Here is a 47,146-nt window from a genome sequence, read left to right on the forward strand (position 1 = left end):
TCGCCGCGGGTAACCGCGTGATGATCAAGATGTCCGAGATCACCCCGCGCACTGCGGAACTCATGAAGGACGCGGTGCCCAGGTACTTCGCCGCCGACGAACTCAGCGTCGCCACCGGTGGGCCCGAGGTGGCGGCCACATTCTCAGAGCTACCGTTCGATCACCTCTTCTTCACGGGTTCGCCAACGGTGGGCGCACTGGTGCAGCGGGCTGCCTCGTCCAACCTCGTACCCGTGACGCTGGAACTCGGCGGCAAGAACCCCGTGGTGGTCGCGCCAGATGCGGACGTCCGACGCTCGGCGGCACGAATTGCAAAGGCGCGCATGGTCAACGGTGGGCAGGTATGCGTCTGCCCCGACTACGTCTTCGTCCCAGAGGATCGGATCGACACGTTCGTGGACGTCGCGCGCGAGACGCTTCACGGGATGTTCCCGGCGATCGTCTCCAACGCCGACTACTGCTCGTCGGTCAACGACGCCAACTTCGACAGGGTGGTCGGCCTGATCGACGATGCCCGCGCCAACGGTGCCCGCGTCGAAACCGTTGCGCCCAGCGGCGAAGTGCTTCCCGACCGCGTCACCCGAAAGATCGCGCCGACCATCGTCCGTGACGTCGACGATCGGATGAAGATCGCCAGCGACGAAGTCTTCGGACCCGTTCTGGTCGTGATGGGCTATGCCGGTCTCGACGACGCCATCGACTACATCAATCAACGACCGGCGCCCCTGGTGGCGTATTGGTACGGGCCCGACGGGGAGGACTTCCGCAACTTCGTCCGCAGCACCCGCAGCGGGGGTGTGGCGCGCAATGACTTTGCCGCGCAGATGATCCCGTCGGCAGCACCGTTCGGTGGGGTGGGTCGCAGTGGCACGGGCGCGTACCACGGCAAGGCCGGATTCGATGCGTTCAGCCACCAGCGTTCGGTGGTCGGCAGTGACCTTCCGTTCAGCCTCACCGGCTCCGCCGCACCACCGTTCACCCGGCCGATGAAGCTGTATGCGGAGGTCTCGCTGCGGATGGCGCGCCGTCGCACCAGCCGGCGGTTGAAGGGTTAGGCCCCGGCCTGCTCGCGCGCCCAGCGGTAGTCCGCCTTGCCCGCGGGACTCCGCTCGATGGCCGGCCGGAAGACCACCGCCTTCGGCAGCTTGTAGCGAGCCAATGCCGTTGCCGCATGGGCGATCAACTCGCCGGCCGTCGCGGCTGCGCCGTCGGCTAGTGCCACCACGGCAACGACCTCCTGGCCCCAACGTTCGCTCGATCTGCCTGCGACCACCACGTCGGCCACGGCCGGGTGCGAGGCGATCGCCATCTCCACCTCTTCGGCGAAGATCTTCTCGCCGCCGGAGTTGATGGTGACGGAGTCACGACCGAGCAGCTCGATGGAGCCGTCGGCGAGGTGCCGGGCACGGTCACCGGGTACCGCGTAACGCACCCCGTCGAGAACCGGGAACGTCGCGGCCGTCTTGACCGGATCGCCCTTGTAACCCAACGGAACGTAGCCGCGCTGCGCGAGCCATCCCATGCCGTCGTGCCCGGGCTCGAGCACGTGGCCGAGCCCTTCGGAGACCACGAAGGTGTCCGGTCCTGGCTTGAACGTGCCGGTCGAGACGGCGCCGGAGGCCGACATGTGCGTGAGCTGCGCACCGGTCTCCGATGATCCGACACCGTCGATGACGATCAGGCCCGGCTTCGCGTCGATCAGTCGTTGCTTGGTAGTCGGAGTGAGCAGCGCACCTCCATTGGCCACCACCGCAAGCGAGGAGACGTCGGCCGTCGTTCGTTCGATCGCCTCGGCGAGTGGTCTGGCCATGGCGTCCCCAACCACCGTCACCACCATCGCCTGTTGCCGCTCGATCGTCGCGACGACGTCGTCGGCGTCGAAGTGATCGACCACCGAGGCGAACACCACCGATTGACCCGTCGTCATGGCGGTCATGACACCCCATTGGGCGGCGCCGTGGATGAGCGGAGGAAGGACCATCAGCTTGGTCCCCGTCCCGGCCGCGGCCCGGTCGGCGATCTCGTCGTAGGACTCGGCCGCCGTGCCGCTGTACAGGTCCCGACCGCCGAACGAGGTCATGAAGATGTCGTGCTGACGCCACAGCACGCCCTTCGGCAGGCCGGTGGTGCCACCGGTATAGAGCACGTAGAGATCGTCGGGCGAAGGTTGCACCGGCGGCGCCTTGGGAGCGCTGGCGGCGAGGGCCGCTTCGTAGTCGACGGCGCCGTAGACCAGATCGTTGCCCGACCCGTCGGCGATCTGAATGAGCACCCGCAACTTCGGCAGAGTCGGCAGCATTTCGGCCACCCGGGGCGCGAACGTCGCGTGATAGAGCAGTGCCGTCGCGGCGGAATCGGTCAACAGGTAGTGCAACTCGTCCTTGACGTAGCGGTAGTTGACGTTGAACGGCGCCACCCGAGCGCGGAACGCACCGAGCAGACCCTCGACGAACTCGTTGCCGTTGTACGCGTAGATGCCCAGCGTGTCCTGACCGATTTCGTGCCCGGCGAGTGACCCACGGGGGGTCTGGCAGCCCAGGCCGCGCGAATGCAGATAGGACGCAAGGCGGTTGGACCGTTCGACGATCTCGGCGTAGGTGTATCGACGGTCGCCCTGGGTGAGCAGGACGCGGTCGCCGATCCGATCCGCGATGGCGTCGAGCACGGCCGGGACGGTGAATTCCATTGTCATCCTTGACGTGATCCTCGGGTCATGGCTGGTGGGGGAGCAGCTTGATCATCAGTCCGTTGGCCTCGCTCAACACGGTGCCGTCGGCGTCGGTCATGGTGGCGGTGATGAAGGCCTTGCGACCATCGACTCTCTCGATGTGCCCGCGGCTGATCAACGGTGCGTCGATCGGGGTGATGGCGCGGTAGTCGACGTGCAGGTAGGCGGTGCGGCTGATGGGGCGCCCAGCGGCCGAGACGACCATGCCGAAGTGCCAGTCGTAGAAGAGCGGCACGACGCCACCGTGTACCGCCATGTTGCCGCCAACGTGGAAGCGCGTGAAGTGCCCCTCCATCGTGACGCCGCCCTCGTCGGAGGACGTGATCGTCCACGGCGGCATCAGGGGATGCCCGAGGCCGGGCAGGGTGATGGCCCGGCCCGCGGGCGCCTGCCCGTCCGGGACCGCGAACGGCTCGAGGACGTCGCAGATCCCTTCGATCTGATCGGTGGCGGCCCGCCAGGTCGCCGAGTCGGGTGCGGTCGACACGGCGAGATCCTGCAGCCGCCGCACTGCGGCGGCGAACCCGTCCAATTCGGGCGGCGCCGCAACGGGTTTCAATTCTGGGAAGCCGCGGGTCTCCGTCACGATGCCTTCCATGTCGCAAGCAGTTCGTCGGTGGTGGTGATGGTGGCGAGCAGCGACAAACTGTTCTCGATCATGGCTGCACCGTATTCGGCGGGGTAGCCCGCCACGGCGTCGCGTGCCAACACGACGCGATAGCCCTTGTTGACGGCGTCCATGACGAGGTTCGGGATTGCCACGTTCAGCGAGACGCCGACGGCGACGATCGTGGCGACGCCCATGTTACGCAGGACGGCGTCCAGATCGGTGCCACCCATCGGCCCAACGCCGTGCCATCGGGTCAGCACCAGGTCCTCCTGCTCGGGGCCGAGTTCTCCTAGCAGCGCCGCACCTTCGCTCTCCGGCGTGATGTCGACCCCCTTGCCTGCGCTGGCGAACAGTCGGGCGTTGTGATTCGAGCCGAGCCCATCGGGCCGCCGCTGGACGAGGCAGTGCACGATCCGGACATTTGCGGCTCGGGCGGCGGGCAACAACCGGACGATGTTGGGCAGGGCCTCCCGCCGAGCCTCGGCGGCCAGTACCGCCAGGCCAGCACGCGGTCCCATCACGGCGCCCTGGCACTCCTGCGTCACGACCGCGGTGTGAGCCGGGGCCACCAGGTCGGAGAAATCGGGCTTCACGAAGCGGGTGCGCTGACGGGCGGAATGTCATAGAACTGGCTGGCCCATTTACGCAGCGCCAGATACGGTTTCGCGTCGACTCGGGACAACGCCGGGTTCTCGACGTAGCGCTGGTAGCGCCAGATATCCAAGTCGTCCCACACCGTGCCGAGAAACTGCTTCTCGATGCGCTTGCGGACCGCGTCGGGCGGCACGTCGGACTGGTCGCCCGGCAACCGCGGCTCCCAGATCGAGTAGAACATGGTCGAGAAGCCGTCCTCGACCGGTGTGCAGGCGAAGATCAGCCGATGGTTGGACTGGCCGGCGAACACGCTGATCGCGCCGCCGAGTCCGAACATGTTGCTATGGATTCGCAACGCCATTTCGTCCGGATCCTCGCCGTCGGTAGCCGGCCAGCCCGTCAGGAAGCGCCATTCTTGGTCGACGATGTTCCAGTCCAACAACTTCGGCGTCACCGTTGAGCGGTGGACGTACTGGAAATGCGCACTGTCGGGCCCGTTCTCTGCCACGATCTGGGGGTGTACCGGTTCCCGCTCGGCGATCTGAGAGAACTCGGGGTAAGGCCGGTAGTAGGCCTGCGGGTCGGTCTCGTACTGCGGAAACGACGTGAAGATGTCGGGCATCTCCCACTGCGGTTCGACGCCGAGAGGGTGATGCCAGACGAACACGCAGTCGTACTGTTCCCTGACGGGGTAGACCCGCAGCTTCAGCCCTCGGTTGGGCCGATCCGGCTGATAGGGAATGAAGCGGTTGGTGCCGTCGGGTCCCCAGCGCCAACCGTGAAACGGACACTCCACGCAGTCGCCGACGACGGTGCCGCCGTGCCCGAGGTGAGCGCCGAGGTGCTTGCAGTGGGCCTCCATGACGTGCAGGTCGCCGGACGCGTCGCGGTAGGCCATCAGCTCTTCGCCGAAGTAGTTCAGTGGCCGCGTGTGACCAACGGGGAACTCCGGCGACCAGCCAACCATGAACCAGCCGGTGACCTTCCACGTGAACGGAACCTTCACAGGCGTTGGCCCTCCACTGCTCGCACCCTCTACTGTAAGAGTTACGGTAACACGGGGTGGGTCCGGGTCAGCGGGCTCGGGAAGACCTTGGGAAAGCTGGCAAGGACGTGATCGAACCGAAGGTGCGGGTGCCCACGACGGCTGGCGCCGTTCGCGGTTTCAAGCGGGCCGGCGTCACCAGGTGGCGGGCCATCCCCTGTGCGCGGGCACCGCTCGGGCCATTGCGATTCCGCGCGCCACTGCCGCCATTGCCGTGGCGTGGCGTGCGGTTCTGCGACGACTTCGCCAACTGCGCGCCGCAGGATCCCCGCTACGCGATGCTGAGTCCCGGTGTCAGGCAGCCGATGGGGGAGGACTGCCTGACGCTCAATGTGGTGACCGCCACCGACGGGTCCGACGGACCGTTGCCCGTGATGTTCTTCATCCACGGTGGCGGTTACATGTTCGGGAGCTCCGCGACCGGGATCTACGACGGCGCCGCGCTGGCCCGCCGGGGCTGTGTGTACGTGTCTGCGAACTACCGACTGGGGGCGCTCGGGTGTCTCGATCTGTCGGCGCTGTCGACGCGGGAGCATCCGATCGATGCCAACCTGTTCCTACGCGATCTCGTGATGGCCCTGCGCTGGGTTCGGGACAACATCGCGGAGTTCGGTGGCGATCCGGACAACGTCACCATCTTCGGTGAGAGCGCCGGCGCGCACGCCGTCGCGACACTCCTTGCGGTGCCGGAGGCGGGCGGCCTGTTTCACCAAGCGATCTCGGAGAGCCCCCCTGGTGGGCTCATCCGATCCGTCGACGCAGCAGCCGAACAGGCACGACGATTCCTCGAGACGATCGGCGTCGATCCCGCCGACGGCGCTCGGGCTGTGATGACCGCCCGGCCGTCGTTGCTCGTCAGGTCACTCGAACGCCTGATGTTGGACACCATCGAGAAGACGCCGGACTCATTCGGCATCGGGGCCACCTCCGGCACCGATCAGCTACCCGTCGATCCGATTGAGGCGATGACGAGTGGTCAGGCGCACCGGGTCCCGTTGATCGTCGGTAGCAACGCCAAGGAGGCCAGCCTGTTCGCCAGGTTCATGGATCACCTGCCGACGAATCAGCGGGTCATCGAACGCCTGCTATCCGACATGGAACCCGCAGCGGCGCAGCGGATGCGGGCGTCCTACCCGGGATACCCGCATCGCGACGCATGTCTCTCCTTCGGTACGGACTTCACCTTCGGACGGCATGCCTGGCAGTTCGCCGAAGCGCACAGCACCCATGCTTCGACGTACCTGTATCGGTACGACTACGCGCCGCGCACGATGAACTGGTCGGGGTTCGGCGCCACCCATGCCAGCGAACTGCTTGCCGTGTTCGACGTCTACGCGACCCGGACGGGCTCGATGCTCACCGTTGCAGGCGACTGGCGCTCCGCTCGCGACGTCAGTCGGGACGTGCAACGGCGGTGGCGATCGTTCACCCGGTCGGGTGTGCCCGGCGAGGATTGGCCGCGGTACTCCGGGTCCGACCGCGCGACGATGATCTTCGATCGGCGCTCGCGGGTGGAACGCGATCCGACTCCGCTGCGGCGACAGGCGTGGGCGGACGCCGCCGTGCGGTGGAAGGCGCCGCATAGTCCCGAATGATCCTCTTGCGCACCGCATTCAGACCGTCGTCGAGTGGGTACGCGTCGGCGAAAACGATCCAGTGATAGGCCACGCCCAGGCCCGCGGTGCTGATGTCGGTGACGGCGGAGTCGACGTCGACGTCGGTGCGTACGGAGCCGTCGCGGACGCCGGCCCGCAGGCCGGTCTCGACGGTCGCGGCGCCGCGCGTCAGCCAGTCCTGCATGCGAGGACGAATCGGGGAGGTCGACTTCACCGCCTCGAACGTCAACACGAACATCGCCCGCAGAAACTCGCGGTCCTCGTCGTAAAGCCCGGTAATCCGCTTGAAGTGCCCGAGAGCCTGCTCCAACCCGTTCTCGCCGTGTTCGTCGGCGGTGTCGAACTGCGCCTCGTACGTCGTGCGAAACAGCGAGTCGAGGATGGCGTCCTTGCTGCCGTACCTGGCGTGGACCATGGCCCTGCTGTAGCCGGCGCGACGACCGATCTCAGCCGCTGTCGTTGCCTCCCAGCCCTTCTCGGTGATCAGCTCGGCCGCTGCGGCGATCAGTTTGTGACTCGAAATCTCCACGCGCTGAGGCTGGGTGAGGCCGCGGGCGGGGGAGGGCACCCTTGCATATTAGACGCTCGACAACTAACTTAGTTGTTCATCGTCAAATACCTCGAAGGGGAGGTGCTGGTGAACTCAGCCATGGCGGCGGTGCCTGCCGGCATCGACGACGTGACTGCGCCGTGGCTCAGTGACCTCCTGCGCGCCGACGTCGTCGGGATTCGGGCGGAACGCATCGCACTGCTGGGTTGGGAGGTCTTGCCCGAACGGTCGCGCCAACTGTGTCTAACTCTGACCGACCGCGCGATGGCCACCATCGACGAGATCGACGCAGTGGAGGTATTCGATGACTAGCCCGGTGCGGACCGCGCGTGAAGTCGTGCAGGCCTACAACCTCGAATTGTGGAACGGCAAGAGATTCGAGCTGGCCGAGGAATTGATCGCCGACAACATGATTCGCCATGACGTCGGCGAATCGACGACGCTGACGAGGGCACAGGCGCTCAAGCGCGTCACCGACACCTGGTCCGAGATGGACTCGTTGCGGTTCGACCTCAACATCGTCATCGACGGCGGCGACGGAGAGCACGTCGCCATGGTGTGGGATTCGACCATGACCAAGGGCGAGGACGACGTGAAGGTGGCGAGCATCGAGGTCTTCCGCGTCGTGAACGGCCAGATCGTCGAAGTCTGGAATTGCGGCTACAAGCTGGGAGCGTGGGCATGACCGAACGGGTCCTCGACGAATTGGGTTACTACCTCTTGGCCGGCGCGGGTGGCGAGGGTCCGGCGTCGTTGATGGACGAAGCTCGGCGCGGCGAGGAGCTGGGCTTTGGCACCGCGTTCATCTCGGAGCGATGGAACATCAAGGAGGCCTCGTCGCTGGTGGGTGCTGCGTGCGCGGTGACCAGCCGGATGCAGATCGCCACCGCGGCGACCAATCACAACACCCGTCACCCGCTGATCACCGGTTCATGGGCCACCACCATGCACCGGCTGTCGGGCGGACGCTTCACCCTCGGCATCGGGCGCGGGATCGCAGCGATGTACGACGCCTTCGGGGTGCCTGCGGTGACGACCGCCCAGATGGAGGACTTCGCACAGGTCATGCGAAAGCTGTGGCATGGCGAGGTGGTGTTCGGCCACGACGGCCCGATCGGCAAGTATCAGGTGCTGTTCCTGGACCCCGACTTCGACGAGGACATCCGATTGGGTCTGGTGGCCTTCGGCCCGCAGACCCTCGCGCTGGGCGGACGCGAGTTCGACGACGTCATCCTGCACACCTACTTCACCCCAGAGACTCTGCAGCGCAGTGTGAAGACGGTCAAGGAAGCGGCCGAACAGGCGGGGCGCGACCCGGACACCGTGAAGGTGTGGTCCTGCTTCGCCACCGTCGGTGACCATCTGCCCGAGGAACTGCGGCTGAAGAAGACCGTCGCCCGACTCGCGACCTACCTGCAGGGCTACGGTGATCTGCTGGTGTCCACCAACGGTTGGGATCCGGCTGTGCTCCAACGTTTCCGGGAGGATCCGGTGGTCACGTCGGTCCCCGGCGGGATCGACCACAAGGCAACGGCCGCACAGATCGAGCACATCGCGACGCTGATCCCCGACGAATGGCTCGAGCCGTCGGCGACGGGATCGGCGCAGCGGTGCGTGGACCGGATCCGCAAGGAGTTCGGCTACGGTGCCGACGCCGTGATCATGCACGGCGCCACGCCCGACGAACTCGAACCGATCGTCACGGCGTATCGGGCCGGCCATTAGCGCTACCTGCCAGCAGCCGTCGCAGCGCATCGTGTAGCCGCACCTTGACGACGTCAGGGGAGAGGTCGAAGTGGCGCGCAATCTGCTCGACCGACCAGCTCGAATGACGTGCGTGAACAAGGATGACCCGTTCGTCGGCGGGCAACGACATCATCGCCTCGGCGAGGCATCGGGACGTGCTCATGGCTTCCAACGTGCCGACCCGATGGGCTGACGTCATTGCAGCTAGCTGGCATAGCCCAGGGCCTCGTTCTCGGTTCGGATCCGCACCGTCAGTACTAGGGCGTTCGCCGTGGTGAACGCGACCGCGGTCAGCCATGCCGAATGGACAAGGGGTAGTGCCACCACCTCCGCGACCACGGCCACGTAATTGGGATGGTGCAACCATCGATATGGGCCACGTTGGACGAGTGGCGCGTTCGGGATCACGATCACCCGCGGATTCCAATGTTTGCCCAATACCGTTGCGCACCACCACCGGGTGACAGTGCTCAGCATCACGATGACCAGCATCGGCCAGCCCAGCCATGGGATGAAGGGACGGTGCAGTGTCCAGACCTCGACCACGCAGCCGACGAGCAGAAGCGTATGCATCGCGACCATCGCCGGGTAGTGACCGCGACCGAACTCTTTGCCGCCCTGCGCAATAGACCAACGCGCGTTGCGTCGGGACACGACGAGCTCCACCAATCGTTCGAGCCCGATCGCGAGAATGAAGAGGTAGTACATGGTCAGGCCCTACCAGCTCAGCAGAAGTAGTTCGAAGCTGAACCCCGGCCCCATCGCGAGCATCACGCCCAGTGAACCGCTGGGCGGCGGGGTTGCGATCGTCCTACCGAGGACGTCCAGCACCGACGCCGACGAGATGTTGCCGTGCTCCCGCATCGAGTCCCAACTGTGGGCAAGGGCTTGCGGCGCCATGCCGACCGCGTTCTCGATCGCGTATAGAACCTTCGGCCCACCTGGATGGCAGACCCACGTCGTGACGTCGTCGACGGACAGTCCGTGGTCGGCGAGAAACCGGTCGACCTCTTCGCCAAGGTAGTCATCGGCCATCTTGGGCACGTCTTTGGACAACACCAGCCCGAATCCATTGGCACTGACGTTCCAACCCATGACGTCGACGGTGCCGGGAAAGAGCCGGCTCCTGGTGGCCAGTACCGTCGGGCCCGAACCTTGGGCCGGGTGGTGGGGCGTCCAGTTCGCCCCGGTGGCGATCACCGACGCGGCGCCGTCGCCGAACAGGCAAACGCCGATGAGTGCCGGGATGGACGTGTCGTCGTGTTGGAGTGTGAGTGAACACAGTTCGACCGACACCAAGGCGGCGACATGGCCGGGAAAGCCACGCAGGTAGTCGTGGACGCGGGCCATCCCGGCCGCACCCGCAACGCACCCCAACCCGAAGAGCGGGACGCGCTTCACGTCGGGGCGTAACCCGATGCTCGATGCGATTCGGGCATCGACGGTCGGCACTGCCACGCCGGTGCTCGACACCATGAAGATCGCGTCGACCTCATCAGGCCTGATGTTCGCGGCATCCAACGCCGACAGCACCGCCTGCTGACCCAACTCGGTGGCGACTTCGACGTAGGCGTCATTCGCTTCGGTGAAGCCCGCCATCGCCGGATAGCGCGAGAGCGGTAGTGCGAGGTTGCGGTAGTCCACCCCGCTGGTCTGAGCGAACCGCATGAACTCCGGTCCGCCGACCGTGGTGAGCGCGCGCGCGACGTCGTCCTGGTGGTAGCGGTGTGGCGTGAATGCCACCCCGGTTCCGGCAATGCGTGGTGCGCCGATTCTGCTGATGGCCAATGAGTCCAGCGACTCGGTTCGTGTTTTGTTCGTCATACCAATGCAGACGGCGGACGGCCCTCAGCGGTTCGACTTTCTGGAACATTGTGAAGCTAAACACCATGCGTTCGCGATGGGAATATCGGCGGCCCGGTGAGAAACATCGTGCCGAGTGAGCGATGTTGTCTCAGCTGGCATTCCGCTGAATTTTGGCTGCCAGTTTCGTGGACGGATCAGCTGTCATCGAGAATCGCCCGCCCGCCGCCACACCAGGCGGGCGTGCGTCGTGGTGCCATCGGCGCCCGCGGTGGTGGCCGACAGCGTCAGGTGGTTGCCGTCCACCGCTGCCAGTCGAAATTGAGGCTGTGCCAACAGTTCCGGCATCGTCGACATGGTCACCTCGTGGTGAAGGATCGACGTACGTTCATCGATGGTGAACCGGCCACCGTAGGCGACGTACTCGGTCAAGTCTGCCCTGGCGAGTTGGGCCGACATGAATCCATCTGCGGTGTAGAGGATCAAGCCTCGCGGCGCGGCGCCGAGCGGGCGACGTTGCTGGCCGGTGGTGTCGTCACTGGCGACGAACGACGTCAACTCCCACGTCCCGAGAATGGCTTCCCGCAGCGACGTCACGGCAGGATGACCGTGCGGCTCACGGGCTCCGCGGCCGCCTGCCTGCTGGACAGCCCACGCTGCAGGCCTGCTAGCAGGGCGTCACGGGTCTCGCGGGGGTCGATCAGTTCGTCGAAGCCGAGATGCTCGGCCGACCGATAGGACGCCTCGAGTTCGGCGTCACGCAGCTTGGTACTGAGATCGTCCTCCGCGTGGGTGGCGCGACTCAGCGCCGCCGCGCTCATCGCTCCCATCGTCGCGCCAGGGTAGGCATAGGTGGCGACCTGCTCGTCGAACCCCAACAGAGACATGACCATCGACCCGAATCCGTACGCCTTGCGCAGGGTGACGTGCAACTTCAGCGTCGTGGCGGCGGTCTGGGCCGCGAACATCCTTGCCCCGCTGCGCAATACGCCGGCGCTCTCCGACCTGCTGCCCGGCATCATCCCGGGGTTGTCTGCGAGGAACACGATCGGCAGATGGAACGAGTCGGCGACCATGATGAAGTGCGCTGCCTTGTCGGCGGCGTCTGCATCGATCGAACCGGCCATCACCTGAGGTTGATTGGCGACCACGGCCACCGGATGACCACCGAGATGGGCGAGCCCGCAGATGATGGCCCTACCGAAGCGCGGCTGCACCTCGAACCAGTCCGGGCGGTCGAAGATCACGTTCAGCACGGCGCGCATGTCGTAGACCCGGCGATTGTCACGCGAGATGACGTCGAGTAGCTCGGGGGTCGGCCGTGGCACCGTAGCCTCGTCGGCGGCCAATGCCGGGGGATAGGACCAGGCGCTCGAAGGGAAGTAGGACAGGTATCGGCGGATGTCGTCGATCACCGCTTCGTCGTCCTCGCCGACGTTGTGGATCACCCCGCTCTGGAGAGCGACGTTCGGGCCACCGAGGTCCTCCTTGGAGATCTCTTCTCCCGTCGACTCCTTGACCACCGGCGGGCCCGCAGTGAAGATGGCGCCCTGGCGGCTCATGATCCTGAAGTCGCACACCGGCGCCACCAGCGCACCGTGGCCGGCCGAGGGGCCGAGTACCGCGGCGACGGTGGGAACCTGCCCCGAACACCTGGCCTGCGCCAGCAGATCGGTCGGTGTGCGGCCGTAGTGCCCGCCGGTCGGCCGGAAGCCGGCCCCTTCGAGCAGCATCACCAGCGGAATCCGATCCCGCAGAGCGAGTTCGGCGATCCGGTAGCGCTTGGAGTTCCCACCGGGCCCGATGCTGCCCGCCAGCGTGGTGAAGTCCTCAGCGCCGACCATGATGGGCGAGCCGTTTACTTGACCGGAGCCAACGACGATGCCGTCGGCTGCGATTTCACCGCCGACCAAGGTGCCGATCTCGCGGAACGAGCCCTTGTCGAGCAGTCGATCGAGGCGGGTCCTGGCATCGAGCTTGCCCGTGTCGTGATGCTTGGCTAGCCGCTCGGTGCCACCCATCGCCCAGGTGTGCTGGCGGCGACGCTCGAGGTCGTCGAGCGTGTGCTGCCAATCCTGCGCCTTCGTCATGGGTGCCATCCTCACAGGTGGGTGCCGGTGCCGTCTGGAGTATCGGCGTTGACCATACTGAATTGCTTACTGTAGCGTCGACCACTGTGGTGAGCGGGGTTGGGTTGCTCAAGATCGACAGGGGCATACCCAGCGAACTCGGCCGGGTCCCGGCCGTGGTCGGAGCGCTCGAGCGGCGGGGCTACGACGGGTGCTGGGCGGGCGAGATCAACCACGACCCGTTCCTGCCGGTGATGCTGGCCGCCGAACACACGTCGCGTCTCGAGGTCGGAACCAGCATTGCGGTCGCGTTCGCCCGCAACCCGATGACCGTCGCCCACCTCGGGTGGGATCTGCAGGCCTACTCGGCGGGCCGCTTCAATCTTGGTCTGGGCACCCAGGTTCGGGCGCACATCGAGAGGCGTTTCAGCATGCCGTGGAGTCACCCGGTTCGACGGATGCGCGAATTCGTCCATGCCTTGCAGGCGATCTGGACCGCTTGGCAGGACGGTAGCAGGCTGGACTTCGACGGCGAGTTCTACACCCACCGGCTGATGACGCCGATGTTCACCCCGGAACCGATGCCGCACGCCTTCCCGCGGGTGTTCATCGCCGCCGTTGGCGAGGCGATGACGGAGATGAGCGGTGAGGTTGCCGACGGGCTGCTGGCTCACGCGTTCACGACGAAGCGTTACTCCCAAGAAGTCACGGCCCCGGCACTGCTGCGAGGGCTGGAGCGAGCGGATCGCGATCGCAACGCATTTCAGGTTTCCTGCCCCGTCTTCGTCGTCACCGGTGAGACGGAGGAGCAGATGGCGCACGCCGCTGCGGCCACCCGGAAGCAGATTGCGTTCTACGGCTCGACACCCGACTACCGCAAGGTGCTCGACCTGCACGGGTGGGGCGATCTGCATGCCGAGTTGCACCGGTTGTCGAGGGAAGGGCGGTGGGATGCCATGGGCCAACTCGTCGACGACGACGTGCTGCGGGCCTTCGCCGTGGTCGCTCCACTGGCCGAGGTGGCGGAGGCACTGAAAGCGCGGTGCGACGGCGTCATCGACCGCGTGCTGCCCGCGTTCCCGGCCGGGTTGTCGGAGGCGGCGATCGACGCGGTCCTCGACGAGGTGCGCAAGGAAAGTGGCGATGGACAACATCAGGGGTAGGACCGTCGCCGTCACCGGCGGCGCGCGTGGCATCGGTTACGCGACGGCGCGGGCGCTGCTCGCCCGCGGGGCCAGGGTGGTCATCGGCGATCGCGACGTTGCTCGGCTCGAGGCAGCGGTGACGAGTCTTTCCGACGCAGGCGCGGTCTCCGGGCACCCGCTGGACGTGACCGATGCGGCCTCCTTTGCGATGTTCCTGGACGAGGCCCGCGCCGACGGGGCAGGGCACCTCGACGTGCTGATCAACAACGCGGGCGTGATGCCGATCGGTCCGTTCCTCGACCAGTCGGAGCAGGCCATCCGCTCCTCGATCGAGGTCAACTTCTACGGCGTGCTCACCGGTTGTCGGTTGGTGCTGCCAGAGATGGTCGCGCGGCGCAGCGGGCACATCGTCAACGTCGCATCCCTGGCCGGGATGGTGGCCGTTCCTGGCCAGGTGGTCTACGCCGGAACGAAATTCGCCGTCGTGGGATTGTCCACCGCGTTGGCCGACGAGTTCGCCCCGCACCGTGTCGAGGTGAGCGTCGTGATGCCGCCGTTCACCAACACCGAGTTGATCAGCGGCACCGGCGGAGTCGCCGCCAACAGGCCGGCAGAGCCGGAAGACATCGCGGCCGCCATCGTGAAGGTGCTCGACAAGCCCAAGACACACGTCTCGGTGCCCGGCGGGCTGCGTTTCATCCTCGCCGTCACGAACATGCTCGGCCCACGCGGCAGGCGATGGCTGAACCGGCGCACCGGAACGGACCGGGTGTTCCTCGATTTCGATGCCGACGCGCGGCGGTCCTACGAGGAGCGCGCTCAGGCGGCTACGGGAGTGGTTGGAAACGACGATGATTGGAGCACACGATGAGCACGCCGATCATGGACGAGGCCGCGAGGGTACTGGCGGACCCGCTCGCCTACACCGATGAGGCGGCCTTGCATCGGGCACTCACCCATCTACGCGCCACGGCACCGGTGTCGTGGGTCGACGTGCCGAACTATCGGCCGTTCTGGGCCGTCACCAAGCATGCCGACATCATGGCAATCGAACGCGCCAACGACGTCTTCACCAATTCGCCACGGCCCGTGCTGATGACCGCCGAGTCCGACGAGCTCCAAGCCGGCGTCGGCATCAGCACTCTGATTCACATGGACGATCCGCAGCACCGCGTAGTGCGGGCGATCGGCGGCGACTGGTTCCGCCCGAAAGCAATGCGCGCCATGAAACTTCGCGTGGACGAGCTCGCGACGCGCTACGTCGACCACATGGCCGCAGTGGGCCCGGAATGCGACTTCGTCCAAGAAGTGGCGGTGAACTTTCCGCTGTTCGTGATGATGTCGCTACTGGGGGTACCCGAGTCCGACTTCCCGCGGATGCTGCAGTACACCCAGGAACTGTTCGGCAATGACGACGCGGAGTTCAATGCGGGGGCCTCGAAGGAGGACCAACTCGCCGTTCTGCTCGACATGTTCGGGTACTTCAACGCGGTGACCGCAGCGCGGCGCGAGCAGCCGACGGAGGATCTGGCCTCGGCGATCGCGAACGCCCTCGTCGACGGCGAGCCGCTGTCCGATGTCGACACGGTGTCGTACTACGTGATCGTCGCGACCGCGGGCCACGACACCACCAGCGCGACCATCTCCGGCGGACTGCTGGCGCTCATCGAAAACCCCGACCAACTGCAGCGCCTTCGCGACGATCCCGACCTGATGGGGCTGGCGACCGAGGAGATGATCCGGTGGGTCACTCCGGTCAAGGAGTTCATGCGAACTGCGCAGGAGGACACCATGATTCGCGGCGTTCCGATTGCGGCGGGGGAGTCGGCGCTGTTGTCCTACCCGTCGGGCAATCGGGACGAGGACGTCTTCACCGACCCGTTCCGCTTCGACATCGGGCGCGCCCCCAACAAGCACGTGGCGTTCGGTTACGGCGTGCACTTCTGTCTGGGGGCGGCGTTGGCGCGCATGGAGGTGAACAGTTTCTTCTCGGCGCTGGTACCGCGGCTCAAGTCGATCGAGTTGGCTGGCGAACCCGCGCACACGGCCACGATCTTCGTCGGCGGCCTCAAGCATCTTCCGATCCGGTACGAGCTGCGTTAGGGAACTGGGCGCTTAGTCAGCAGCAGCGGGACTGGGGATTTCGCTCGGTCGCGTCGTGGCGCATGCGCCAGTAGTCCCGCTCGGACATCACGGGTTCGTCCGGATGGGTGCGTTCCCGATGGACGACGTAGCGCTGATAGTGGTTGTCGCCCATCAGTGAGCTGCAGTACCAACCGATCTGCCGGCCGAGTGTGGCAAGGCGTCCCATTGCTTTTGCACCTCCTTCTCGGCTGCGGTCGGGATCATGCCCGACGGTGCGAAGATCCGGGACGGTACCGGTTCATCCGCGCTGAGTGGGCGACCGCTGCCACGAATGGCCTTGAGCGCCACGATGACTCCGGCGGCGACCACGATGACCACCAGCACGGCGAACACGATCGACAGGGTGCCCTGGATGAACGTGTTGCGAATGACGGCGTCGAGTTGGCCCGCGTTCTTCGCCGCCCCGAATGCGGTCTTGCCGGCCTCCTTGGCATTGCTGTACTGGAAGTGCTGGGTCCAGTAGCCCACCTTCGGGTCGCCGGAGAAGATCTTCTGCCACGATGCGGTCATCGTGACGATCAGATCCCAGGTGAGTGGAAGCGCGGGAATCCAGGCCCATTTCAGCAAACCACGCTTGATGACGACGACGGTGACCACCGTCAACGCGATGGCAGCCAGTAGCTGGTTGGCGATGCCGAACAACGGGAACAGCGTGTTGATCCCGCCGAGTGGGTCGGTGACACCCATCAGCAGGATGCTGCCCCACGCGGCCACCACGATGATGCTGCACGCCCACGCACCCACGCGATAGCTCGGGTTGCGCAACTTCTTTAGTGGCCCACCGAGATTCGCTAGGCCGTCGGACAACATGAATCGCGCGACGCGAGTACCTGCGTCGACCGTGGTGAGGATGAACAGGGCCTCGAACATGATCGCGAAGTGGTACCAGAACGCCTTGAGTCCGGTGCCGCCGAAGACCTGGTGCAGCACCTCGGACATGCCGAACGCCAACGTCGGGGCGCCGCCGGTGCGAGACACGATCGACTCCTCGCCAACGCCCTCCGCCGCCGCGGTGATCTCCGCACCGGTGATCGGGGACCCGGACAGGCCGAGGCCGTTGACGTAGTCGGCCGCGGTCTGCGCGGTGGTGCCGGTCGAGGCGGTGGGCGCGTTCATCGTGAAGTAGAGGTGCTGATTGATGATCGCCGCGGTGATGAGCGCCATGATCGCGACGAAGGACTCCGTCAGCATGCCGCCGTAGCCGATCAGCCGCATCTGGCTTTCCTTCTCCAACAGCTTCGGAGTGGTACCCGAGGAGATCAGGGCGTGAAAGCCCGATAGGGCGCCGCAGGCGATGGTGATGAACAGGAACGGGAAGAGTGAGCCCGCGAAGACGGGACCGGTGCCGCTGGCCGCGAACGTCGAGATCGCCGGTGCCTCCATGACGGGGCGCGCGATCAGGATGCCGATGGCCAGCAGGACGATGGTGCCGACCTTCATGAACGTCGACAGATAGTCGCGCGGGGCGAGCAGCAGCCAGACCGGCAGCACCGAGGCGGCGAGGCCGTAGGCGATGATGCACCACGACAGGGTCACTTTCGAGAGGGTGAACCAGTCCGTGCCCCAGGCGGTTTCGGCCACCCAGCCGCCGGCCACCACGGCCAGTAGTAAGAGCGCCACGCCGATCAGCGAGACCTCCGAGACCCGGCCCGGTCGCAGGAATCTCAGATAGAGGCCCATGAAGAGGGCGATCGGGATGGTCATGGAGATGGAGAAGACGCCCCACGGGCTCTCGGCGAGTGCGTTGACGACGACGAGGGCCAGTACCGCCAGCAGGATCACCATGATCACCAGCACGCCGACGATCGCGGCGACGCCACCGACGGTGCCCAGTTCGTCGCGGGCCATCTGGCCGAGCGAGCGGCCACGTCGGCGGACCGAGATCGACAGCACCAGGTAGTCCTGCACGCAGCCGGCGAAGACCGCGCCGATGATGATCCAGATGGTGCCCGGCAGATAGCCCATTTGCATGGCGAGCACCGGACCGACGAGGGGGCCCGCGCCAGCGATCGCCGCGAAGTGGTGGCCGAACAGCACCCGCCGGTCGGTGGGCATGTAGTCGGTGGCGTTCTCGAACACCTCTGCCGGGGTGGCGTTGTCGTCGCGGGGGGTGACGATCTTCATCTCGATCAGGCGGGCGTAGAACCGGTAGCCGATGACGTACGTGCACACCGCAGCGATCACGAACCACACCGCACTGATCGTCTCTCCGCGGAAGAAGGCGATCACGGCCCAGGCGGTGGCCCCCAGCAGCGCGATGATCGCGAAGACGATCTTGTGCTTCGCGGTGATCGGTGACCTGTCGATGATCGCCACCGGCGGTAGATCGGCTTCGTTGCGGATGTAGGTGAGGTCGCCGTCGGTTTCTTCCAGACGAGCCGCGCCGGCGGGGATCGGGGGTGAGGCCATGGCCCGATCCTTCCATCGCGGACACGGCCGGTTGGCAGAAACGCCGCCATTCAGCGTCGCCGTCTCCACACGCCGTGGTTAGTGGTCCTCGTAGAAGGCCCGCACGGTGTCGATCGTGTCCGCTTCGGCGGGGCTCTTGTCGTCCCGGTATCGCAGCACCCTGGCGAATCGCAGCGCCATGCCGGCCGGGTAGCGGGTCGAGCCCTGCACCCCGTCGAAGGCGATCTCGACGACCTGCTCGGGCCGGACTCGCACCACGTAGCCGGCGGTGCCATCGACCGCCAGTTCGGTGAAGCGGTCGGTCTGCCAGTCGAGCATGGCGTCGGTCATGCCCTTGAACGTCTTGCCGAGCATCACGAATCCACCGGTAGCCGGATCGAGGGCGCCGAGGTGGATATTGGAGAGCTTGCCGGTGCGTCGCCCCGAGCCCCACTCGATCGCGAGGACCACCAGATCGAGCGTGTGGACCGGTTTGACCTTCAGCCAACCCGACCCCCGCTTGCCTGCCTCATACGGCGAAGTGAGCGACTTTGCCATCACGCCTTCATGCCCGGCGGCAAGGGTGGCGGCCAGGAACTGTTGCGCCGCTGCAGATTCCGAGGTCGTGAGGCTATCGACGCGATACTGCGGTCCGACGATCGACTGCAACGCTTCGGCCCGTTCGGTCGCCGGTGCATCCAGGAGGTCGACACCATCGAGGTGGAGAACGTCGAAGTAGAACACGGACAACGGCTGTGCGGCCCGCGCGGCCGAGATGTCGGCCTTGCGGCCGAACCGCGACGCCGTCACCTGGAACCGGTGTGGCCGCGCGTCGGGACGCAGCGCGATGGCTTCGGCATCGGCGATGAGCGTGGTGACCGGAAGGGAAAGTACGGCTTCCACCACTTCGGGCAGCCGCGCCGTGACGTCGTCGAGGCTGCGGGTGTAGATCGCGACCTCGTCGCCGCGGCGATGGATCTGAACCCGGGCACCATCGAGTTTGGCTTCGAAGATGGCTGTGCCGCCGAGCTTTTCGAGGGCGTCCTCCACCCCGGTCGCCGTTTGGGCGAGCATCGGACCCACCGGGCGGCCGACCTGGAGCGTGAACTGTGAGAGCGCGGCCCTGCCTTCGGTGAGGGCAGCTGCCGCGACGGCAGGCAAGTCGCCGCCCAGCATCGCGGCCCGACGCACCTGCGCCGCGGGAACGTCGGCCGACTTGGCGACCGCGTCGGCCATCACGCCGGCGAGGGCGCCCTGGCGCAGCTCGCCACCGAGCAGGCGTCGCAGGAACGTCTGCTCGGGCTCGGTGGATGCGGCGAACAGCGCGGTCAGCAACTCCGACCGTCGGAGCTGCGAACCCTTGCCCGACACGAGCCCGATCTCGGTGAACGTGGCGTGCACCCCCGCCACCGTCAGCGACGGCTCCGCGGCGGATGGCGGCAGTGACCGCAGAGCTGCCCAGCCGACGCCGATCTGCCGTTGCGGCAACTCACCGGAAAGCCAGGCGACCATGACGGCAATGAGTTCGGGATCGGCTTCCGTGGCGGCAACGGTCAGCAGATCGGCGATGCGACCGATCTTGCCCGAGCGCGCCGAGACGGCGCCAACCTCGGCGGACGCGATGGCGACGTCGACGAGCAGCACGTGGTCAGCCTGGCACGGAGGTCGGACATCCTTGCAACGTCATCCAAACAACGTCATCCAAACAACGTCATCCAAGCAACATCGCAGTCGACGGTCAGGAACCGCAGCCACACTCGCTGCTAGATCGTTCACCTCCCGGACCAGAAGGGCGACCGTGCTGACCTTGCCGGTGATTGGCACGATCACGTGGACGGGTTTCGAGCATCGCTGGCTATTTCTGTTCGCGCTGGTACCGCTGTGCCTTCTGGTGCTCTACGTTGCCGCGCAGATCCGTAGGCGACGGCGGGTCGAGCGGTTCGTCGGTGCCCAACCGTCGGCGCTCTCCGCGCCACTGCGCTGGCGACACGTCCCCATCGGCCTGACGCTCGTCGGGCTGATGCTGCTGACGGTCGCGCTGGCCGGACCGACGCGCGACGTCCGGATACCTCGCAACCGTGCCGTCATCATGCTCGTCGTCGACGTGTCCCAGTCGATGCGCGCCACCGATGTGCAGCCCAGCCGACTCGCCGCCGCGCAGCAGGCCGCCAAGCAGTTCGCCGGCCACCTGACGCCAGGGATCAATCTCGGCCTCGTCGCATTCGCAGGCAACGCCGACCTGCTGGTGGCGCCAAGTCCCGACCACCAGGCCACGATCACCGCCCTCGACAAACTTCAGACCGCCGACAAGACGGCGACGGGCGAGGCCATCTTCACCGCCCTGCAGTCCATCGCGACCGTCGGGGCTGTACTCAGCAGCGACGGCGACACGTCACCCCCGCCCGCGCGCATCGTGCTGCTGTCCGACGGCGACGAGAACGTGCCCGGCGACCCCGGCAACCCGCGAGGCGCCTACACCGCGGCCCGGTTCGCCAGGGACCAGGGGGTGCCGGTCTCGACGATCTCGTTCGGCACCCCTGGCGGATTCGTCGACTTGAACGACCAACGGCTGCCGGTACCCGTCGGTGGAGACACGATGGCCCAGATCGCCCAGCTTTCTGGCGGCCAGACCTACACCGCCGCCACCGTCGAACAGCTGAACCAGAGCTACGAATCGGTGCAGAAGCAGATCGGCTTCCAGGTGCTGCCTGGGCCGGCCAGCGAGGGCTGGCTGCGGATGGCGGTGTTCGTCGCGACCATCGGCGCCGCCCTCGCCCTGGCGATCAACCGGCGGCTCCCGACATGAGCCTGCCGTTCCTTGGCCCCATGGCACTCTCGGGCTTCGCCCACGCCTGGTACTTCCTGTACCTGCTGATCATCCTGGTGCTGGTCCTGGCATACGTCGTCGTCCAATTCAGCAGGCACCGTCGCGTGCTTCCGTTCGCCAACATGGACCTGCTGCAACGAATCGCGCCGCCGTCGGGCGATCGCCGGTGGCGACACGTCCCGGCGGTTCTACTCGTGCTCGCACTGGCGATGCTCGCGATCGCGCTGGCGGCGCCGACCCACGACGTCCGCGTCCCACGGAACCGGGCGGTGGTGATGTTGGTGATCGACGTGTCCGAGTCGATGGTCTCGACCGACGTCCCGCCCACCCGGTTGGCAGCCGCGAAGGAAGCGGGAAAGCAGTTCGCGGACGAGCTGACGCCGGGAATCAACCTGGGACTGGTCGCATTCGGTGGAAGCGCGACGCTGCTGGTGTCGCCGACGACCAACCGCGCGGCCATGACGGCAGCCATCGACGGTCTGCAGCCAGAAGAGCGCACTGCCACCGGAGAGGGCATCTTCACCGCGCTGCAGGCCATCGCCAGCGTTGGCGCGGTGATGGGCGGTGGCGACACCCCGGCCCCCGAACACATCGTGCTGGAATCCGATGGCGCAGAGACGGTCCCGCGAAATCCCGACGATCCCCGAGGGGCCTACACCGCGGCCCGCGCCGCCAAGGACCAAGGGGTTGCGATTTCGACGATCTCGTTTGGGACGCCTGGCGGCGTCGTCGACATCGGCGGGCAACAGGTTGCGGTGCCCGTCGACGATGCGACGCTGCACCAGATCACCGACATCTCCGGTGGTCAGACGTTCCACGCCGGCAATCTGGCCGAGTTGAAGCGGGCGTACTCGGCCCTGCAGCAGCAGATCGGCTTCGAGACCATTCGCGGCGACGCCAGCGAGGCATGGATCCGCCTTGGCGCGGTGCTGATGGCTGCGGCCGTACTGGTCTCGGTCCTCACCAACCGACGCGTTCCGGTCTGAGAAGGACTACTTCACGTCGAACGACACCGTGTGCCAGCCGGTCGCTCCGTCGGGTATGACGTCGGCCTGCTCGGAGGTCTGCACGGCGCCGGTGCCGTCGGTCGCACGTACCGCGATCTCGTGCGGGCCTGGCTGGTCGGCCCGCCACCCGAAACTCCACAGCCGCCAGGTGTCCTTGGAGAAGCTGGTGCCGAGTTGCGCCTGTTGCCACGGCCCGTCGTCGATCTTCACCTCGACCGCCTGGACGCCACGCTGCTGGGCCCACGCCACCCCGCCGAAGGTCACCGGCCCGCGGGGGATGACCTGACCGTTGCGGGGGACCTCGATCTTCGACTCGGTCTTGATGGGTCCGCGCGGCGACCACCCGAGGCGGGTCCAGTAGGCCTGCGCGCGGTCGAAACGGGTGAGCTCGACATCGACGACCCACTTGGTCGCCGAGACGTAGCCGTACAACCCGGGCACGACCAGGCGGGCGGGATACCCGTGTTCGGTGGGCAGCGGTGCGTCGTTCATCCCGATGGCCAAGAGCGAGTTGCGCTGGTCGGTGAGTGCCTCGACCGGCGTGCCCGCGGTGAATCCGTCGATCGACGTCGACATCGCCATGTCCGCGTCGGGGTGAATACCCGCCCCGGCCAACAGGTCTCGGACCCGGTAGCCCGTCCACTTGGCGTTCGAGACGAGGTCGCCGCCGACCGGATTGGAGACGCACGTCAGCGTCACGATCTGCTCGACGACCTCGAACTGCTGCAGGTCGTCGAACGTGAGCGTGACCTCGCGGTCGACCATGCCGTGAATCTTGAGACGCCAGTCCGCCCTGCTGAGCTGCGGCACGCTCAACGCGGTGTCGATCCGGTAGAAGTCGGCGTTGGGCGTGATGAACGGCGGAAGGGCCACCCCGGGGGGCTGGACCGACGGTGGCGGTAGCGGCGGCGCAGAGGTGCGCGCGGTAGGCAGGGTGAAGGCGGTACGGTCGCCGGCCACCGACGAGTTCAGCCGGTTCAGCACCGCGCCCGCGACGCCGGCGATGGCTCCCGCGCCGATGAAACCGAGCGTCACCAAGGACAGTCGTCGGCCCCGGTCGGGCGAGTCGGTCGACGACGGGTCCGCTGCCGGCGCGGCGTTGACGATGCGGCCGGAGACGAGCAGTCGCAGGACCAACACGCCGCACACGGTGCCGATCAGCGTTGGGAGGACGTCGATCGGCGTCGCGCCGGCCCGGCTGAGCACGGCAGCGCATCCGAGCGCTCCGGCCACCACGATCGCGATGCTGCCGACGGGTCGGTGACGTGTCTCGTACTGCGACGTCAGCGCGGCGATCACGCCGATGCCGACCAGTACGACGACCGTCAGGAACAACTTGTCGGACGTGCCGAACAGTTGGATCGCCCATTCCTTGACCGGCCCCGGCGTGAGGTCGATGACGGTCGAGCCGATGGCGGTTCTGGAGTCGGCGTGTGGGCCGAAGGGCACCGCGCTCAGCTGAGCGACGCCCAGCGCTACCGCCGCGGCGGCAAGGCCCGTCAGTCCACTCGGACGTGTTGCCGTTTGGGCCATGCCGCCAAGCTACCGACTACGTCACCCACGGGTATTACCGGAAAGTGACGTCGGATAGGTTGCTTTACAGTTTGGGCTCAATTTGGAAAGTACCCCAGCGAAAGGGAGTTACATGGAGATCTCGGGCAAGAAGGCGATCGTGGTGGGCGGTGCGTCCGGGTTCGGGCGGGCAACGGTCGAGTCGCTGATCGCCAAGGGCGCGAGCGTGGCGATCCTCGACCGGCCCCAGTCCGACGGTAAGGCGGTCGCTGCCGAGCTCGGCGCGGGCTTCCACGGGGTGGACGTCACCGACTTCAGCGGGACCGAAGAGGTGTTGCAGAAGGCCATCGATGAACTCGGTGGGCTGCACATCATCGTGACCACCGCGGGCGGCGGGATCGGCGAGCGCACCATCAAGAAGGACGGCCCGCACGATCTGGACTCCTTCCGGAAGACCATCGATCTCAACCTGGTGGGCAGCTTCAACATCAGCCGCCTCGCGGCGTTCCAAATGAGCAAGCAGGAGCCCGTTGACGACGACGCCGAGGAGCGCGGGGTCATCATCAACACCGCGTCGATCGCCGCGTTCGAGGGCCAGATCGGACAGGTCGCCTACACGGCGTCCAAGGCAGGGATCGCGGGCATGTGCCTGACGATGGCGCGCGATCTCGGCAGTCTGGGCATCCGCGTGCTGGCCATTGCGCCGAGCCTGTTCGCCACCGGCCTCACGAAGGGCATTCCCGACGAGTTCGCCAGCGCGCTCACCAAGGATGCGGCGTTCCCGAAGCGGCTCGGCAAGCCCGAGGAGTACGCCAAGCTGGTGACGGCGATCGTGGACAACCCCATGCTCAACGGTCAGTGCCTTCGCTTGGACGCCGGCCAGCGCTTCGCCCCCAAGTAGAGCTCCCCACGTAAGGTGATTTCGGCGCGCAAATCCGCGCTGGACGCGGATTTCCGCGCCGAAATCGCAGCGGGGAGGTCGAAATGGCTACCGTCGCAACTCAGATCATCGCCGCGCTGGCGCGAAGCGGCGTGCGACGGGTGTACGGGCTGCCCGGCGACAGCCTCAACGGATTCACCGACGCCATCCGCCGCTCTGCCGACGTCACGTGGCAACACGTCCGCCACGAGGAGACGGCAGCGTTCGCCGCGGCTGCCGATGCCGCGCTGACGGGCCAGTTGGCGGTCTGCGCAGGCAGCTGTGGACCGGGCAACCTGCACCTCATCAACGGGCTCTTCGACGCGCAGCGCTCTCGCGTGCCGGTGCTGGCCATCGCCGCACACATCCCGCGCAGCGAGATCGGCTCGGAGTACTTCCAGGAGACCCACCCGCAGGACCTCTTCAGCGAATGCAGCGTCTACTGCGAGCTCGTCAGCACACCGCAGATGGCGCCACGCATCATCGAGATGGCCATGCGCGCTGCGATCGAGGAGAACGGCGTCGCCGTGGTCGTCGTCCCCGGCGAGATCTTCCTATCGCCCGCGGAAGAATCCGGCTGGCTTGCCAAGCCGATTCTGCCGACCCGCTCCGTGGTGCGACCGGACGACGAGAGCCTGCGCCGCGCGGCCGAGATCCTCAATGCCGGCGAGCGAGTCACCATCCTCGGCGGTGCGGGTGTGCAGGGCGCCCACGACGAACTCGTCCGCCTGGCGAGCACGCTCAACGCTCCCGTCGTCCACGCCCTGCGGGGCAAGGAGTTCATCGAGTACGACAACCCATACGACGTCGGCATGACCGGCCTGCTCGGGTTCGCCTCGGGTTACAAGGCCATCAAGGAGGCCGACACCCTGCTGATGCTGGGCACCGACTTTCCGTATCAGCAGTTCTATCCGGACAAGGCCCGCATCGTGCAGGTCGACGTCCGCGGCCGAAACCTGGGCCGCCGCACGCCAATCGACCTCGGGCTGGTCGGGACAGTCGCAGACACGGTGGCGGCGCTGCAACCACTGCTGATGCAGAAGCCGTCACGCGAGCACCTCGACCGGTCGTTGCGGCACTACGCGAAGACGCGCAAGTCGATGGACAAGTTGGCGGTCAACGACCGAAACCGCACCCCGATTCGACCGGAATACGTTGCGGCACTGGCTGATCAGTTGGCATCGGACGATGCCTTGTTCACCGTGGACGTCGGCTCTCCGGTGGTGTGGGCGGCCAGATACCTCCGCATGAACGGTAAGCGCAGGCTCGTCGGCTCGTTCAACCACGGCACCATGGCGTGCGCGCTGCCCCACGCCATCGGCGCGCAGACGGCATTCCCTGGCAGACAGGTGGTCGCGTTCGCCGGCGACGGCGGACTGACCATGCTGTTCGGTGAGCTCATCACGCTGTTGCAGAACCGGCTGCCGGTGAAGGTGATCGTCTTCAACAACTCGTCGCTGAACTTCGTCGAGCTCGAGATGAAGGCGGCCGGCATCGTCAACTTCGGCACGGAACTCGTCAACCCCGACTTTGCCGCCGTGGGCCGCGCGATGGGTGCCTTCGGGCGCCGGGTCGAGCATCCCGGCGAGCTGGAGCAGGCGCTCACCGACGCGTTCGCTCACGACGGACCCGCAATCGTGGACGTCGTCACCGCCCGTCAAGAGCTATCCATCCCGCCCGCGATCAGCGCCGAACAAGCGAAGGGCTTCTCGCTCTACGCGATCCGGACCATCATGGCCGGGCGTGCCGACGAGTTGCTCGACTTGGTCACCACCAATGTGTCGCGACGGATTTTGGACTAAACACTCAGCAAAACTTTCGCAAACTGACAGCTGCCGCTATGGTTTGCCCATGTTCAAGATCACGTTGGCGATGTTTGCTGCCGTCATGCTGGTCGCCGGGTGCGGCGGCGGGGTCAAGCCCGAGATTCCCAGCCCCACGGCGAAGAAGCCCGACACGAGCAACATCAAGATCGAAGGCGACCCGTCCACCCCGGTGAACAAGCTCGCCATCGAGGCCATCGCCGATCTGCAAAGCTTCTGGGCGGACCAGTTCCCGAAGCTCTACAACGAGGACTACAAGCCGGTCGAAGGTGGGCTGTACGCGCTGACCCCGGACTCGGAGTCGGGCCCCGCCTGCGCGTCGAGTTACGACGACGTCGCAGGCAACGCCTTCTACTGCAAGCTCGATGACTCCGTGGCGTGGGACTCCACCGGTCTGCTGCCCGAACTTCAAAAGAAGTACGGCGACTTCGTCATTCCGATCGTGCTCGCGCACGAGTGGGGACACGCCATGCAGCAGCGGTCGGGCTTCTTCGACCAGAACGAATTGACCGTCAGCTCGGAACTGCAGGCCGACTGCTTCGCCGGGGGTTGGTCGAAGCATGCCCAGGACGAGAAGGTCTTCGACGTCAACAGCGCCGACCTCGACAAGGCCCTCGCAGGCATCCTCGATCTACGCGACAGCCCGGGAACCAACGTCCAGGATCCGTCGGCGCATGGCAGCGGCTTCGACCGCGTCAGCGCCTTCCAGGACGGCTACGACAACGGCGTCGAAAAGTGCAAGGAGTACAAGGACGGCGATCCGATCGTCCTCGAACTTCCCTTCAACGACGCCGCAGACGAGGCCACCGGTGGCGAGGCACCGTATGACTCGATCGCCAACGGAGTTCCGTACGACCTCGAGGATTACTGGAGCCAGGTCTACCCCGAACTGACCGAAGGCGAGGCTTGGAAGCCCTTGGCGCCGCAGCAGCCGTTCGATCCGTCGAGCCCGCCGGAATGTGGTGGCCAGTCGGCCAAGGGGTACGCGCTGTTCTATTGCGTGCCAGAGGATTACGTCGGATGGGACAATGCGGACGCGATGCCGGCGATCTACGCCCAGGGTGGGGACTATGCCTTCGCGACCCTGCTCGCCACCCAGTGGGGGCTCGCCGTGCTCAACCGGCTTGGCGACGACTCCGACGAGAAGACCTCCACCGCGCGCGGTGACTGCCTGGCGGGCGCGTACACGGCCAGCGTCATCCTCTACAACCGCAAGGCCACCAGTAGCTTCCACATCTCGCCAGGCGATCTCGACGAGGGCATCAAGGCGCTACTGCTGTTCCGCGGCGACGGCGACGTCGATCGGCAGGGAGCGGGCTTCGACCGCACCCGCGCGTTCCGCGAGGGCGTCATCGACGGGGCCCAGGCCTGTCTCTCGTACACCACGTAGTTCAGGCCGGCCGCGGCACGGCGGCCTTGGCGCCCTGACCGATCCACGCCGGGATGGCGCGGCGGACGTCGGCTGGGCCTGACACGGCCGCGCTGCCGTCGAGCAGTGCGTGCGCCCAGTCGACGTCACCGCGCCAGATCCGAGTGAGCGTCAACAAGGTGGTCTGCACCGTGCCGCTGACCTCGTAGCCGGGGTCGAAGTCGCAGACATCGGCGTGACCGTCGACCACGACCAGCCACCACCGGGATGCCTTGACCGCCACGCCGCCGAGCTGAAAGGCGATGGTGGTGCGCGAGTGCGGCCACTGGTCGATCGGGACGGTCCGGCGGATGTCCCACATCAGCAGGTGCGGGTCGAGGTCGGCCTCACCCAACTCGCCGACCCAGCGCACGCCCCACCGGCCCAGCGCATCGACGACCTCGCCGAGTTCCTGGCCGCACTGGGTCAGCGCATAGGTGGTGCGTCCGTCGACCTCGGTGCGTTCCACCACCCCAGCGCGGGTGAGTGACTTCAATCGCTTCGACAGCAGCGCGGGCGACATCTTCGGCACCCCGCGCCTCAGATCGTTGAAATGACGACTTCCCAACAGCATTTCGCGCACGACGAGCAGTGTCCATCGCTCGTCGAGAAGCTCCATCGCCTTCGACATCGGACAGAACTGGCCATATCCGGACACGTCGCCACCTCCCGTAGTGCCATGAAACCAGTGGCGGTACAGATCTGTAACTAGATCGCCCACATCCTCCGCGCGAGGATGACGGCACTGGACATGGAGGAAAGTCATGAATGGCGTCGTGCAAGACCGTGAACTCGAAGCCAAGCACCGTGCGCTGTGGGCGTTTGGCGATTATCGGACGATCGCCGACCACCTGGTCGCCCCACTGGGGCCGACGCTGGTGGCGCAGACCGGCGTCGGCTCCGGTGACCGTGTGCTCGACGTGGCGGCGGGGACGGGCAACGCCGCGATCGCCGCCGCAGCGGCGGGGGCGACGGTCATCGCGAGCGACCTGTGCCCACGGCTTCTCGAAGAGGGTCGCGCCATCGCCGCGCAGCGGGGGATCGAACTCGACTGGCAAGAGGCGAACGCCGAGGCGCTGCCGTTCGACGACGACTCGTTCGACGCGGTGCTGTCGTGCATCGGCGTGATGTTTGCGCCCCACCACCAACAGGCCGCGGACGAATTGCTCAGGGTGTGTCGGCCCGGAGGGACGATCGGGCTACTCAGCTGGACGCCTGCGGGTTTCATCGGCAGGCTGTTCGCCACCATGAAGCCGTACGTGGCTGCGCCGCAGGCCGGTGTGTCGTCACCGCCGCTGTGGGGAAGCGAAGACCACGTCCTCGCGCTGCTCGGTGATCGCGTCACCGACGTCCGGTCGGCGAGGGAAGCCCTGCCCGTCGACCTCTTCGCCGACGGTGCGCAGTTTCGGGAGTACTTCAAGGCGAACTACGGGCCGACGATCGCGGCGTACAGCGGACTCGGCGACGACAAGGGTCGGATGGAGGCACTGGACGCCGACATCGCCGGCCTCGCAGACGATGCGCTAGGCGAGTCGTCGTCGATGGAGTGGGAGTACCTCTTGGTGGTCGCCAGCAAGCGGTGAGTTCTGGCTCACACTTGGCGTCGACTTTCTTCGATGGGAATTCGGTGAGCGATTGCGGAGTTCGACTAATCAATCGCATCACCCGAAGAAGTCGACCGAGGAGCAGGCCCGATGTCCGTTCAGTTGAAGACCAACGCACTGCTGGCGGGCATGGCCACCGGCGGGCTGATCGCCGCAGGCTTGATCAGCCTCGGTACCCCTACCGCATCGGCGGCCTCCGGCTGCTCCGCCGTGGAAGTGGTGTTCGCCCGTGGCACCGCAGAGCCGGCTGGACTTGGCCGCGAGGGACAGGCCTTCGTCGATGCGCTCAAGGGCGATCTCAAGGGCAAGACCGTCAGCACGTACGCGGTGAACTACCCCGCGTCCTACGACTTCATGCAGGCCACCGCCGGCGCCAAGGACGCCAGTGCCCACGTCCAGGCCACCGCGGCGGCCTGCCCGGGAACCAAGATCGTCCTCGGCGGCTACTCGCAGGGTGCCGCCGTGATCGACGGGATAACCGGTGACCCGGCGGCGTTGTTCGGCTTGGGCCAGCCAATGGCGCCCGAAGTGGCGAATCACGTTGCCGCCGTTGCCGTCCTCGGTAATCCGCTGAATCGCTTCGGTGGTTCGCTGACCGCGCTGAGCCCGCTGTACGGAGCCAAGACCATCGACCTGTGCAACGGCGCCGACCCCGTGTGCTCGGCAGGCGACGACCGCCCCGCACACAGCCAATACGTCGAGGCCGGACTGGTCAGCCAGGCAGCGGCGTTCGCCGCTGACCGGATCAAGGCCGACATCGCCTCTGCTGCCTAGGCTTCGATGGCTCCGATGGCCTTGGCGGCCAACGTGAGTCGTCGTCCGATGGACGCGACCTGGGCCGTGGTCTGGGGCGCCAGTGGGTGGACGGCGAGAATCAGTGCGACGCTGCCGAACTCGTCGAAGACGGGTGCGGCGACGGTCGCCACCGGTCGCGCGCCGAGGGCCGCCTCGTCGTCGGTGAAGCCGACCATCGTCTCGACCAGAAGCTGATCCATGATCTGGCGGACGTGCGCAGGCATGCCGTCGCTCTGCAGAGCGCCGACCAGCTGGGCGGTCTGGGCCAGGGCGGGCGTCGTCAGGTCGACGTCGTAGCCACGCTCGCGGGTGCGGGTGAGGGACTCCGCGAGGTTTGCGGCGAGCGCGGGATTGGACGCCGCGGTGCGCTGAATCCAGGCCTGCTGACCGTCGGGGCTGTCCCACGCCGCGAAGGCGACCCCGAATGGCGGTGCGTACGGAATGCGTTCGCCGGGATAGCCACCCGCGTCGGACGGATCTCCGCCCTCGTAGGCGGTGATCATCAGGGAGTCGGCGTGCCGTTCGAGCACCGAGGCCCGATAACCGAGCTCGGCCGACAATTCGATCGCGGCCTCTCTGGCGTCGTGAGCCAGCGAGCGCGTCAGGTCTGCGCGGCCCGCGACCACCGCCAGCGCGGGCCCGAGCGAGAAGGTCTTGTCTCGCGGGTCCCTGCTGACCCAGCCGCGATCCCACAGCGTCTTCAGGATGGCGTGCACGGTGGCCTGAGTCAGATCGAGTTCTCTTGCCACGTCCGAAAACCGGAGACGCTCTCGACCGGGACGGGCGAGCAGCTCCACGACGTCGAGAACGCGTTCGGTCGGGGCCGACGTCGAACCTCTCATCCTTGACTCCTCGCCCACACCTGGCTTACCGTCTGGCAGCAATATCGATATCTCGACAGTCTTTATCGAATATTCGAGAAATGCAACGAAGGCGGGTTGAAATGCGTGCGGTCGTCCTGCGAAACGGCGAGCTGGCGGTCCGCCAGACGCCCGACCCGGTGCCCGGCGACGGCGAGTTGCTGTTGAAGACGCTCAGTACCGCCATCTGTGCGTCGGACGTGCACTTCATGGACCATCCCGAATTGGCGATCGACGACCCCACCGGGCGTTCCCTGTACGACCCGGATTGCGACATCGTCCTCGGGCACGAGTTCGTCGGCGAAGTCATCGGGTACGGGCCCGGCTGCACCGAGGAGATCCCGCTCGGCAGCCGAGCCACGTCGATCCCGATCCGATTGGTCAACCGGGGTGCCAACGGCTCGCGAATCATCGGCCAGCATCCAGAGGCGCAGGGGAGCTTCGGCGAATTGGTAGTGGTCGCCGAGGCGCTGGCCAAGCCCGTCGCGGGCGATGTCTCCAGCGATGCCGTCGCACTGGTCGATGCCTTCGCCGTCGGTGAGTTCTACGTCCGATCCGCGAACCTCGCGGCCGGCGAGATCCCGGTCGTGATCGGGGCCGGGGCGATCGGACTCTCGGCGGTCGCCGCACTGGCCGGCCGAGGCGTCGAGCCAATCATCGTGTCGGACTTCAAGGCTGACCGTAGGAACCTCGCAAGGCACTTCGGCGCCCACATCCTGGTCGACTCCGGTGAGAGCTCGCCGGTCGACGTGTGGCGCGAAGTCCGCGCCGAACGCAACCTCTGGGGGCCGTGCGTGATCTTCGAATGCGTTGGCGCCACTGGGTTGATTCAGCGGATCGTCGAGTCGGCCGACATGGGGACCCGAATCTACTGTGCGGGTGGCTGGTACACCGGCGACACCCTGGACATCACCACCGCGACCCGGCAGGGCGTCACCATCCAGTTCGGCGGCGGCCCGATGCCCCAGGACTGGTACGGCACGCTCGACGCCATTGCCGTTGGCCGCCTGGACCCGCTGCCGAGCGTCGGTCAGATCATCGACCTCGATGGCGTGCCCGACGCGCTCGATCGAGCCCGCAGATCCGACGGACCGCCGCGGATCGTCGTCCACCCGAATGGAGCGCTCTGATGACCGAACGCGAAGACCGCCAAGACATCTCCGATGTTCTGCTGCGGTATGCCACCGGCATCGACCGTCGTGACTGGACGTTGTTCCGGACGGCGTTCGTCGACGACTGCGAATTGGACTACGGCGAGATCGGCGCGTGGCACGGCATCGACGCCGTCACCGACTTCATGGAGACCTCGCATGCGGCAGCGGGCCACACGATGCACCGGCTGACGAACCAGGTCATCGCGGTCGACGGCGACAGAGCGCAGGCGCGCACCTACGTGGACGGCCTGATCATGTTCGGCGATGGCAACTCCGGCGTCAACGCCGTCGGGTTCTACGACGACGACGTGATACGCACCGCGATCGGATGGCGGATCGCCCGCCGTCGTTTCACTCCGGTGCGCGTCACCACGGTGGGGGACGGGTCATGACCTTCGCCGAGAAGTACGGACCGTGGGCGGTCGTCGCAGGCGCGTCGGACGGGGTTGGCTCGGCAATCGCGGAGGGGCTCGCAGAGCGCGGCGTGAACGTCGTGTTGCTGGCCCGTCGCCAAGCGGTACTCGATGAGGTCGCCGCTGGCATCGAGTTCAGAACCGGTGCCCAGACCCGAACGCTGGCAGTCGATCTCGCAGAGAAGCACGCGGCCGCGACGATCGCTGCCGCTACCTCGGACCTCGACGTCGGCTTCTTCGTCCATTGCGCGGGCGCCGACCCCGACTTTCAACCGTTCCTGGCCAACCCGGTGTCCGCGGCCGAGGCGATGATCCAGCGCAACTGCACCACGCTCGTCCAACTGTGTCACCAGTACGCGCCCGCGATGGTCGAGCGGGGCAGCGGCGGCATCGTCGTGTTCGGGTCGGGTGCCGGCTTCGTCGGCGCGCCGAACATGGTGGCCTATGCCGCCACGAAGGCGTTCGACATGGTGTTCGCCGAGGCCCTCTGGAGTGAACTCCACGACAAAGGCGTCGACGTCCTCGGCCTGATTCTGGGCAAGACCGACACCCCCGCCCTCCGCCGTCTCGAGCGGGGGCTTGGGACGACGACGGAAGACGCGCCACCGGTAGACTCCGCGACGGTCGAGGAGGTGGTCGCCGAAGCATTCGACAACCTGAGCAATGGACCGACCCGCCTGGTCGGCGAAACCATGCGCGCTGGCATGCAGATGCTGACCTCGTTGCCGCGCAACGACGCGGTTGCGCTGATGATCGCGGCCAGTGCCGCTTCGATGGGGCCCGGAACAACCTGAGAGGCAACGACTTCGGTGGAACCGCCAGCGGCCCGCCGATCGGGGCGCGACGATGTCAGCCATGGCCGATGACCCGACCCCGACCCCGACCCTGACCGACGCCGACATCGACGCGCTTGGGATCTGGGTCCGCGAAACGGGACTCGGGTCACAGGTGACCGATGTGGAAGCCCTGACTGGCGGCAGCCAGAACATCGTGGTGCGCCTGCGGATCGACGGTCGGCCGATGGTGCTGCGTCGCCCACCGCAGCACCCGCGGCCGAACAGCGACAAGACGATGCTCCGCGAAATCGCGGTCTTGACGACTCTGGCGGGCACCCCGGTACCGCATCCGGGTTTCATCGCGGGCTGTGCCGATCTCGACGTCCTTGGCGTGGTGTTCTACCTGATGGAGGAGGTCGACGGCTTCAACCCGGGCAACGAGATGGCGCAGGCCTATGTCGACGATTCCGCCATCCGACACGACGTCGGATTGGCCTACGCCGCCAGCCTGGCTCAACTCGGCAGCGTGGAATGGGAAGGGAGCCCGCTTGCGGCGATTCGGCGGCCTGGATCCTTTCTGGCACGCCAGGTTCCGCAGTTCCTGGCCCTACTCGAAAGCTATCGGCACGAGGCCTACGACCCGCGGTCACTGCCAGAAGTGGCGCAGTTGGCGACGTGGCTCGAGGACAACCGGCCCGAGGACGGCGAGCCCGGCATCATGCACGGTGACGCCCACCTCAACAACGTGCTGTTGCGCCGCGACAGACCTGAGGTAGCGGCCTTCATCGACTGGGAGATGTGCACGATCGGGGATCCGCTTCTGGACCTCGGCTGGATGATGGTGTGCTGGCCGTCGGACCCCAACACCATCGATGCAGGCTCGGAGTTGGCGGCCCTTGGCAGCCTCGCGAACCGCGGCGAGCTATTCGACGCGTACACCGCAGCCGGCGGTCGACGGACGTCGCGCCTCGACTGGTTCAAGGCACTGGCCTGCTTCAAACTCGGCATCGTCATCGAAGGCACCTGGTCGCGCCACCTGGCCGGCCAAGCCAGCGCCGACGCCGGTCAGCGGCTGCACGCGTCGGCGACGTCGCTGATCGAGCTGGGCACCCGGGTGACCAAGGGCGAGGACCCGTTCGTCTAGCGGTAGGTGTCAACGCCGAGTTTCACGGCAAGGGCAAGGCCTGCGACGGCGATCAGTAGCCGAAGCGGCGTGGCAGGCGCACGCCGGACTATCGACGGCCCGAGTCGCGAGCCGAGCAGGCAGCCTGCGCCGAGCGGGACGACGGCCAGCCAATGGATCGGCGCGAACACGATGAAGATGAGCGCCGCGGTGCCGTTCGCGACACCGAGTATGACGTTCTTGGTGGCGTTGGCATGGGCGAGGGAGTCGCTGCCGGTGCGGAGGAACAGGGCGAGCATCAGGACCCCTGCCGCGGCACCGAAGAAGCCGCCGTACACACAGATTGCGAGGATGGCAAGGGTTTCCAACAGGATCAGGGCGGTGCTGCGAGGGATGCCCGCGACGCGATCCCGCTGAGGCAGTGCGATCAGCACCGCCGACGCCGCGAGGAGGACCGGCACGACGTTCTCGAACCCCTCGGCCGGGATCGCCAACAACAGTGCAGCGCCCGCCGCGCCGCCGACCACCGCCGCTGGAATCAATCTCTTCATCGTCGAGCGCTGGCCGCTCAATTCGGGCAGCGACGCCGACACCGACCCGACGGCGTTGAACACCAGGGCGACGGTGTTGGTGACGTTCGCGGCCACCGGAGGCAGCCCAATCAGCAGCAGTGCGGGGTAGGTGGTGAGTGACGCCAACCCGGCGATGCTGCCGCACAGTCCGCCGCCGATCCCCGCGGCGAAGAGGAGCGCCGCATGCCACCAACTCACACTGACCACGAACTCTTGGGCGCCATCGGCGATGAACCCTAGTGGAGCCACGGACATTCAATTGGGTTGCGTCCCCCGCAGCGCGGCGTCTAACATCGCGTTCGTGCCGAAGCGACTCGTAGTAGCAACCCGCAGCGGGGTCTGATCCAGACCGACCCCTCGCTGTGGGTCGTTGCTACACCGTCGGTCAATTCCTCCTTCCAGGGAAGACCGGCACGTGTACTCCACCTCTTCGACACCATCCGCCGTTGTCGCAGCCCCTTCGTTCGCGCTGCAGTTCAACGGACCGCTACCTCGGGAGCTGCGCGAGGAGGCCCACACGATGTCAAAACAGGCATTCCACGACAGGTACTCGCCGTCCTCTGGCCCGCTCCGGCTCGGGCATTGGCAGTGCACCGACGCCTACCGGCCCGCCACCCTGCTGGGTCCGCAGGCGCGCAATTACCAGGCCACGATCGCCGTGGGTGACCGCATCGGCACGTCCACCGCGGCGGCAAGCGGTCCCGTCGCCGCGCTGACCGCGATGCTCCACGACCGGGGCATCGCCGTCGAGATATCGGCGTTTCATCAACGCAGCGCCGACGGGTGCACGGCGACGTTCATCCGAGGTACCGACGGTGTCCGCGACGAATGGGCGATGGGCTGGTCGGACGACGCCACGCAGTCGGCGCTGCGCGCGGTGGTGGCCTGCGCGAACCGGTTGCGCGCGTAGACATTCGTCGCCCATGCCGACCACCACGTCGACGGGGCGTCCTGAAAGTTGACGTATCTACCTACTAGAAGGTAGGTTCATGATCATGACGACCGGCGCGAGCACCGAGGACGAAATCATTCGGTGCGCCAGGACACTCCTGATCGAGGGCGGCTACAACGGCTTCAGCTACGCCGACATCGCCGAAACCGTCGGTATCCGCAAGGCGAGCATTCATTACTACTTTCCGACCAAGGTCGCGCTGGTCCGAACTCTGGTGGCGCGTTATCGGGACGAGGCGGAAGCAGGTTTCGCCGAGCTGACCCGGCGCAACCCCGACCCGATGGACCAGCTCCGTGCCTATGTCGGGTTCTGGGCTGACTGCATTCACGACGGGACCGTCACCTTCTGCCTGTGCGCGTTGCTCGCCACCCAGATCCCCGTCCTGCCCGACGAGGTCGTAGTGGAGGTGAAGGCCTACTTCCAGGTGCTGTCCACGTGGCTGACCACTGTCCTCGAGAGTGGTTGCGAGCAGGGCCGATTCACCCTTTCCGACCCGGCGGCACTGGAAGCGGACAAGTTCATGGCCGCAGTCCACGGCGCCATGCTGTCGGCTCGCGCATACGGCGACCCGAAGATATTCGGCTTGATCACCGAGCCCTTGCTCGAAGGCCTGGCGGCCCGCAACTGAGCTGGCCGCATCACCTCCGACAACCTATGAAAGGCAAGAAATGACTGAAGGACTGCTGGAAGAACGCACGATTGGTGACGGGAGAAGCTGGCTCAAGACCTACTACTTCGCGCGGGCCGCGTTCTCGATCGTCTGGGTGATCGTGGCATTCGCCCTGGCCGCCGACACAACCGTCCTGGCTGGCGCACTGCTGATCGTCTACCCGGCGTGGGACGCTCTCGCCAATGTCGTTGACGCGCAACGCAATGGCGGATTGAGGGTCAATCCGACCCAATCACTCAACGCGATCGTCAGCATTCTGACTGCCGTGGCGGTGGTGGTGGCGCTCGGAATGAGCATGTTCGCCGTCCTCGGCGTATTCGGAGTCTGGGCCACCCTCTCGGGTCTCTTCCAACTCGCCACGGGCCTGCGCCGCTGGCGAAGTGTCGGTGCCCAGTGGGCGATGGTGCTCAGCGGAGCCCAGTCCGCCGTCGTCGGCGTTACGTTCCTCGTCAAGGCCAGTGGGTCGGTAGAACCCGGCGTCGTCGACGTCGCCCCGTATGCGGCTTTCGGCGCCTTCTACTTCCTCGTATCGGCGCTGTGGCTGGCCTATTCCGGTCGTCGTCGCGGACCGGCGTAGCCGCCGCAGCCCTGCCGCCTCAGCGCAGCGGACGCAGGGTGATCGGCATGCCGTCCATCGGCACCGGCATGCCGCCGTAGTCCCACTCCGCCTTGCGACCGGGATGCGCCAGCTCCAGCCGGTACTTGCGCAGCAGCCGGTGCATGATCACCTTCACCTCGAGCTGGCCGAACATCATGCCGATGCACTTGTGCGAACCGCCGCCGAAGGGCGTGAACGCATACCGGTGCTTCTTGTGCTCGCTGCGCGGCTCGGCGAACCGGTCCGGATCGAACTTCATCGGGTCCGTCCAGAACTCCGGGAGCCGGTGATTCAGGCCCGGATAGGCGATCACATTGGTGCCCGCGGGGATGTGATAGCCGAGCAGGTCCGTGTCGCGGACCGCTCGTCGCATGGCCCACTGCACGGGCGTGACCAACCGGATCGACTCGTTCATGACGAGGTCGAGAGCCTCCAGCTTCTCCAGCGACTCGATGTCCACCGGGCCGTCACCAAGGCGGTCGGACTCGTCGCGGCAGCGGTCTTGCCACTCCGGGTTCTCCGCCAGGTAGTAGGCCATCGTGGTGGCCGTGGACGTCGAGGTGTCGTGCGCGGCCATCATCAGGAAGATCATGTGGTTGACGATGTCGGCGTCGGAGAACTTGTTGCCGTCGTCGTCCTCGGTCTGGCACAACACGGTGAGCAAGTCGTTGCCCTCGGCGCCACGGCGTTCGCGCACCCGCGCCTCGAAGTAGTTCTCCAGCAGCTTGCGGGCCTGCAGCCCGCGCCACCAGGTGAACGGCGGGACGCCGGTACGGATGATCGCGTTGCCCGCGCGAACCGTCGTGGTGAAGGCGTTGTTGACCTTGGTGACCAACTCGGGGTCGGTGCCCGGCTCGTGGCCCATGAAGACCATCGAGGCGATGTCGAGGGTCATCTGCTTCATGGCGGGGTACAGCAGGAACCGGGGATCGTTGGCGACCCAGTCATTCGCGATGACCTTCGACACCACCGTGTCCACCTGCTCGGTGTAACCGACCAACCGGGTGCGGACGAAGGCCTCCTGCATGATTCGCCGGTGGAACATGTGCTCGTCGAAGTCCAGGAGCATGAGGCCGCGGTGGAAGAACGGTCCGATGACCGGGGTCCAACCCTGCTGGGAGAAGTCCTTGTTGCGGTTGCTGTAGATCGCCTGAGCCGCATCGGGTCCCAGCGCCGTCACAGCGGGCAGCACCGGCGAATCGGCGTAGTAGACGGGCCCCTTCGTCTTGTACAGGTGCATCAGGTATTCGGGGCCGCCACGGAACATCTCCACCATGTGGCCGATGATCGGTAGACCGGCATCGCCCATCACGGGTTTGAGGCCGCTGCCTGCCGGAGGCTCGGCCAGTACCTTCTCGGGGAAGTCGGTGCGCAGCAGCTTGCGCTCGACTGCCGCCATGCCGGGGAAGTTGTTGATCGACGGCGTGAATCGCCGCTTCGCCTGGTCGAGCAAATACTCCGGGGTGCTGATGGTCGCCATTGGGAAGCTCCTGGGCCGGGGACGTAAGTGGTCGAAATCACTCGCTACGCCCATCCTGTAGGCCACACTTGACGCATGTCAAGTTTTGATCTGGCGTGGCGTCGATGCAAAGGTTGTCGGTGATGAGCGCCGAATCCGTACCCAGCGAGGGCCGCCGCAGTCGTGGCGACCGGCAGCGTGACGCGATCGTCGCCGCCGTGCGCGACCTACTGGAGGTCAAGGCCTTCTCCGATCTGTCCGTGAGCATGATCAGCGAGCGTGCCGGCGTCGCCCGGTCGGGGTTCTACTTCTACTTCGACTCCAAGTACGCCGTACTGGCCGTCGTCGTCGCCGACGCGATGGCCGAACTCGACAAGCTGACCCACGACTTCGCTCCGCGTGAACCGGGCGAGACGCCCTCGGAGTTCGCCAAGCGCATGGTGGGAAGCGCGGCGGCGGTCTTCTCGCACAACGATCCGATCATGAAGGCCTGCACGCTGGCGCAGAACACCGACGCGCAGCTTCGGGACATGATGAACGACTTCTCCGACACGGTGATCGACAAGATCGTCGGGCTGATCGGCCAGGACGCTGGTGCACGGCCGATCTCCGACGATCTGACTGCCCTCGTTCGCACGCTCACCGCGACGACGGCGCTGACGCTGTCCAACGACAGCGCTTTCGTGGGCCGCAACGACGACTCCGCGCGCGCCGTCGAGGTGCTCGAGCGGCTGTGGATGTCCGCGCTGTGGGGCGGCGGGAACGTCTCCGGCGCCTGAGCCGGTCGGTAGGGTCACCGTCATGGCACAGGGATTTGCGGGCAAACGGTGCTTCCTGACGGGGGCCGCCAGCGGAATCGGACGATCGACGGCGCTGAAGTTGGCGGCCGAGGGTGCCGAACTCTTCCTCACCGATCGCAACGCCGAGGGTCTGGCCGAAACGGTCGCGGACTGTCGCGCGCTCGGCGCCCTGGTTTCGGCGCATCGTGCGCTGGACGTCTCCAACTACGACGAGGTGGCCGCCTTCGCCGCTGACATCCATGGCGCACACCCGAGTATGGACGTGGTGATGAACATCGCCGGAGTGTCCGCGTGGGGCACGGTCAGTCATCTGACCCACCAGCATTGGGAGTCGATGGTCTCCATCAATCTGATGGGTCCCATCCACGTCATCGAAACGTTCGTTCCGCCAATGGTTCTCGCCGGGAATGGCGGGCACGTCGTCAACGTGTCCTCGGCGGCGGGTTTGGTGGCGTTACCGTGGCACGCGGCCTACAGCGCCAGCAAGTACGGCCTGCGCGGGTTGTCGGAGGTGCTGCGGTTCGACCTCGCCAGGCACGGTATCGGGGTGTCCGTCGTCGTTCCTGGCGCGGTGAGGACGCCGATGGTCCAGAGCGTCGACATCGCGGGCGTCGACCGTGAGCATCCGCAGGTTCGCAAGTGGGTGGAGCGGTTCAGTGGGCACGCCGTCTCACCGGAATTGGTGGCCGACAAGATCCTTCGCGGTGTGACCCGCAACCGGTATCTCATCTATACCTCCGGTGACATCCGGGCACTGTATGCATTCAAGCGTTTTGCCTGGTGGCCATACAGCGTCGCAATGCGACGGGTGAACGTGATCTTCACCCGCGCACTGCGGCCGGCTAAGACCGGTTGAGTCCCAGCGCGTCGGTCATCGTGAAGAACAGATCGGTCTGATCGGTCAGCGCCACCACGTTTGCCGCCCGCGGGCCGAACGCCGCGATGCGCAGCTGGGTGCCGGTGTGCGGCTGGTCCTGCACGGCGACGTCGGTCGACGAGCCGTAGTTCACGGTCATCTCGGCGTCGTCGGCGGTGGTGAGTTTGCGGGTGAGGCCGGGATAGACGATGTCGCGAACCCGCTCCATCGGCAGCTTGGCATCTTCGGCAACGCCACGCAGGTCGTCTTCGGTGACGTTCTCGACGATCTGACTGGTGTGCGCGTGGTCCGCCGTCGCGATCACCAGGGTGTTGCCGTCCTTCTTCGCGAACTCGAGCGCCTGCTGCACCGCCTCGTCGAAGGCGACGGTCTCACCGATCTGCCCGCACGGGTCGGCGGCATGGTCGCGCTTGTCGATCGAGGCGCTCTCGACCTGCAGGAAGAAGCCCTTGTCGTGGCCCTTGGCGCTGCCGGAGAGCAGTTCGATCGACTTCTTCGTCATCGCGGCCAACTGGGGCACTTCGGTACCCCGCTCGGGGTTGTCGGCGCACTTGGCCGCGGGCTGCAGATAGCCCTGGCGAACCGCGGCGGGGCCCGTCCAGCTGACGGGCAGGTTGCCGTCGGCGAACAGGCCGAGTAGCGGCGCGTCCTTGTCGGCCTTGGCGATTCCGTTCAATTCGCTTGCCGTCCGGACGATCTGGAAGCCACGCTCCTTGGCCTGAACTTCCAGCGTCTTGCCGCGGTACTCGCCCCCGTTGGCGGTCTGGGCGAAGGTCTCGGCGCCGCCACCCATCGTGATGTCCGGTCGCACGGCCAGCAGCTGTTCTGTCACCGAGCCGGGGCCGCCATTCTCCAACGCTTCCCTCGTGCAATCCTCGGCGGTTTCCTTCGGGCCGTAGCAGTCGCGTTCGGTGATGTGGGAGAACAGCGCCGCAGGCGTGGCGTCCTGGATCTCGGACGTGGTGATGTCACCGGTCGCCCGGCCTTGCGCGATGGCGAGTTCCAGGATCGTCTCGTGCGGGGCGTCCTTGACGTCGATGCCGAGGGCGCCGTTGTAGGTCTTGGTGCCCGTCGACCAACCCGTCGCGCTGGCCGCGGAGTCGGTCACGTAATTGGGCTTGCCGTTCTTCTGCAGCGCGTAGGTGGTGTACTGCCCGGTCAGGGGGAGAGCATCCAGACCGGTGAAGAAGCCCGCCGCGCCCTTGTCGTAATTGCGGGCGAGGGTGATCTCGGAGTCGCCCATGCCATCACCGATCAGCAGGATGACGTTCTTGGCTCCCGAGGCGCTGACCGCGTCCCGAATCGCCTGGCTCTGATCTCCGTCGAATCGGCGCGCGCCGCCGTTGGCCGACGAGTCTCCGGTGGCAGCGCGAGTCACGGTGTCAACGCCGCCCGCCTTCTCGGTGTCGCCGCCGCACGCCGTCAGCGGTAGCACCGTGACCGCGCCGATCACCACGGCCACCTTGAGATACGAGCTCTTCGACATCCTCGACTCCTCATTCGCTGTGTACTGCCTGGCAGATTGAACGGGATCTGGGTGAACGGCGGCTTATTCCAGAGCGAACAGTGGAAGCGTCACCGCTTGCCCCACTCCCACGGGGGAGCGGTGAGCATCGTCTGGTCGGTGACCCTGGTCTCGCCCCACTCCTTGTGGAGCTCGATCTCGCTGGAGTCCTCGGTGTCGAGTTGCTCGCGCATCGTCCTGGAGTGGGTGACGACGACGACTTGAGTGCCCGCTGCGGCCGTTCGGATCATCGCGGCCAGGGGTGCCACCAGGTCGGGGTGCAGCGAGGTCTCTGGCTCGTTGAGCACCATCAGTGATGGTGGCCTCGGGCTGAGCAGGGCGGCCGCCCAGAGCAGGAATCGCAATGTGCCGTCGGACAATTCGGTGGCACGCAGCGGACGCAGCATGCCCCGTTGGTGCAGTTGCAGCTCGAAGAGGCCGTCGTGCACCGCCACCGACACCTCGGCTCCGTCGAAGGCGTCGGCAACGGCTCGGGGCAGGTCGTCGAACCCGGCCTCGACGATCGTCTGGACGGCGGCGGCCAGGTTACCGCCGTCGTCGGACAACACTGGCGTGCGGGTGCCGACGCGGGGCCGGCGAGCGGGCGCGTCGGGGTCGACGCGGAATCCGTCGTAGAACCGCCAGTCGCGCAGCCGATCCCGAACGGAGGCGAGTTCGGGCAGCGCACCGGGGTGCGCGTACTCGGCGAGGACGCTGCGGTGGGCCGGCAGTGCCTTCGTCAGCTGGTCGAACCCGCGGCCTGACTCCGTGGCGACTTCGGCGTAGTCGCGGACTCGGCTGACCAACGTCGAGCTCGGTCGCAACCTCGGGCCCGCGAACACCGCCTCCCGCTTGATCTCCGGATCGCGGGCGAACAACGAGCGGTGTCCGGCGTCCTGAGGCAGGCCGAGATCGATGAGATAGCCGAAATCATCCGATGAATAACCGAGTTCGAGTGACACCGGTCGTGTGCGCCCGGTGCCCTGTGCCTGCCCGGTACGACGCGCTCCGCCAAGCTGTTCGGGCCCCGCCCACAACACCGACTGCAGGCCGCCTTCGCGCGCCAATGAGCCGATCACTTCGCCGCGACCACAGTCGGCGAGAAGGCGCAGCGCCCGGTAGACCGAAGACTTGCCGGTCCCGTTGGCGCCGGTGACGACGGTGAGGCCCGTCAGCGGAACGACGACCTCGCGCATGGAGCGGTAACCGCGGATGGCGACGGTGTGCAACATGGGTCGAGGCTAGGTGGCTGCGGTGACACTCGGCACCGGAGCCGCCGGCATCGCCAGTTCGAGACGGACGCCCAGCAATCGCACCGGCCGATCGAGGTCGAACTGATCGAACACCGACAGCGCGGTGTCGACGATGACCGACTCGTCGGTGGTCGCGGCGCCGAGCTTGCGAATCTTGGTCCTCGTGTAGAACGTCTTGGTGCGGACGGTGACGGCGACGCGGGTCACCGTGCGTCCCTGGGCGACGACCTCGTCGAGCGTCGTGCGCGCAAGGCCGATGACCGCCGTGTTCATCTCGGCGCGGTCGGTGAGATCTTCTGGGAAGGTGACCACGTGGCTGCGCGACCTGGGCACCCACGGCTCGGCGCTGACGGTCGTGTCTCCGCCGCCCTTGGCCAGCAACAGGATCCACAGACCGGTCGTTGGCCCGAACGTCGACACCAGCAGTTCGGCGTCGGCGACCGCGAGGTCGGCAACGGTGGTGATGCCAAGGCCGGCAAGTCGTTTCGACGTCTTGGGGCCGACACCCCAGAGCGCGTCGACGGGGCGGTCACCCATCACCGTCATCCAGTTGTCGTCGGTCAGTCGGTAGATCCCCGCCGGCTTGCCGAATCCGGTGGCCACCTTGGCCCGCTGCTTGTTGTCGCTGATGCCGACCGAGCACGACAGCCCCGTCTCGGCCTCGACGACGTCGCGGATGCGCTCGGCCAGAGCATAGGGGTCCGCGACGTCGGCGCCGAGATAGGCCTCGTCCCAACCCCACACCTCGAGTGGATGGCCAAGGTCCCGAAGCAGGCCCATCACCTGTTCGGAGGCCTCGTCGTAGGCGGCGGGGTCCGAAGGAAGGAACGTCGCCGCCGGGCACTTTCGGGCGGCGACGCGCAACGGCATGCCTGCGTGCACGCCGAATTCACGGGCTTCGTAGGACGCGCACGTCACCACCTTGCGCGGCTCGGCGGGGTCGCCGTTGCCGCCCACGATGACCGGCAGGCCGACGAGCTCGGGGCGCCGTCGCAGCTCGACCGAGGCGAGGAACTGGTCTAGGTCGACGTGCAGGACCCACATGCCGGCTAGCCGACCCGTCTGCTCTTCGCGCGAGCGCTCATCGTCCGCAGAGCTTGCGCGCCAACGATTCCCACGCGTCGCCCTGCGATTCGATACTGCGGCCCAGATCGTTGACCTGATGGGTGAGGTAGTCGGCGTCGAGCAGTGCCGTCAGGGCATCGGTCTGCGCGTCGAGATCACCGGTGGTGCCCGCCGCCTCGAGCAGCATCCGGACGTGGGTGCGGTGCAGGGTGGCCGGGGCATTGAAACGCATCTGCGGATCGCGGTTGGCGTCGGCGAGCAGTACGCGGTGGTCCCACGTGAAGCGCAGGCGCTCGCGGCCGTAGGCCAGTAGCCGGGTCAGCGGTGGCGCACCAGGTCCCAGCGGAGGAGGACCGAACATGAATGCCTGTTGCTCGGCCTTCTCGTCTTCGTCGAGCAACACGATCATCAGACCGGCGCGGCTGCCGAAGCGGCGGAACAGAGTGCCCTTGCCGACGCCTGCGGCTGCGGCGACCTCGTCCATCGAGATGGTGTCGGCGCCGCGCTCGTCGATCAGCCGGCGGGCGGCTGCCAGCAGCAGGACGCGGTTGCGCGCGGCGTCGCCGCGTTCGGTGGGCGCGGTGTCGGTGACCGGCAACCCGACCAATCCGTCCTCGACACTCATGCTTGCACTTTAGCTCAGCCGGAATGAATCGGACCGTGGTCCGGTTGAGTTGTGCGAGGATCGGGACGAACTGACCGGAAGGATTTGAGGACATGGCAGACGTGAAGATATTGGTACTCGTTGGCAGTCTGCGTGCGGCGTCGGTGAATCGCCAACTCGCGGAGGTGGCGAGTGAGTCGGCTCCGGCGGGAGTGTCGTTGCAGCTTTTCGACCGCCTTGGCGAGCTGCCGTTCTACAACGAAGACATCGACGGCGACGGGGTGGCCGAACCGGTCCAGGCGCTGCGTCTGGCCGCAGCGGAAGCGGATGCCGCGCTGGTCATCACGCCGGAGTACAACGGCAGCATCCCCGGGGTGCTCAAGAACGCGATCGACTGGTTGTCGCGGCCGTTCGGCGACGGTGCCCTCAAGGGCAAGCCCGCGGCCGTCATCGGCGGATCATTCGGTCAGTACGGCGGCGTGTGGGCACACGACGAGACCCGCAAGTCGTTCGGTATCGCAGGCCCGCGGATCGTCGAGGATCTCAAGCTCTCGGTGCCGTTCAAATCGCTCGACGGCAAGCACCCGAGGGAGAGCGCCGACGTGGTCCAACAGGTCCGTGAGGTGGTGGGAAAGCTGGTCGCCGAGATCGGCTGACACCGCAGCACCAAGCCGCCGACGGCCCCGATGGGGGTTCGTCGGCGGCTTTGCTGTAGGAGAGCTGCCGCAGAGCGGTGTCGGTGGCCGGTGGTAGACCATGTTCACCCGCACGACACGGAGCGGATGTGACGTGCGACACGCCGGAAGGATTCCGGCTCGGAGGCTTACCACCAGGGAATTTCATCAATGTCGTTCAGAACATCTTGTATCTCTTCTGATTGTCGGACACTAGGTGTAGTGTCTTGCAGACCGACAGGCCCCCAGGTTCCACACCAATCAAGGGCCGGCCGGAGCTCTCCAAAACGGTAGGTCGGGCCAACCGGCCGCTAGTCGGGCAGCTTCGGGCGGCAGGAATTTCAAGGGTCTCCGGGCTGCTGAACTTCACGGGGATAGCAGTAGCCAGTCAGACCAGTTTCGTAGAGGAGCCGTGCCGAAGATGACAGTCACCGTCTACACCAAGCCCGCGTGCGTGCAGTGCAACGCCACCTACAAGGCGCTGGACAAGCAGGGCATCGCCTGCGAGAAGGTCGACATCAGCCTGGACACCGAGGCGCGTGACTACGTCATGGCGCTCGGTTACCTGCAGGCGCCCGTCGTCGTAGCGGGGAACGATCACTGGTCAGGGTTCCGGCCCGATCGGATCAAGTCATTGGCCGGCGCGGTCGCGGTGACGGCATAGATATCGCAGTGACGGCATAGATATTAAGGGAACCTCGGAGAGCGGGAAGGAGTCGACGATGAGCAATCTCGTGTACTTCTCCAGCGTGTCGGAAAACACCCACCGTTTCGTCGAGAAGCTGGGAATGCCCGCCACTCGGATTCCCCTGCACGGACGCATCGAGGTCGACGAGCCTTACGTGTTGGTACTGCCAACCTACGGCGGTGGTCGCGCGACACCGGACATCAACGACGGTGGCTATGTGCCCAAGCAGGTCATCGCCTTCTTGAACAACGAACACAACCGGTCGCTGATCCGCGGCGTCATCGCCGCGGGCAACAACAACTTCGGTGCCGAGTTCGCCTACGCGGGCGATGTGGTTTCCCGTAAGTGTGGCGTTCCGTACCTCTATCGCCTCGAACTGATGGGCACACCGGACGACGTGGACGCCGTCCGCATGGGCCTTGCTGACTTCTGGAAGGACCAGACGTGCCACCAACCGTCACAGCTGCAGAGCCTGTAATCTCCGCCGCGCCGGGCGCGCTGCCCGGCGAGACGGATTACCATGCGCTCAACGCGATGCTGAATCTGTACGACGCTGACGGCAAGATTCAGTTCGAGATGGACGTGCAGGCCGCGCACCAGTACTTCCGCGAGCACGTCAACCAGAACACGGTCTTCTTCCACGACGTCGATGAGAAGCTCGACTACCTCCTCAAGGAGAACTACTACGAGCGTGAGGTTCTCGACCAGTACTCGCGCAACTTCGTCAAGAGCCTGCTCGACCGCGCCTACGCCAAGAAGTTCCGGTTTCC

The 47,146-nt window shown here is 66.3% G+C and carries 48 protein-coding genes and 2 pseudogenes; 28 read left to right on the forward strand and 22 right to left on the reverse strand.

The features are described 5' to 3' along the window. Positions 1–1,055: aldehyde dehydrogenase family protein (locus QOD90_RS10830; RefSeq protein ID WP_526349459.1), on the forward strand; the 1,055-nt coding region annotated here is incomplete at its 5' end. Here the strand turns inward: QOD90_RS10830 and mig are convergent. The 4 genes from mig to QOD90_RS10850 are packed head-to-tail and all read right to left on the reverse strand — an operon-like array spanning position 1,052 to position 4,938. Next, positions 1,052–2,692 (reverse strand): medium-chain acyl-CoA ligase Mig, encoded by a 1,641-nt coding sequence (gene mig, locus QOD90_RS10835; protein WP_526349461.1) that lies wholly within the window; start codon positions 2,690–2,692, stop codon positions 1,052–1,054. The genes QOD90_RS10830 and mig overlap by 4 nt on opposite strands. Positions 2,693–2,711: 19 nt before the next feature. Continuing rightward, positions 2,712–3,326 (reverse strand): PaaI family thioesterase, encoded by a 615-nt coding sequence (locus tag QOD90_RS10840; protein ID WP_526349463.1) that lies wholly within the window; start codon positions 3,324–3,326, stop codon positions 2,712–2,714. Continuing rightward, positions 3,311–3,931, reverse strand: coding sequence for a cysteine hydrolase family protein (locus QOD90_RS10845; protein ID WP_526349465.1), 621 nt, complete (start codon positions 3,929–3,931; stop codon positions 3,311–3,313). Before QOD90_RS10845 ends, QOD90_RS10840 begins: the two co-directional genes overlap by 16 nt. Next, positions 3,928–4,938, reverse strand: a complete 1,011-nt coding sequence (locus QOD90_RS10850; protein WP_526349467.1) for a Rieske 2Fe-2S domain-containing protein — start codon at positions 4,936–4,938, stop codon at positions 3,928–3,930. The genes QOD90_RS10845 and QOD90_RS10850 overlap by 4 nt, the downstream gene beginning before the upstream one ends. Before the next feature lie 107 nt (positions 4,939–5,045). On the opposite strand from QOD90_RS10850, the gene QOD90_RS10855 reads away from it, so the two are divergent. Continuing rightward, positions 5,046–6,572 (forward strand): carboxylesterase/lipase family protein, encoded by a 1,527-nt coding sequence (locus QOD90_RS10855; RefSeq protein WP_526349469.1) that lies wholly within the window; start codon positions 5,046–5,048, stop codon positions 6,570–6,572. Between the two features lie 403 nt (positions 6,573–6,975). On the opposite strand, the pseudogene QOD90_RS10860 reads toward QOD90_RS10855, so the two are convergent. Then, a pseudogene (locus tag QOD90_RS10860) lies at positions 6,976–7,161 on the reverse strand (TetR/AcrR family transcriptional regulator); the annotation flags it as partial. Positions 7,162–7,230: 69 nt separating this feature from the next. Between QOD90_RS10860 and QOD90_RS10865 the strand changes: the two are divergent. Genes QOD90_RS10865 through QOD90_RS10875 form a run of 3 tightly spaced genes read left to right on the forward strand, consistent with a single transcriptional unit; the run spans position 7,231 to position 8,868 of the window. After that, positions 7,231–7,455, forward strand: coding sequence for a hypothetical protein (locus tag QOD90_RS10865; RefSeq protein WP_526349471.1), 225 nt, complete (start codon positions 7,231–7,233; stop codon positions 7,453–7,455). Beyond that, positions 7,448–7,828: an ester cyclase gene (locus QOD90_RS10870; protein WP_526349473.1), complete on the forward strand. Its 381-nt coding sequence runs from the start codon at positions 7,448–7,450 to the stop codon at positions 7,826–7,828. The genes QOD90_RS10865 and QOD90_RS10870 overlap by 8 nt, the downstream gene beginning before the upstream one ends. Further along, a complete protein-coding gene (locus QOD90_RS10875; protein ID WP_526349475.1) occupies positions 7,825–8,868 on the forward strand; it encodes a TIGR03857 family LLM class F420-dependent oxidoreductase in 1,044 nt (347 codons plus the stop codon). Before QOD90_RS10870 ends, QOD90_RS10875 begins: the two co-directional genes overlap by 4 nt. Here the strand turns inward: QOD90_RS10875 and QOD90_RS10880 are convergent. The 5 genes from QOD90_RS10880 to QOD90_RS10900 all read right to left on the reverse strand — a co-directional run bounded on the left by QOD90_RS10880 (position 8,843) and on the right by QOD90_RS10900 (position 12,782). Then, positions 8,843–9,052, reverse strand: a complete 210-nt coding sequence (locus QOD90_RS10880) for an RNA polymerase sigma factor (protein ID WP_526349477.1) — start codon at positions 9,050–9,052, stop codon at positions 8,843–8,845. The genes QOD90_RS10875 and QOD90_RS10880 overlap by 26 nt on opposite strands. Positions 9,053–9,093: 41 nt before the next feature. Further along, entirely contained in the window at positions 9,094–9,597 is a 504-nt protein-coding gene (locus QOD90_RS10885) for an isoprenylcysteine carboxyl methyltransferase family protein (RefSeq protein ID WP_526349479.1), read from the reverse strand. 9 nt (positions 9,598–9,606) lie between these two features. Next, on the reverse strand, positions 9,607–10,713 hold the full coding sequence (locus QOD90_RS10890; protein WP_526349481.1) for a type III polyketide synthase: 1,107 nt from the start codon (positions 10,711–10,713) through the stop codon (positions 9,607–9,609). Positions 10,714–10,896: 183 nt separating this feature from the next. Beyond that, entirely contained in the window at positions 10,897–11,289 is a 393-nt protein-coding gene (locus QOD90_RS10895) for a lipocalin-like domain-containing protein (RefSeq protein ID WP_526349483.1), read from the reverse strand. Continuing rightward, positions 11,286–12,782, reverse strand: a complete 1,497-nt coding sequence (locus QOD90_RS10900) for an acyl-CoA carboxylase subunit beta (RefSeq protein ID WP_526349485.1) — start codon at positions 12,780–12,782, stop codon at positions 11,286–11,288. The genes QOD90_RS10895 and QOD90_RS10900 overlap by 4 nt, the downstream gene beginning before the upstream one ends. Before the next feature lie 89 nt (positions 12,783–12,871). Between QOD90_RS10900 and QOD90_RS10905 the strand changes: the two genes are divergently transcribed. Genes QOD90_RS10905 through QOD90_RS10915 form a run of 3 tightly spaced genes read left to right on the forward strand, consistent with a single transcriptional unit; the run spans position 12,872 to position 16,009 of the window. After that, positions 12,872–13,924: an LLM class F420-dependent oxidoreductase gene (locus tag QOD90_RS10905; protein ID WP_526349547.1), complete on the forward strand. Its 1,053-nt coding sequence runs from the start codon at positions 12,872–12,874 to the stop codon at positions 13,922–13,924. Next, positions 13,905–14,777 (forward strand): SDR family NAD(P)-dependent oxidoreductase, encoded by an 873-nt coding sequence (locus QOD90_RS10910; RefSeq protein WP_526349487.1) that lies wholly within the window; start codon positions 13,905–13,907, stop codon positions 14,775–14,777. Before QOD90_RS10905 ends, QOD90_RS10910 begins: the two co-directional genes overlap by 20 nt. Before the next feature lie 11 nt (positions 14,778–14,788). Beyond that, positions 14,789–16,009 carry a cytochrome P450 gene (locus tag QOD90_RS10915; protein WP_526349549.1) on the forward strand — a complete coding sequence of 407 codons (1,221 nt, stop codon included), beginning with the start codon at positions 14,789–14,791 and terminating at the stop codon, positions 16,007–16,009. Positions 16,010–16,025: 16 nt separating this feature from the next. Here QOD90_RS10915 and QOD90_RS10920 read toward each other — a convergent pair whose 3' ends face one another. The 3 genes from QOD90_RS10920 to QOD90_RS10930 form a co-directional block, all read right to left on the reverse strand. Beyond that, positions 16,026–16,163, reverse strand: a complete 138-nt coding sequence (locus tag QOD90_RS10920; RefSeq protein ID WP_526349489.1) for a CstA-like transporter-associated (seleno)protein — start codon at positions 16,161–16,163, stop codon at positions 16,026–16,028. Continuing rightward, positions 16,163–18,460, reverse strand: a complete 2,298-nt coding sequence (locus QOD90_RS10925) for a carbon starvation CstA family protein (protein WP_526349491.1) — start codon at positions 18,458–18,460, stop codon at positions 16,163–16,165. The genes QOD90_RS10920 and QOD90_RS10925 overlap by 1 nt, the downstream gene beginning before the upstream one ends. A 78-nt stretch (positions 18,461–18,538) precedes the next feature. After that, positions 18,539–20,083 (reverse strand): ATP-dependent DNA ligase, encoded by a 1,545-nt coding sequence (locus QOD90_RS10930; RefSeq protein WP_526349493.1) that lies wholly within the window; start codon positions 20,081–20,083, stop codon positions 18,539–18,541. Between the two features lie 157 nt (positions 20,084–20,240). On the opposite strand from QOD90_RS10930, the gene QOD90_RS10935 reads away from it, so the two are divergent. Both QOD90_RS10935 and QOD90_RS10940 read left to right on the forward strand, forming a co-directional pair. Continuing rightward, positions 20,241–21,245: a vWA domain-containing protein gene (locus tag QOD90_RS10935; RefSeq protein WP_526349551.1), complete on the forward strand. Its 1,005-nt coding sequence runs from the start codon at positions 20,241–20,243 to the stop codon at positions 21,243–21,245. After that, positions 21,242–22,252, forward strand: coding sequence for a vWA domain-containing protein (locus tag QOD90_RS10940; RefSeq protein ID WP_526349495.1), 1,011 nt, complete (start codon positions 21,242–21,244; stop codon positions 22,250–22,252). Before QOD90_RS10935 ends, QOD90_RS10940 begins: the two co-directional genes overlap by 4 nt. A 6-nt stretch (positions 22,253–22,258) precedes the next feature. Here QOD90_RS10940 and QOD90_RS10945 read toward each other — a convergent pair whose 3' ends face one another. Beyond that, positions 22,259–23,806 carry a molybdopterin-dependent oxidoreductase gene (locus tag QOD90_RS10945; protein ID WP_526349497.1) on the reverse strand — a complete coding sequence of 516 codons (1,548 nt, stop codon included), beginning with the start codon at positions 23,804–23,806 and terminating at the stop codon, positions 22,259–22,261. 112 nt (positions 23,807–23,918) lie between these two features. On the opposite strand from QOD90_RS10945, the gene QOD90_RS10950 reads away from it, so the two are divergent. From QOD90_RS10950 to QOD90_RS10960, 3 genes are all read left to right on the forward strand, one after another. Beyond that, complete coding sequence (locus QOD90_RS10950) at positions 23,919–24,686, forward strand: SDR family NAD(P)-dependent oxidoreductase (protein ID WP_526349499.1); 768 nt, start codon at positions 23,919–23,921, stop codon at positions 24,684–24,686. 83 nt (positions 24,687–24,769) lie between these two features. After that, positions 24,770–26,506 carry a ubiquinone-dependent pyruvate dehydrogenase gene (gene poxB, locus QOD90_RS10955; protein ID WP_526349500.1) on the forward strand — a complete coding sequence of 579 codons (1,737 nt, stop codon included), beginning with the start codon at positions 24,770–24,772 and terminating at the stop codon, positions 26,504–26,506. Positions 26,507–26,555: 49 nt separating this feature from the next. Beyond that, positions 26,556–27,917, forward strand: a complete 1,362-nt coding sequence (locus QOD90_RS10960) for a neutral zinc metallopeptidase (protein ID WP_526349501.1) — start codon at positions 26,556–26,558, stop codon at positions 27,915–27,917. Position 27,918: 1 nt separating this feature from the next. On the opposite strand, the gene QOD90_RS10965 is transcribed toward QOD90_RS10960, so the two are convergent. Continuing rightward, positions 27,919–28,593, reverse strand: coding sequence for a winged helix-turn-helix transcriptional regulator (locus QOD90_RS10965; RefSeq protein WP_526349503.1), 675 nt, complete (start codon positions 28,591–28,593; stop codon positions 27,919–27,921). A gap of 106 nt (positions 28,594–28,699) precedes the next feature. Here QOD90_RS10965 and QOD90_RS10970 point away from each other — a divergent pair, with 106 nt between their 5' ends. Further along, entirely contained in the window at positions 28,700–29,518 is an 819-nt protein-coding gene (locus QOD90_RS10970; RefSeq protein WP_526349505.1) for a methyltransferase domain-containing protein, read from the forward strand. Positions 29,519–29,629: 111 nt separating this feature from the next. Beyond that, positions 29,630–30,313 (forward strand): cutinase family protein, encoded by a 684-nt coding sequence (locus tag QOD90_RS10975; RefSeq protein WP_526349507.1) that lies wholly within the window; start codon positions 29,630–29,632, stop codon positions 30,311–30,313. On the opposite strand, the gene QOD90_RS10980 is transcribed toward QOD90_RS10975, so the two are convergent. Further along, a complete protein-coding gene (locus QOD90_RS10980; RefSeq protein WP_526349509.1) occupies positions 30,310–31,176 on the reverse strand; it encodes a helix-turn-helix domain-containing protein in 867 nt (288 codons plus the stop codon). The two genes, QOD90_RS10975 and QOD90_RS10980, sit on opposite strands and share 4 nt — an antisense overlap. A gap of 101 nt (positions 31,177–31,277) precedes the next feature. Between QOD90_RS10980 and QOD90_RS10985 the strand changes: the two genes are divergently transcribed. From QOD90_RS10985 to QOD90_RS11000, 4 genes are all read left to right on the forward strand, one after another. Then, positions 31,278–32,324 (forward strand): zinc-binding dehydrogenase, encoded by a 1,047-nt coding sequence (locus tag QOD90_RS10985; protein ID WP_526349511.1) that lies wholly within the window; start codon positions 31,278–31,280, stop codon positions 32,322–32,324. Beyond that, positions 32,324–32,740, forward strand: a complete 417-nt coding sequence (locus QOD90_RS10990) for a nuclear transport factor 2 family protein (protein WP_526349513.1) — start codon at positions 32,324–32,326, stop codon at positions 32,738–32,740. Before QOD90_RS10985 ends, QOD90_RS10990 begins: the two co-directional genes overlap by 1 nt. After that, positions 32,737–33,555 carry an SDR family NAD(P)-dependent oxidoreductase gene (locus QOD90_RS10995; RefSeq protein WP_526349515.1) on the forward strand — a complete coding sequence of 273 codons (819 nt, stop codon included), beginning with the start codon at positions 32,737–32,739 and terminating at the stop codon, positions 33,553–33,555. The genes QOD90_RS10990 and QOD90_RS10995 overlap by 4 nt, the downstream gene beginning before the upstream one ends. A 61-nt stretch (positions 33,556–33,616) precedes the next feature. Continuing rightward, complete coding sequence (locus QOD90_RS11000; protein ID WP_526349517.1) at positions 33,617–34,681, forward strand: phosphotransferase family protein; 1,065 nt, start codon at positions 33,617–33,619, stop codon at positions 34,679–34,681. Here QOD90_RS11000 and QOD90_RS11005 read toward each other — a convergent pair. Then, the gene (locus tag QOD90_RS11005) at positions 34,678–35,487 is read right to left on the reverse strand and encodes a sulfite exporter TauE/SafE family protein (protein ID WP_526349519.1); all 810 of its coding nucleotides are present in this window, start codon (positions 35,485–35,487) and stop codon (positions 34,678–34,680) included. The two genes, QOD90_RS11000 and QOD90_RS11005, sit on opposite strands and share 4 nt — an antisense overlap. Before the next feature lie 160 nt (positions 35,488–35,647). Between QOD90_RS11005 and QOD90_RS11010 the strand changes: the two genes are divergently transcribed. From QOD90_RS11010 to QOD90_RS11020, 3 genes are all read left to right on the forward strand, one after another. Then, positions 35,648–36,142 carry a homocitrate synthase gene (locus QOD90_RS11010; protein WP_526349521.1) on the forward strand — a complete coding sequence of 165 codons (495 nt, stop codon included), beginning with the start codon at positions 35,648–35,650 and terminating at the stop codon, positions 36,140–36,142. Between the two features lie 85 nt (positions 36,143–36,227). Beyond that, positions 36,228–36,812, forward strand: a complete 585-nt coding sequence (locus tag QOD90_RS11015) for a TetR/AcrR family transcriptional regulator (protein WP_526349523.1) — start codon at positions 36,228–36,230, stop codon at positions 36,810–36,812. 40 nt (positions 36,813–36,852) lie between these two features. Further along, a complete protein-coding gene (locus QOD90_RS11020) occupies positions 36,853–37,431 on the forward strand; it encodes a DUF308 domain-containing protein (RefSeq protein WP_526349525.1) in 579 nt (192 codons plus the stop codon). A 19-nt stretch (positions 37,432–37,450) separates the two neighbouring features. Here the strand turns inward: QOD90_RS11020 and QOD90_RS11025 are convergent, their stop codons facing one another. Continuing rightward, on the reverse strand, positions 37,451–38,932 hold the full coding sequence (locus QOD90_RS11025) for a cytochrome P450 (protein WP_526349527.1): 1,482 nt from the start codon (positions 38,930–38,932) through the stop codon (positions 37,451–37,453). 122 nt (positions 38,933–39,054) lie between these two features. On the opposite strand from QOD90_RS11025, the gene QOD90_RS11030 reads away from it, so the two are divergent. Further along, positions 39,055–39,690 (forward strand): TetR/AcrR family transcriptional regulator, encoded by a 636-nt coding sequence (locus QOD90_RS11030; protein WP_526349529.1) that lies wholly within the window; start codon positions 39,055–39,057, stop codon positions 39,688–39,690. A gap of 22 nt (positions 39,691–39,712) precedes the next feature. Continuing rightward, positions 39,713–40,567 carry an SDR family oxidoreductase gene (locus QOD90_RS11035; protein ID WP_526349531.1) on the forward strand — a complete coding sequence of 285 codons (855 nt, stop codon included), beginning with the start codon at positions 39,713–39,715 and terminating at the stop codon, positions 40,565–40,567. On the opposite strand, the gene phoA is transcribed toward QOD90_RS11035, so the two are convergent. The 4 genes from phoA to QOD90_RS11055 form a co-directional block, all read right to left on the reverse strand. Further along, positions 40,554–42,074 (reverse strand): alkaline phosphatase, encoded by a 1,521-nt coding sequence (gene phoA, locus QOD90_RS11040; protein ID WP_526349533.1) that lies wholly within the window; start codon positions 42,072–42,074, stop codon positions 40,554–40,556. The genes QOD90_RS11035 and phoA overlap by 14 nt on opposite strands. A gap of 89 nt (positions 42,075–42,163) precedes the next feature. Beyond that, positions 42,164–43,324 carry an AAA family ATPase gene (locus QOD90_RS11045; RefSeq protein ID WP_526349535.1) on the reverse strand — a complete coding sequence of 387 codons (1,161 nt, stop codon included), beginning with the start codon at positions 43,322–43,324 and terminating at the stop codon, positions 42,164–42,166. Positions 43,325–43,333: 9 nt separating this feature from the next. Then, positions 43,334–44,389 carry a DNA polymerase IV gene (locus QOD90_RS11050; RefSeq protein WP_526349537.1) on the reverse strand — a complete coding sequence of 352 codons (1,056 nt, stop codon included), beginning with the start codon at positions 44,387–44,389 and terminating at the stop codon, positions 43,334–43,336. A gap of 37 nt (positions 44,390–44,426) precedes the next feature. Next, entirely contained in the window at positions 44,427–45,035 is a 609-nt protein-coding gene (locus QOD90_RS11055; protein ID WP_526349539.1) for a TetR/AcrR family transcriptional regulator, read from the reverse strand. A 92-nt stretch (positions 45,036–45,127) separates the two neighbouring features. On the opposite strand from QOD90_RS11055, the gene QOD90_RS11060 reads away from it, so the two are divergent. From QOD90_RS11060 to QOD90_RS11075, 4 genes and pseudogenes are all read left to right on the forward strand, one after another. Next, positions 45,128–45,670, forward strand: a complete 543-nt coding sequence (locus QOD90_RS11060; protein WP_526349541.1) for an NADPH-dependent FMN reductase — start codon at positions 45,128–45,130, stop codon at positions 45,668–45,670. A 439-nt stretch (positions 45,671–46,109) separates the two neighbouring features. After that, positions 46,110–46,352: a redoxin NrdH gene (locus QOD90_RS11065; RefSeq protein WP_526349543.1), complete on the forward strand. Its 243-nt coding sequence runs from the start codon at positions 46,110–46,112 to the stop codon at positions 46,350–46,352. 58 nt (positions 46,353–46,410) lie between these two features. Beyond that, the gene (gene nrdI, locus QOD90_RS11070; protein ID WP_526349545.1) at positions 46,411–46,854 is read left to right on the forward strand and encodes a class Ib ribonucleoside-diphosphate reductase assembly flavoprotein NrdI; all 444 of its coding nucleotides are present in this window, start codon (positions 46,411–46,413) and stop codon (positions 46,852–46,854) included. Next, a pseudogene (locus tag QOD90_RS11075) lies at positions 46,821–47,146 on the forward strand (class 1b ribonucleoside-diphosphate reductase subunit alpha); the annotation flags it as partial. The gene nrdI and the pseudogene QOD90_RS11075, both read left to right, overlap by 34 nt.

The sequence above is a fragment of the Mycobacterium sp. genome, from assembly GCF_032161845.1.
Taxonomy (GTDB): domain Bacteria; phylum Actinomycetota; class Actinomycetes; order Mycobacteriales; family Mycobacteriaceae; genus Mycobacterium.

Bases quoted from the DNA above. Each gene is read 5' to 3' on its own strand.
- mig (WP_526349461.1), bottom strand. From the start codon at position 2,692: ATGACAATGGAATTCACCGTCCCGGCCGTGCTCGACGCCATCGCGGAT.
- QOD90_RS10840 (WP_526349463.1), bottom strand. From the start codon at position 3,326: ATGGAAGGCATCGTGACGGAGACCCGCGGCTTCCCAGAATTGAAACCC.
- QOD90_RS10870 (WP_526349473.1), top strand. From the start codon at position 7,448: ATGACTAGCCCGGTGCGGACCGCGCGTGAAGTCGTGCAGGCCTACAAC.
- QOD90_RS10875 (WP_526349475.1), top strand. From the start codon at position 7,825: ATGACCGAACGGGTCCTCGACGAATTGGGTTACTACCTCTTGGCCGGC.
- QOD90_RS10880 (WP_526349477.1), bottom strand. From the start codon at position 9,052: ATGAGCACGTCCCGATGCCTCGCCGAGGCGATGATGTCGTTGCCCGCC.
- QOD90_RS10885 (WP_526349479.1), bottom strand. From the start codon at position 9,597: ATGTACTACCTCTTCATTCTCGCGATCGGGCTCGAACGATTGGTGGAG.
- QOD90_RS10890 (WP_526349481.1), bottom strand. From the start codon at position 10,713: ATGACGAACAAAACACGAACCGAGTCGCTGGACTCATTGGCCATCAGC.
- QOD90_RS10900 (WP_526349485.1), bottom strand. From the start codon at position 12,782: ATGACGAAGGCGCAGGATTGGCAGCACACGCTCGACGACCTCGAGCGT.
- QOD90_RS10910 (WP_526349487.1), top strand. From the start codon at position 13,905: ATGGACAACATCAGGGGTAGGACCGTCGCCGTCACCGGCGGCGCGCGT.
- QOD90_RS10915 (WP_526349549.1), top strand. From the start codon at position 14,789: ATGGACGAGGCCGCGAGGGTACTGGCGGACCCGCTCGCCTACACCGAT.
- QOD90_RS10920 (WP_526349489.1), bottom strand. From the start codon at position 16,163: ATGGGCGACAACCACTATCAGCGCTACGTCGTCCATCGGGAACGCACC.
- QOD90_RS10925 (WP_526349491.1), bottom strand. From the start codon at position 18,460: ATGGCCTCACCCCCGATCCCCGCCGGCGCGGCTCGTCTGGAAGAAACC.
- QOD90_RS10940 (WP_526349495.1), top strand. From the start codon at position 21,242: ATGAGCCTGCCGTTCCTTGGCCCCATGGCACTCTCGGGCTTCGCCCAC.
- QOD90_RS10945 (WP_526349497.1), bottom strand. From the start codon at position 23,806: ATGGCCCAAACGGCAACACGTCCGAGTGGACTGACGGGCCTTGCCGCC.
- QOD90_RS10950 (WP_526349499.1), top strand. From the start codon at position 23,919: ATGGAGATCTCGGGCAAGAAGGCGATCGTGGTGGGCGGTGCGTCCGGG.
- poxB (WP_526349500.1), top strand. From the start codon at position 24,770: ATGGCTACCGTCGCAACTCAGATCATCGCCGCGCTGGCGCGAAGCGGC.
- QOD90_RS10960 (WP_526349501.1), top strand. From the start codon at position 26,556: ATGTTCAAGATCACGTTGGCGATGTTTGCTGCCGTCATGCTGGTCGCC.
- QOD90_RS10970 (WP_526349505.1), top strand. From the start codon at position 28,700: ATGAATGGCGTCGTGCAAGACCGTGAACTCGAAGCCAAGCACCGTGCG.
- QOD90_RS10975 (WP_526349507.1), top strand. From the start codon at position 29,630: ATGTCCGTTCAGTTGAAGACCAACGCACTGCTGGCGGGCATGGCCACC.
- QOD90_RS10980 (WP_526349509.1), bottom strand. From the start codon at position 31,176: ATGAGAGGTTCGACGTCGGCCCCGACCGAACGCGTTCTCGACGTCGTG.
- QOD90_RS10985 (WP_526349511.1), top strand. From the start codon at position 31,278: ATGCGTGCGGTCGTCCTGCGAAACGGCGAGCTGGCGGTCCGCCAGACG.
- QOD90_RS10990 (WP_526349513.1), top strand. From the start codon at position 32,324: ATGACCGAACGCGAAGACCGCCAAGACATCTCCGATGTTCTGCTGCGG.
- QOD90_RS10995 (WP_526349515.1), top strand. From the start codon at position 32,737: ATGACCTTCGCCGAGAAGTACGGACCGTGGGCGGTCGTCGCAGGCGCG.
- QOD90_RS11000 (WP_526349517.1), top strand. From the start codon at position 33,617: ATGGCCGATGACCCGACCCCGACCCCGACCCTGACCGACGCCGACATC.
- QOD90_RS11005 (WP_526349519.1), bottom strand. From the start codon at position 35,487: ATGTCCGTGGCTCCACTAGGGTTCATCGCCGATGGCGCCCAAGAGTTC.
- QOD90_RS11015 (WP_526349523.1), top strand. From the start codon at position 36,228: ATGACGACCGGCGCGAGCACCGAGGACGAAATCATTCGGTGCGCCAGG.
- QOD90_RS11020 (WP_526349525.1), top strand. From the start codon at position 36,853: ATGACTGAAGGACTGCTGGAAGAACGCACGATTGGTGACGGGAGAAGC.
- QOD90_RS11025 (WP_526349527.1), bottom strand. From the start codon at position 38,932: ATGGCGACCATCAGCACCCCGGAGTATTTGCTCGACCAGGCGAAGCGG.
- QOD90_RS11030 (WP_526349529.1), top strand. From the start codon at position 39,055: ATGAGCGCCGAATCCGTACCCAGCGAGGGCCGCCGCAGTCGTGGCGAC.
- QOD90_RS11035 (WP_526349531.1), top strand. From the start codon at position 39,713: ATGGCACAGGGATTTGCGGGCAAACGGTGCTTCCTGACGGGGGCCGCC.
- phoA (WP_526349533.1), bottom strand. From the start codon at position 42,074: ATGTCGAAGAGCTCGTATCTCAAGGTGGCCGTGGTGATCGGCGCGGTC.
- QOD90_RS11045 (WP_526349535.1), bottom strand. From the start codon at position 43,324: ATGTTGCACACCGTCGCCATCCGCGGTTACCGCTCCATGCGCGAGGTC.
- QOD90_RS11050 (WP_526349537.1), bottom strand. From the start codon at position 44,389: ATGTGGGTCCTGCACGTCGACCTAGACCAGTTCCTCGCCTCGGTCGAG.
- QOD90_RS11055 (WP_526349539.1), bottom strand. From the start codon at position 45,035: ATGAGTGTCGAGGACGGATTGGTCGGGTTGCCGGTCACCGACACCGCG.
- QOD90_RS11060 (WP_526349541.1), top strand. From the start codon at position 45,128: ATGGCAGACGTGAAGATATTGGTACTCGTTGGCAGTCTGCGTGCGGCG.
- QOD90_RS11065 (WP_526349543.1), top strand. From the start codon at position 46,110: ATGACAGTCACCGTCTACACCAAGCCCGCGTGCGTGCAGTGCAACGCC.
- nrdI (WP_526349545.1), top strand. From the start codon at position 46,411: ATGAGCAATCTCGTGTACTTCTCCAGCGTGTCGGAAAACACCCACCGT.